Raw genomic sequence first — 57,671 nt, forward strand, 5'->3', positions numbered from 1 at the left:
GATTGATATGAGTACGCGCCAAAGCTTCTGAAAGTTGCATAAAAAAATCCGATGACAAGGGGTCATCGGATTTTGATCCTTTCAGTGAGATCGTCAAGCGATCTGTCTTAACTGATCGGCATTAGCCGTAAGGCTGGTTTTTTTTATGGTCATAGTGTTTTAACTGACACTATTGAATAAACCGTCTGCTAGAACGGGATATCATCATCCCAGCCCTCATCTAAATCTGGGGTATAGTTCTGTTGTGGTGCAGCAGTCGGCTTTTGTGGCTGAGGTGCTGGACGCTGTTGTGTCGGTGCAGACTGCTGCGGCGCTTGATAAGCAGGCTTAGCCGGCGCAGACTGATAATTCTGCTGGGGCTGCTGGTAAGCTTGTTGCGGAGCGGTGGGCTGGCTTGGCGCAGGCTGATAGTTCTGCTGGGGCTGCTGGTAATTCTGACCAGCTTGCTGGTTGCCATACTGGTTATTCTGACCACCGAAGTTGCCAGCACCTTGACCTTGAGGACGACCGCCAAGCATTTGCATGCTGCCGCCTTGATCAACCACAATTTCAGTTGAATATCTGTCTTGGCCGCTTTGGTCTTTCCATTTACGCGTTTGCAGCTTGCCTTCAACGTAGACTTGCGAACCTTTACGCAGGTATTCACCGGCAATTTCAGCCAACTTGCCAAAAAACACCACACGGTGCCATTCGGTTCTTTCTTGTTGCTGTCCTTGCTGATCTTTCCACGATTCACTGGTGGCCACTGTGATGTTTGCCACTGCATTGCCATTTGGCATGTAGCGCACTTCAGGATCTTGTCCTAAATTACCCACCAGAATCACTTTATTTACACCGCGACTGGCCATTTAACTCTCCGCTCAATTCAAAAAAATCAGTCTAATTGACAAAGCCTAACACAGCTCGAGCTTGTCTCAAATCGAAATGCTCTTCTACTTTTAGGTAAGCAACTTTTTCTTCTAACACAACAATGGCTTCGGCCACGCCGTCGAGCTCAGATAACTGCTGTGCCAGTCGTTGGGCATCAGAGGTGTTGTTTACCTCGGCCGCTAAGGTATAACTTTTTAGCATAACGGGATTGGTCATCCCCAAGGTCAGCAGTAACCACAGCACCACTAAGGCCGCAGCCAGTAAAAATACTCCACTGGCTCCGAGTAATTGGTATGCACCGCCCCCAAGTAAGCCACCACAAAAGGCGCCTAAAAACTGACTGGTCGAGTACACCCCCATGGCCGTGCCCTTTTCTCCCACAGGGCAAAACTTGGCGATCAAGCTCGGCAACGAGGCCTCCAAATAATTAAATCCGGTGAAAAACAGCAGCACCGCCAAGGCCAACACCCATAAAGTCAGCGGAAAGGCGGCCAATAGCAACAAAGCAGCTAACAACAGGCCAAGCGCCACTTGAAACATGCCGCGAGCACTTTTCTTTTTGGCACTAATAATAATCAAGGGCACCATCAAGATAAACGCCCCTATAAAGGCGGGGAAATACAATAACCAGTGTTGCTCTTTGGCCAAACCGGCATCGACTAAGTCCAAGGGTAAGGCCACGAAAACCGCGGTTAGGATCAGGTGTAATAAGAAGATGCCAGCATCGAGGCGCACCAGCTGAGGATTCTTGAGTAGCTGTTTAATTTTGGCGGGCGCTGCCAAGATATCGCCCTTAGGTGCTTGGGTGATTGGCGTCGGCACCAACAAATACACAATCGCGATCCCCACTAAGGCGAGCACGGCGGTCAAGCCAAACAGACCTGTCAGCCCCATGTGCTCGGCGACAATAGGTCCCATCAATAACGACAACGCAAACGATAAACCAATACACATACCGATAATGGCCATCACCTTGGTTCGTTGTTCATCGCGACTTAAGTCGGCGGCCAATGCCAGTACCGCGGCAGCTATGGCGCCCATCCCTTGCACGGCACGACCAAATACCACCCCATATATCGAATCGCTCATGGCAGCAATCACGGAGCCGATGGCAAACACCACTAAGCCGGCGATGATCACGGGCTTACGACCCATTTTATCGGAAAGGATCCCCATGGGAATTTGTAATACCGCTTGAGTGAGACCGTATGCGCCAATGGCAATACCTACCCACAGCGGACTAAAGCCCGTCAGGTGTTGGCCATATAAGGCGAACACCGGCATGATCATAAACAAACCCATCATGCGTAAGCCAAAGACGCTGGCAAGAGAAAACGCCACTTTCTTTTCCGTTGCCGAAAGACCGTTTGCGGCCATGAGACTGCCCTGTATAGAATTATTTTTAGGGGGCGGATAGTAGCATAGCCACAAATGATCCCCAAGCAGTGCTATGCTCAGTTTTCATTGAGCTACGCCGTCATAACCGCTGGCAATTGGGGACGACTTATCTAAGTTGACGATGACGCCGATAGAGATTAACTCTTGTTTTAGCTATCAACTCCCTGGCCAAACTGTGCAATACTAGTGCACTTTTCTGACTCTACAGGAACTGCAGCGACCGATGGACACGATTGAAATACGTGGTGCCCGCACCCACAACCTGAAGAACATCAACCTAACGATCCCCCGAGATAAGCTGATCGTGATCACCGGCTTGTCGGGTTCAGGCAAATCGTCATTGGCTTTTGATACTTTGTATGCCGAAGGTCAGCGCCGTTATGTGGAGTCATTATCTGCCTATGCGCGCCAATTTTTAAGCCTGATGGAAAAGCCGGATGTCGATCATATTGAAGGCTTAAGTCCGGCGATTTCGATAGAGCAAAAATCGACGTCGCATAACCCGCGTTCTACCGTGGGCACCATTACCGAAATTTATGACTACTTGCGCTTATTGTTTGCCCGCGTTGGCGAACCTCGCTGCCCAACCCATGGCCAGCCGCTCGCCGCGCAAACCGTAAGCCAAATGGTCGATAAGGTGTTAGAAATGCCCGAGGGCAGCAAGTTAATGTTGCTGGCCCCTGTGATTAAAGCCCGTAAAGGCGAGCACGTTAAATTGCTTGAAAGCCTCGCCGCCCAAGGCTATATCCGCGCTCGCATCGATGGCGAGGTTTGCGATCTTTCCGATCCACCTAGCTTAGATTTACACATTAAGCACACCATTGAAGTGGTGGTCGATCGCTTTAAGGTTCGTGCTGATATGCAGCAGCGCTTGGCTGAGTCCTTTGAAACCACCCTCGCCTTATCTGGCGGCATCGCCACCATAGCGCCCATGGATGGCGAAGGTGAAGAGTTGGTTTTTTCAGCCAACTTTGCCTGCAGTATCTGTGGTTATTCGATTGCTGAGCTGGAACCTAGGATCTTCTCGTTTAACAATCCAGCCGGCGCCTGCCCTACCTGTGACGGCTTAGGCGTACAAACCTTTTTTGATCCCCAACGCGTGATCACTAACAGTGAATTATCCCTAGCCGGTGGTGCGGTGCGCGGCTGGGATCGACGCAATTTTTATTATTTCCAAATGCTGAAATCTTTGGCCGAACATTATGATTTTGATGTCGAAGTGCCATATCAGCAATTGACCGATAACATTCAAAAGATCGTGCTTTACGGCTCGGGCAGCGACAGCATCTCGTTTAAGTACATTAATGATAAAGGCGATGTGGTGGTGCGTAATCACCCATTTGAAGGCATCATTAATAATATGCAGCGCCGCTATAAAGAAACCGAGTCAAATTCGGTGCGCGATGAACTGTCTAAATACATCGCGACTCAGCCTTGTCCAAGCTGCGGCGGCTCGCGTCTGCGCGAAGAAGCCCGTCATGTGTTTATTAATGACATCAATCTCCCCATGCTAACCGTGTGGTCGATTGGCGAAGCCATGAATTACTTTGAGCAATTGCAGTTTGAAGGACAAAAGGCGCAAATTGCTGAAAAAATCCTCAAGGAAGTCCGCGATCGCTTAGGGTTTTTAGTCAATGTGGGTCTCAATTATTTAAGCTTATCGCGCTCGGCCGAAACCTTATCAGGGGGCGAGGCCCAGCGCATCCGATTAGCCAGCCAAATTGGCGCAGGCTTAGTGGGGGTCATGTACGTCCTCGATGAGCCGTCCATTGGCTTGCATCAACGCGATAATGAGCGCTTGCTTGGCACCCTGAAGCATTTGCGCGATCTCGGCAATACCGTGATTGTGGTGGAACACGATGAAGACGCTATCCGCATGGCCGATCATATTATCGACATTGGTCCTGGCGCGGGAGTGCATGGCGGTGAAGTGATCTGTGATGGCAACTTAGACGATATTATTAGCTGCGAGCAATCGGTGACGGGTCAATACATCAGCGGTCGCAAACAGATTGCCGTCAGTGTCGCCCGCACCCCAATGGATCCTAAGCAAGTGATTAACCTCTTTGGGGCGAGTGGCAATAACCTCAAGCGTGTCGATCTAAGCGTGCCTATTGGGCTACTGACCTGTGTGACCGGAGTGTCAGGCTCAGGCAAGTCGACCCTGATTAACGATACTTTCTTTAAAATTGCCCATCGACTTCTCAATGGCGCCACCGTCGATGAGCCCGCACCTTATGAGCGCATCGAGGGCATGGAGTTGTGCGACAAGGTCGTGGATATCGATCAGAGCCCCATTGGCCGTACCCCACGCTCCAACCCAGCCACTTACACCGGAATATTTACCCCCATTCGCGAACTGTTTTCTGGTACCCAAGAGTCGCGCAGCCGTGGCTATCAGCCTGGGCGCTTCTCATTTAACGTCAAGGGCGGCCGCTGTGAAGCCTGCCAAGGCGACGGCTTAATTAAGGTTGAAATGCACTTCTTACCCGATGTGTATGTGCCGTGTGATGCCTGTAAAGGTCAACGCTATAACCGCGAAACCTTAGAGGTACGCTACAAGGGCAAAAATATCCACGAAGTGCTGCAAATGACGGTCGAAGAGGCCCGCACCTTCTTTGATGCCGTGCCGGCCATTGCCCGAAAATTGCAAACCTTGATGGATGTAGGCTTGTCTTACATTCGTTTAGGCCAAAGTGCTACCACCTTATCAGGCGGCGAAGCACAACGGGTCAAGCTGGCTAAAGAGCTGTCTAAGCGTGATACCGGTAAAACCTTGTATATTCTCGATGAGCCGACGACTGGCTTGCATTTCGCTGATATTCAACTGTTATTGGATGTCTTGCATCGCCTCAAGTCCCAAGGCAACACCATTGTGGTGATTGAGCACAATCTTGATGTGATAAAAACTGCTGATTGGATCATCGATATGGGACCCGAAGGTGGCGCCGGTGGTGGCACGATTCTGGTCGCAGGCACCCCTGAACAGGTGGCCGAGCATCCTGACTCCCATACCGCACGATTCTTGCGACCCATGCTGCAAAAATAGTCACAACACGCCAAAAGCGCTGAATAATTATCCACTTAATCGATAATGTTGGCGCTTTTGGCCGTTATATTGCATAAGGCATGGCCAAAACTAAAAACCGCTGCTATACTGTTTCGTTTTCGGCGCGGGAAATCGACACGGGGTTGATTTTCTGTCTGTGAAGTTATCTAAGCGCAATCGCGCATCCACAAGGCTACAACCCATGTCATCCAGTGAAAAAACATTCCGTGAGCTCGGTCTTTCCGAGTCAGTTCTGCGCGCGCTTGACGAGTTAGGTTATGAAAAACCTACGCCAATTCAAGCAGCAAGTATTGTCCCATTAATGCAAGGCCAAGATATTCTTGGTCAAGCTCAAACCGGTACCGGTAAGACAGGCGCATTCGCTCTGCCTTTACTGAGCGCTATTGACGCGACGCTGAGCGCACCACAAATTTTAGTGTTAGCGCCAACCCGTGAATTAGCGGTGCAGGTTGCCGAAGCATTCAGCAGCTATGCCAAATTTATGAAAGGTTTCCATGTACTGCCTATCTACGGCGGTCAAAGCATGCAACAGCAGTTGAATGCATTGAAGCGTGGCCCACAAGTGATTGTTGGTACGCCTGGTCGTGTGATGGATCACATGCGTCGCGGCACCCTGAAACTAGACACCCTGCGTGCCTTAGTATTAGATGAAGCCGATGAAATGCTGAAAATGGGCTTCATTGACGATATCGAATGGATCCTTGAGCACACGCCATCTGAAAGACAATTAGCCCTGTTCTCGGCCACTATGCCAGAGCAAATCAAGCGTGTGGCTAATAAGCATTTGACCAAACCTGCCCAAATCAGCATTGCGGCTAGCCACACCACGGTTGAGTCTATTGAACAGCGTTTTGTTCAAGTATCACAACACAATAAACTGGAAGCGCTGGTGCGTGTTCTGGAAGTGGAAAGCACTGAAGGTATCATCATCTTCGTTCGCACCCGTAACTCATGTATGGAACTGGCTGAAAAGTTAGAAGCCCGTGGTTACGCGGCCTCTCCACTGCATGGTGATATGAACCAGCAAGCGCGTGAGCGTGCCGTTGAACAGCTGAAGAATGGCAAATTAGACATTCTGATCGCCACCGACGTCGCTGCCCGTGGTCTGGACGTTGAGCGTATTGGTCACGTAGTTAACTACGATATCCCTTACGATACAGAAGCCTATGTACACCGTATTGGTCGTACTGGTCGTGCTGGCCGTACCGGTATGGCAATCTTGTTTGTGACCAACCGTGAAATGCGCATGCTGCGCACTATCGAGCGCGCCACTAACAGCCGCATTTCACCAATGAAAGTACCAAGCCCTGAAACCGTTGCTGAACGTCGCTTGTCGCGTTTAGGTGAGCAGCTGTCTAACGTCATCACCAATGAGTCATTAGATTTCATGCGTGAAGCCGTTGCTCAGTTGTGTCAACAGCTGGAAGTCGATTCCGATGCCTTAGCCGCGGCACTGTTGTTCCAAGTACAGCAAGAGCGCCCACTGCAATTACCTGCGATGCAAGAGCGTCAACGTGATAGCCGTGATGACCGTCGTGATAGCCGCGAAGGTGGTCGTGATGGTGGTCGTGAGCGTCGTCCACGTCCAAGCCCAGAGCGTTTAGGTTCTGCCGATCCATTAAAAGACAATCCTGATCTGAAGATGTGTCGCTACATCATCGATGTGGGTCGTGATCACGGTGTTGGTGTGGGTAACATTGTCGGTGCTATCGCTAACGAAGCAAACATCGAAAGCCGCTTTATCGGTCACATCCAATTATTGGATCAAATGACAACGGTTGATTTACCACAAGGCATGCCTAAAGACGTAATGCAGCACCTGAAAAAAGTGCGCGTATGTGGCAAGCCATTGAACATCCGTGAAGTCGGTGATGAAGTTATCCCAACTGATAGCCGTCCACCACGTCGCCGTCGCCCAGAAGGTGCTCGTCCTGAAGGCGGTCGCAGCGAAGGTCAACGTGAGCGTCGCCCACGTCGTCCACGCGACTAATTAAGCTAGCCATTGGCTAACACAAAAAAGCCCCTTAACGGGGCTTTTTTGTGGGCGCTGATTACTCACTCATTAACGTGCGCGGAGCCACGCCAGTAACTGCTGATAACTTGTAAATACCCAATCTGCCTGAGCGGCATACTCAGGGAGCTCATCGGGACAATACAAGGCCACCGCACAACCGGCATTTCTCGCGGTTTGAATATCAAATAAGTAATCCCCAATAAACAACACTTGCTCAGGGGCAACTTGCCATTGCTGACAAAAGTACCATACCCCCTCAGGATCCGGCTTAGCCGCCACATCATCGCGGGTTAATAGTGGTAAGGTCAGACCGAGACGGGCAACGGTAAGGTCGGCCGCTGCGCGAATATTACGGGTCAAGATGGCCATCGGTACCCCTTGCGATTGCCACCAGGCAATCACCTCCGCAGCGCCGCTAATCCACGTGGCTTTATCTGAACTTTGTAGCTCATACTTGTGCACTATCTCGGTTGCCCATTGCCGCTGTGCGGCTGATAAACTCGCTAAATGCGCCAAAATATCCACTCTGGGGTCAATGCCAAGCTCCGCTCTTAAGCCACTGAAATCAGGGTTAGAATGGGCAATAGTGCCATCCAAATCAAAAATGACTGCAGCAACCGCAGGTAATGCCAACATAGTGTTCCTAAGGAATGAATGAGCTTGCTATCACTATAACTTAAATAACACCCAGACAGCCATGCAAGTAATCACACCTAAGAACAATACGATAAGACGGTTGCCACCGACGAACCACGACTGCCCTAATTGCCGCTTGGCCACGGCATAACAAATCAAGCCAGGGAAATACAACAAACTGGCCGATAACAGGTGATGGAGTCCCGAGGCGTACAGCAACCAAATGCCATAAACGGTGGCGATACCGCCAAACATCGCCATGACGGGAATGCTATCCAGTCGCCCCTGTTTTAAGGCAAAAGCCCCCACTAACAGATAAGGCACTAAGATCATCTCAGACGAAATATTAAGCAAGTTGTCATAACCACCATCCATCACGTTAACCGCCAGCAAGATGGCTTGAATAATGAGACTCGACAACAACAAGGTAAATGTTGGCGTTCCCACTTTATTGGTTTTACTAAAAATGGCCGGAAACATCTTATCTTTGGCGGCAGTATAAGGCGTTTCAATCGCCAGCATGGTCCAACTCAAATACGCCCCACACACCGAAATAATCAAGCCAATGCCAACAATATACAGTCCCGCGGGGCCGATAATCGACTCAAGCACCTTAGCCGCCGAAGGGTTTTGCATATGGGCAAGTTCTTTGGTGGAAATCACCCCCATCGACATCAAGCTAATCAACACATACAAAACCAAGGTCAGCAAGAGACCGATCACCGTGGCGCGCCCGACATCTTTTCGTACCCGCGCTCGGGTCGACAAGATCACCGCTCCTTCAATCCCAATAAACACCCACACGGTGATCAACATGGTCTCTTTGACTTGCGTCATCAACGACACGCTCGGATCGCCGGCGACATGTGAAAAATTGAGGGTAAAGATCTCCCATTTAAAGGCAATAATGGTGGCAACCACCAGCACAAATATGGGGATCAACTTAGCCACAGTGGTTAATAAATTGATTAAGGCCGCAGTCTGCACCCCTCTTAACAGTAAAAAATACATACCCCAGACAAATAGCGACGACAAGGCAATGGAAATCCAGGTGGTACCATCACCAAAAATCACCTGTTGCGGTGTATCAAAAAACAGCCCTAAGGTACTAAAGATGATCACCAAAAAAGAAACATTAGCCACCACAGCACTGAGCCAATAGCCCCAAGCAGAAAAGAAACCAATCAAATCACCAAAGCCGGCTTTAGCATAGCCAAACACCCCGGTAGAAATCTCCGGTTTATTCACACATAACTGTTGAAAGGTCAGCGCCAAAAAAATCATGCCGCCCCCCGAAATGGCCCAACCTATCATCACTGCCAGCGGGCTAGCTACCGCCGCCATATTTTGAGGAAGTGCAAACACCCCAGCTCCGATGATGGACCCCACCACTAAGGCAGTTAACGACATTAGGCCGAGTTTATTATCAGATTGAGACAAAACAGTGCTCCTTCGCAGGAATGCGCCATCGCCATGGCAAAGGTTAAAAAGGGCGAATCACAACAAGTGTAGACGACTCGGTTAAATGTTCTAATCTAGGCGGGAAATGGCCAGCAAGGCTGACCTAACGACTTCGGCGATATTGAGCACACTCAGGGGTGAATTGGCCAAGGACTTCGCGCGCCAGCAGCCGGCGCTGCTGGCCATGTGAGTGATTAACGCTCTGCATCAGGATTGATGGTTTTTTCATTGGCTTGTGCTTGACGCTGCGCGAGCCGCTCGGCACTGCGGCTTACCGAAATAAGCACTAATCCAAGAATAATCAGTTTAACGCCAATTAAAATACCAATCACAAACTCTGAAGACACTGGCCATTGCCACACAATAATGGCCGCCATCAATAATGACGACACACCGCCCATGGCAATATAACCCCAACCGTGACGCGGGCGCATTTGCAGGGCACTGGTTAAGTTAGCCATGCCATCGAGGACAAAATAAATGCCTAAAAATAGGGTTAAGGTCGCCAGACCTATGCTCGGCATAAAGAGCACCACCAAACCGGCAATCCCGGTAATCATGGCAAACACTAATCGGGTGCTAACACCACGCCCTTCACCAGGCCATGCCGCTAGACTTTGAATAAAGCCCACCGCCAATAACACGACCCCGAACAACAAGGTCACCGCTAAGCCCATGACCATAGGTAACGCTAGAGCGATAACACCAAAAATCAGGGTGATGATCCCCCATTTTTTACTGGCTTTGGATGCCCCAGCAACTAGCTGATTAATCTCATTCATGGCGCGGCCTGATGTAAATTGGATGTGAATATAGAGTTTAGCGAAGGGGGCCGAGCAACACCAGAACTAACATCAGGCTTGGACGGTCATTTTGCAACCAATCGCAACGCACAAACCTAAAACTTTGAATAAAAAGGAATTTTAACAATTAACTGACAATGAATTTTGATTTATCAGGGCGAATTATCGCCCCGATTGAGTCGCCAATCCAATTAAGCAGGGCTGCTCACTTGCGGTCTAACGCCTAAGGTATGGCAAATGGCATAACTGAGCTCAGCGCGATTAAGAGTATAAAAATGAAAGTCTTTTACTCCCTCTTGGCAGAGGACTTTTACCATATCAATGGCGACGTTAGCCCCGACTAACTGACGGGTATGGGGATCATTATCTAGGCCATCAAACTGTTTATGTAACCAACTCGGAATACTGACATTGGTCATGCCGGCAAAGCGCTTGAGCTGAGTGAAATTGGTCACAGGTAAGATCCCGGGAATAATTTCAACATCAATGCCGGCAGCGGTACAACGGTCACGAAACCGCAGGTACGATTCGACATTAAAGAAAAATTGGGTGATGGCTCGATTTGCGCCCGCATCAATTTTGCGCTTAAGGTGGATTAAATCCGCCTGAGCACTACTGGCATCAGGGTGGACTTCTGGGTAGGCCGCCACCGAAATATCAAAATCAGCCACCGACTTTAATAAACTCACTAAATCGTTGGCAAAACGGGTCGGCTTAGGACTGCCTGCCGGTAAATCACCACGCAACGCCACTATATGCTTAATGCCCTGCTGCCAATAGTGTTGCGCTAACTGTTTCAGTTCGTCATCGCTGGCATCCACTAAGGTTAAGTGGGGGGCGGCCACTAAGTCTGTTTCGCGCTGAATACGCTCAATAACCGAGTGGGTGCGATCGCGAACGCCCGAGTTGGCACCATAGGTCACAGACACAAACTTAGGGTTAAGCGGGGCTAAGCGACCGATGGATTGCCACAATAGCTGCTCCATGTCCTGATTTGCCGGAGGGAAAAACTCAAACGAAACATTGATATCGTCTTTGAGCTCAGCCAAATTCTGATTTAGCGACTGTGCATAGTGTGCATGATGAAAAGCCATAATTTATTCCCTTAAGCAAAACGGACGTTTGGACGTCTATACATCCATATAGTAGAGCCTCACCTCGGTAAGTCAAGCGTAAATATTTTCATCATCCACCCTACCCTGAAATTCGTGCCAGAAAAAGCCTGCCAATGGCGCAACTCAGCCATCACCAAAAACCCGCGCATCGGCGGGTTCTAATGAGTTTTTTTTGCAGGGGCTGGCCATCACCCAGTCACATAAGAGCACCGATGGACGTTCAATGATGCCGCTGGTATTGACGCCACCAGAGCGCGGCACCAATCAAGGCGGTATCACTCTTTAGCGCTAATTGAATGGGTACTGCCTGCAGATAATCCGCCATTTCGGCCTTGGCGCTAAAGCCGGCGACAAAGTCGCTGCTTTCAATAAAAGACACCATTCTCGGTAAGATACCGCCGCCGAGCACCACCCCGCCGAGCGCCCCATGAGCCAACACCAGATCCCCGACCACTTGGCCTAACCAATGACAAAAACATGCCAAGGTTTGTCGCGCTAACGCGGAACTATTGTCCATGGCAGCCTGACTGATCTCGGCTGCAGAGTGGAACTCAACCTCTTGCTCCAAATGCGCCGCCATGGCTTGGTACAACTTGACGAGCCCAGGGCCACAAAGAAAACTTTCCACGCTGACATGGGCTTGCTGTAATCGCCCTTGGCGGATTAAGCCATCTTGCAAGGCACTGGTTGCCGCCAAGCTCATATGACCTCCTTCACACGCCACGGGGTGATAATGCCCAGCGGCTTGAGGCTGCAACACGGCCACGCCAAAGCCGGTGCCAGGTCCCAGCACTAACACAGGTGCATCCCCAATCGCTTGGCCGGCTTTTAAACTCAGTAATTGCTCAGCCCCTAAGGCTGGAATACTGTTGGCATAGGCGACAAAATCATTCATGAGGATCACCGGAAAATTCAGTGCACTCGATAATTGCGCCGCCGAACTACGCCAGCCCAAATTCGTCACATGCACTTGCTGCTCAATCACTGGGCCTGCAATGGCGAAACAGGCACCGTCGATAACAATATCGGCTGGTAATAAGGCCAAGTATTGCTGCACCAAACAGAGCAAGTCATCGGCCTGACCACTGGCCAAGGTATGTGGGTGAGTCAAGACAACCTCGGCAGCGTTAGCCGTCGTCAGTGCAAACCTGCCATTGGTGCCGCCGATGTCAGCCACTATGGTCATGCCTAGCGTGTTCATTGAAATCCGTCCCATAATGTTAATAGCCCGTTGATTTAGTGTATATTCATTGCCTTGGTGATATAGTAACAACCCACTATAACTTGCCCAGAATTGACCCTATCACAGGCGCAAGGGAGCTAACGTGAGTATAAAAGGTAAAGCCAATTCTATCGATATTGCCCACCTTGCGGGGGTATCGCAATCCACCGTATCACGAGCGTTACGCAATAGCCCGCTGGTAAAACCTGAAACCATTGCCAAGGTGCAGCAAATCGCCCGCGAATTGAATTATAAAGTCGATAAGCATGCCAGTAGTTTGCGCACCCAGCAAAGCACCACCTTAGCGTTATTATTATTTGAAGACCCCACCTCAGATGACTCGTTGATCAATCCATTTTTTCTGTCGATGCTTGGCTCAATTACCCGCACTTGCGCTGCCAAAGGCTACGATTTGTTGGTGTCGTTTCAGCAAATGTCCAATAACTGGCATGCCGATTATGAAGACAGCCACAAGGCCGATGGCATTATCTTGCTGGGCTATGGCGATGATGTCGATTATCAACCCAAATTAAAACAATTGGCGAGCCAAGGCACCCGATATGTTCGCTGGGGCGCTCAATCAGGGAGCTTGTGTGTCAGCAGTGACAATCGTCAAGGCGGACGCCAAGCTACAGATCACCTCATCGCCCTTGGCCATCAGCACATTGCATTTATTGGCAGCGCATCACATCACTATCCGGAACTATTTGCCCGATATCAAGGCTATGCCGAAGCCCTATTAAACGCCGGTTTATCCCTCAACCCTAAGTTACAACACGATGCGATCACCACAGAGCAAGCCGGCTTTATCGCCGCCAATCGCTTATTGAGTATGCGCCATCATCAACCCTTTAATGCCATCTTCGCCGGCAGCGACCTTATTGCTATTGGCGTGATGCAAGCCTTACAGCGACATGGCTTAACGCCTGGCAAAGACGTCGCCGTGGTCGGATTTGATGATTTACCCTTCGCCCGATTTACCTCGCCGCCGCTAACAACTGTCAGGCAAAATACCCAATTGGCGGGTGAAGCCTTGGTCGATAGCCTTATCAATCGCATCAAAGGCGACCCCTCTACTGCCATTACCATTGCCACTGAATTGATGGTGCGCCAAAGCTGTGGCAGTCGGCCGACTTAAGAGTGCGGGGCTAATCGCGCCAGTATCGATGCGTCAATCTCGGCATCGGTTAATACCAAGACTCTGACGCCATGGGCAGGAACACTGATAGTGACATCCCCGCTCAGTGGATGGCGCTGGGCGCTAAGCGGTTCATACCAGTCGCCCGCGGGGATGTCCGTTAAAGTAACGGTCTGAGACTTATCGCCTTTATTCAATAGCACTAAACTTACTTCCGAGTGTTCCGCTTGGCGATAAACTCGATAAAATGCGGCGGTATCATCCCCAAAATCTAAATTAATTTGCAAACCACGTTGCAAGCTCACTAATTGTTTTCTTAAATTGGCAATCTTAATTAATGCCGCGCGGATAACATGATCGCGCGCCACGTCGATGCCCGCGGCACCAAAATAGTTACGATTACCTTGATGCTCAGCTTTGCCACGCTCAAAGCCCATTTCGGAGCCATAGTAGATCACCGGAATCCCTCTGGCGGTAAACAACCAATGATGAGCATCAATAAAACCTGCATCAGTCGCCTGCATTCGTGGCATATCATGATTGTCGTAAAAGGTGAGTAATTCGTATGGGTTGTGATAAGGATTATCGGACGGTGCCAAATACAGGGCAGGTAATAACGTGCGATACGCAGCACCTTCTGCAAAAACTTGATTCAGTGCGGCCTTTAAAGGGAAATCGAGCACACTCATGCCACCATTTTCCACCCGGGTATACTGACCTATCTCGTTGGCATCAAATGAATAGACCTCACCGAACATAAATAGATCTGGATAATGATCGCGAATACGACGACTGAATTCCCCCCAGTCTTTGCTGGGCACATGTTTGACGGTATCGATGCGCATGGCACTGGCGCCCTGCTCTAACCAGTGTAAGTAGGCACCAACAAAATAATCCATTACCCGCGGATCACCAGTATTCATATCGGCTAATTGAGCCAAATCCCGATCGGAATTAAACCATGATTGTAGCGGCTCCTGGCGTTGTAGCTGCTCTGGCGCCAAATTGCCATGATCGGCCACCAGCAGGCCATCACTGTCATACAGTTTACCAAACTGACTCGATTGCGCTTGGGCTGAAGTCATCGAATACGCCGGCGAACCGTGATTGATCACCACATCGACTATGGTCTCCAAACCTTTAGCGTTTAAGGCTTGATTGAGTTGCTTAAAATCGAGATCTGGCGAGGGTAAATGCTTATCGAGTCGATAAAAGTTAGTGCCCCAATAGCCGTGATAACCGGCTTTATGGCGATCCATGGCGAAACCTTCGGCTTTGATCTCGTCACCGCCACTAAAAGCTTGAGCGGGGTTTTGCACTATGGGAGTCAGCCAGATGGCACCAAAGCCCATCTCGGCAATGTAATCGGCGTATTGGAGCAAGCCTTTAAAATCGCCCCCCATAAAGCCAACATTCGCCTGCTGGCCGTTGATGGTGATCGGCAGGCGATAACCTGAGTCTTGCGGGTAATTATTGCTAGTATCGCCATCAACAAAACGGTCTGTCACCACAAAATACACTGCCTTACTGGCAAAGGGGTGGGTCGTTCCCACCAGATCGGCGCCATCATGGGCTTGCGCCAACGTTTGACCGCACACCAGCAGCGCCGCCAAGCCAAATCCTTTAGCCATGCACGCCTCCGGTTGACTGGGTGCTGACGCGATGTTGACTGTCGCCATTGAGGCGCACTCGCACGACCATCAGGCTAGCAATCACAAATGATATCGCACCAATCACCATCGAATATAAAGGTTGGTTATCAAAGCCGTGGCGAAGCAACAAGCCGAGCACACTGGCCGCAAGCAATTGAGGGATCACGATAAAGAAATTAAAGATGCCCATATAAACGCCCATTTTGGCGGCGGGTAAGCAGCCTGCAAGCATGGCATATGGCAATGACAGCAGTGATGCCCAAGCAAATCCCACCCCGAGCATGGACAGCAATAACCAGTGGGGATCATCGAACCACAAAAATGAAGCGAGCCCCAGCGCGCCCAACAACAAGTTAATGCTATGGGCCAATTTCAGCCCCCACAACTTCACCATCAATGGGATCACGATGGCGGCAATGGCGGCAAAGCCATTGTAAGCAGCAAATAATACCCCGACCCAATTAGCGCCACGATTAAATAATGCCGAGCTAGTATCGTCGGTACCAAAGTGATGTGACGTTACCGCGGACGTGGTATAAATCCACATGGCAAATAAGGCGAACCAAGAAAAAAACTGCACCCAAGCTAACTGGCGCATGACCTTTGGCATCGCAAATAAGTCATTCATCACAGTATCGAAGCCCACGGCGACCTTGTGTTGGCGCTGACGCCATGCCATCCAGTATTGAGCCAAGCCAAAGGCGGCCAAAGCAAAGGTCAAAATATACAACTGCTTATCCCACGAGAACCACCAAATAAGGCCACTGGCGACCACGGCTGGCACGAAGTAACGCCATGCTGACGCTTGCCAATCGGCTTGACTTGGCACCGCTTGAGTGTCGACTGGGGCCTCGGAGTGGCTGGCAAAGCGTGCCAATTGCTCGGGGCTGTATTCACGGCTGCGATACACTGTCCACCCCACTGCAATGAATAACACCAAGGCTCCGCAATAAAAAGCATAACGCACTGTGTCTGGGATCGTCCCCGCCGGCGCGTCATTGCTCACTCCCAGCTGACTCAATATCCAAGGCAACATCGATGCCACCACTGCGCCCGTGCCGATAAAAAAGCTTTGCATCGCATAGCCTTTAGCTTGCTGCTTTTTGGGCAGGTTATCGCCCACAAAAGCCCGAAATGGTTCCATGGAAATATTGATGGAAGCGTCGAGGATCCACAGCATACCCGCCGCCATCCACAAGACACTCGAGTGAGGTAACGCAATTAAGGATAATGAGGTGAAAATGGCACCCACCAAAAAATATGGCCGCCGCCGGCCAAAACGATTCCAGGTGTTGTCGCTCAAATGTCCCACAATAGGCTGTACTAATAGACCGGTGACAGGACCCGCTATCCACAGTAATGGGATCGTATCTATGTCCGCGCCTAGGGTCTGAAATATGCGACTGATATTGGCATTTTGCAGCGCGAAACCGAATTGAATACCTAAGAATCCAAAACACATATTCCATATTTGCCAGAAGCTTAGATTGGGTTTTTCGTTGACCATGCCAGATCCTCTATTGTTATTGTATGGCGGATCATGCCAAGTGATGCCTCAGCACGTTGTAATCATGTCGTTAACGCATGGTAACTAACATATTGTCAGCATCACAATCATCTGCATACGTATTCATCGGTTGCCATTAACGCCCTAATGTCACCACGAGTTGCGCACTGGCGTGTTGACCCACCAACGTCACGGGGACTGTCAGTCGCCCTGGTTGCCATGACAGCGCTTGCGGCTCGCCATTCACAGTGATCTGACTCGGTTTGGCAGTCAGATGCCGCACATTGAGGTTAATCTGCCTGCCACCAGGCCAACGCGCTTGTCCTTGCGAGCTGAGTTTGATTGTTAGCTTGTCCTTAACCAAATGAGATTCAAAGCGCAACAACTCATACTGACCATTGGCTAGGCTATGGGGATCGCTGCCATCGTCATCAAACATTTCTCCCTGACTCGCGCTGATTTCTAGATCAAAGTAATAATCGACATTCAAAGTGTGCGTCTGGTAGTCCTGACTCGACACTAGCTGCCCTGATGGTTTCTTAGGATTATCTAACCAAGGAATAAAACTGCCGGCACGCACTAACACTGGTAACGTCTCTAAACTCACGGCTTGCGCTATGGTTTGACCGCCGATAAAGCGGGCCCCGGTAAAATAGTCAAACCAAACGCCCTTAGGCAGCGCCACGGCAACTTGCTTAACCTCGGGATTCACCACTGGCGTAACCAACATGGCATCACCGAACAAATAAGAGTCCTTGTTATCAAACTGGCTGGGATCGAGGAACATCAGCGGTCGCATTAACGGCCAGCCATAACGGCTATTCTGGTAGGCCAAGGTATAAATGTACGGGAGTAATTGGTACCTAAGTTTAACGAAAGGTCGCAAACGATTTTGTACTTGCTCACTGTGAAACACCGGCTCTGGGGCGATATGATCTTGGGCATGAGGGCGATATACCGGCTGAAATACCCCATATTGTAACCAGCGACTGTAAAGCTCAGGATCAAACTGCTCGCCACCCGCAAAGCCTCCCAAATCGGAATGAGTGTAGCCCAAGCCGAACACCCCCATTTGCAGACTTAACTCCACTTGCGGTCGCAGTCCACTCCAACTGCGTTCGACATCGCCGGTCCACGGGATCATGCCGTAACGCTGGCTGCCAATATATCCCGATCGCATCATGATCAGCGGCCGCTGTTGGGGTTGCCATTGCTGCAACTTGGTCGCTAACATCGATGCCCATTGGTGACCATAAACATTGTGAAGGGTATCGGCGGGCACTAGGCGACTGCGGCCCGGCTCATCGGTTGGCGTATCTAAGCGATGATAAAGGTGAGAGGGGTGAACTTCTGGCTCACCTAAATCGCCCCACCAACCGGCAACGCCTTGCAGCATGAGTTGCTGATAAATATCGGCAAACCATTGCTGCCCTGCCCGAGAAAATACATCGATTAATGAGGTATGGCCAAAGTAAAAATCAAACGTGGCCACCTCAGCGTTGGCGTGTAGAGTTAACGCCAACTTAGCTTTAGCCTCTTGCCAACGCTCAGTGTGAGTCAACACAAAAGGCTCAGTGATCAACACTGTATTGACCCCCGCCGTTGCCAAATCAGCGATCATCCGCTCGGGATGAGGGAACGCTTGTTTATCCCAAGCCAGCTTGCCCATATGCCCTTTGATGTTGGCGCCAAACCAAAAGAGATCCAACACTAACGCATCGAGTGGAAAGTCTTGTTGAGCAAAGGTGGCCACCGTTTGGCTGACTTCGGCTTGAGTGCGATAGCCAAAACGCGAGGCAAAATTACCCAGAGCCCAGCGCGGCGGTAAGGGTTGGCGACCGATGGCATAAGTCATATTTTCTATTAATGTTGGATAGTCATGACCCGCAGCCACCAAATAAGACGTGCGGCCAGCCTCGGCAGTAAATGCTAAAATATCAGGCTCGGTATGACCAAGATCTAAGCTGCCATCGGCACTGTTATCAATCAATAAGGCATAGCGTTTAGAGGACATCACGGCAGGCAAACTGTAGTACATTTGCTCGGCATGCTCGCCATAGCCATAGGCCGCGCGGTTATATAAAGCCAACTTATGACCACGCCGATCCATGCCCAGTACTCGCTGACCGCCTCCCATGAGTTTTTCATCTTTATCTAAGTGAAACCTGAATCCGCGCTTGCCACCGTTGAGCACAAAACCGCGCTCTTCGGCTAACAAGGGCGTGCTCGATATTGGCTCGAATTGCTCGGCCTCAAAAAAGCGCAACTGCAAGGGGTGACGCTGTACCTGTACGCAAATTTGCGGGGCGCAATAACGCAGCCCATCCGCCAACTGAGTGACGACGCCAAGCCTAGCGTGACGGTTTTCATCTAGGGCATATCTTGGTAGCTCAATCTCATCGCCATTGGCATAATCCACCATGATGACGCCTTCGCCGTATGCGCTAATCACCACCGCCCCATGGGAGGTCGTCAGTCGTAATTGGTGCTGGCTAAGCTGCCACTCGAAACGCTCACTGGCCAACAGTGCGGTATCGGCATGAGCTTTGCTCAGTGCTGCAAGCAGCAAGCCGCTCAGCAAGAGACTTATCCATAAGATCCGCATCAATGGCTCCCTTGCTCGGCGGAGGATAGTAGCCAAATATGGCGACCATAAGGCGCTAATGTCAGGGTGAGCTCGGCCTGATGACCATTAAACGCTAGGGTACTTTTAGCGGTGCTGAGTAAGTCCCGTAACTCATATACATCGCGGCGCAAGTGCCATTGTTTCACCAAGGAGGATGGTAACTGTACCGTCACAGTCTTAGGCTCGGCCGAGAAATTCAACAGCACCAATGCGCGTTGATCATCTTGCCAGCGAGCATAGCTAAACACTTGGGGGTCATACCCTGGCAAATCACGATTCAGTCGGTGTAAGTCTTGATATTGTCCCTGCAATGCAGGATGCTGGCTGGCCGTTAATAAGGTTCGGTACGCTTGGCGCAATTGCCGTTGCGACTTGGATAAGCCGCCGCTATCAAAGCGGCCACCATTGATCCACCCTTGCATTGATGCCAGTCCCCAGTAATCGAAAATGGTGGTGCGGCTGGCCTTACCGTATCCAGCATCCGCCAGTGCCGCCTCCCCCAACTCTTGAGCAAAATACACCATGACCGGGCCGCGGCCGATGGTCGCGGCGAGTGTCATGGCCGGTAACGCTTTAAACGGATCGCCACTAAAGTCGGGGTGAGCGATGCGCTGCTCATCATGATTCTCAAGAAAATTCAGCATACTCGCCTCGATATCTTGATTGCTATCGATGGCCGTTAATACGCTGTCCACCGCGGCTTCACCACGGATCACTGCCTTTAACGCGTCATATAAATCGACCTTGTTATATAAGGCGTCCATCTGACCGAAATCGAGATAATCTCGGAACCGTTGCGGTTGATAAACCTCGGCTAATAAAAAGGCCTCGGGCTGCTGGTGTTTAATCGCGCTATTGAGATAGCTCCAAAACTCTACCGGCACTAATTCAGCCACATCGAATCGGAAACCATCGACACCGAACGCCAACCAATACTCGGCAATTTGTCTGAACTTAATCCAGGTATTAGGTACTTGTTTATCTTGCCAAAAATCATAGTGTTGCTGCCAAGTCCCATGGCGTAAGTTGGCTGGCAAGGTTGCAAAATCATGATGACCATCGGGACGAACGCCATAATTAAGCTTGACGGTTTCATACCAGTCATTCATATCCGGCTGCGGCTCTCGGCTGCCATTGCCGGTCCATTTTGCGGGCATTTCAACAAACTGACCATCCGCGTCGGCATGGTTTTCACCGGCCAATACTTGATAGCCATCGCGCCATTGCGGCACGGCAAAGGGAGTGCGCGCAATATAGTAAAAGTTATTATCTCTGGCATACGCTTGACTGGTATCGTCATCGGCCCCTAAATCACGCACGCCCTCAGGCTTAGTGATGGCGCGATAATTACGCGCCACATGATTGGGAACCAAATCAATGATCACTTTGAGTCCGTGGCGCTGGCTGCGCTTAACCAAACGGCTAAACTCGGCTAAACGCTGACGAGGATCGACCGCCAGATCGGGATCAACATTGAAATAATCGCGCACGGCATAAGGGGATCCGGCTCGCCCTTTCACCACATCCGGATCATCAGTCTCAATCCCCACCTCGCGGTAAGCGCTGACCGATGCATGATGCAATACTCCGGTATACCATACATGGGTCACGCCCAGATCGACCATGGATGCCAACGCAGCATCATTTATGTCATTAAATTTGCCGCTGCCATTTTGAGCCAAGGTTCCCCATGGCTGATTATGGGTATTTTGATTGGCGAATACTCGGGTAAAAATCTGGTAGATCACCACTCTTGCCGGCGAGTGCTGCCGGTCATTAGAGTGGTGGGATTCGGTGGCTCGCACCTGGGTGTAACCGGTTAGCGCTAAACCGATACCGATAGCGAACATCCAAGCGTACTTCATGTAAACCTCTTATTATTATAAAAACTGGGCTGGCCGCGTTGACAAGCCACTAGGCCGCAGATCACGACAACCCTTGGCTTGGGCAATAATCCTGTAAAAATTGGTCGTGGGTCGCTAAACCACTGACACTCGAGGCCGTGATCGAGCGCAGATCTTGCAAATACTGCTTCAGATCGGTCGCGTCTATCTCATCGGCCATTGGATGCCAATGTTGCGGACGCAAACCTTGACCTAACATGACTTGTAGCCATGCGGGCTCTGCAAATAACTCATCTTGTTGGCGCCCCACATAGCCTTGGGCGCCAAATAAAGCGATCCGACGTTGCAATTCGGTGGGAATGGCCATGGTTTGGCAATAGCGCCATAGGGGTTCATCGCGCCGGTTGAGGTGATAATGCAAAATTAAAAAGTCGCGGATCTGGGCAAACTCGAGCGCCGACTGGCGATTATATTCAGCCCTTAATTCAGGGGCGCGCCCTTGAGGAAAGAGCTTAATAAACCGCAAGATCCCCGATTGCACCAAATGAATACTGGTCGACTCCAAAGGTTCTAAAAAACCACTGGCAAGCCCCAAGGCAAGACAATTACCGCGCCATTGCTCTTGGCGGCGCCCAGTGGTGAATTTCAGGAGTTTCGGCTCGGCCAAGGGCTTACCGGGCAAATGCGCTAATAAGCATTGCAAGGCTTGTTCATCACGCCAAAACCGGCTCGAATACACCATACCGTTGCCGGTACGGTGTTGCAGAGGAATTTGCCATTGCCATCCTCCTTCATGAGCAATCGATCGTGTGTATGGCGGTATACTTGCCCCGCGTTCACAGGGCACGGCCCAGGCGCTGTCGCACGGTAAATATTCGCTCCAATCGATAAAATCGACTCCCATGGCTTTGCCAAGGAGTAAACTTTGGAAGCCGGAACAATCAATAAAAAAATCCGCAGTAACTGTGTCACCATTATCTAAGTCAAGGCTGACAATATCGCCACTGTCGGGACATAACTGCCAACTCGTCACCATGGCAGAAATGGCATTGACCCCATGACGAAGACTGAATTGCTTAAGCACTTTCGCGTAACGATTGGCATCAAAATGATAGGCATGACTGAGGCCATTAGTGCTGGTTTGATTGGGCACTTGGCTGCCATATCGATTATTTTTTGCAGCCAAAGCATTGACTGAAAAATCCCAAAAACGGCTACAGGGCTCTTGCTGCCTTAACCAAACATGCTGAAAGCCCATCAAACCTAATGGGCGTCCCAGTTCACCAAAAGCGTGCATATACTGCTCACCGCGTTGCCCCCAGCCGTCAAATACAATCCCTAATTTAATACTGGCATGAGTTGCCGCCATAAAAGCTCGCTCATCAAGCCCTAAGGCTTGATTGAACAAGGTCAGCGGTGGGATCGACGCTTCGCCGACCCCAACGGTGCCTATGGCAGCAGATTCAATCAGACTGATTTGTACCCTGGCACCTAACGTTTTACTGAGCATGGCCGCCGCCATCCAGCCGCTACTGCCACCACCCACGATCACCAGTTTACGCATCAGTTGACTCCTTAATCACCGCTATTCGTGATGCTTAAAAGGTATAGTTCACACCCAACATATAGTTGCGACCGTATTGTTGGTAATCTCGGATTTGGCGGCTATCGCCATTTTGATAGGTAACAAACGGCTCGTCCGTCAGGTTATTGACCTGCAGTAACACCGAAAATCCATCAACCCCAAATTCAGTTAAGTCATAGCCTAATTGCGCATCCACTAAGGTTTCAGCTTTCACGTACACCGAAGTACGCTCCAGTGAACGCCCTGTCACTTCACCTAGGAAATCACTACGATATCTGGCACTTATCCGCGCTTGGAAACCATAATCTTCGTAATAAAAGGTGGCATTCCCTACTTTTTTAGATAAGCCTGGAAGGTCTATCGGATCAGAATCCGGCCCCTCTTGCACTTCGCTATCGTTATAAGCACCGCTTAAAATGATACCGAAACCTGACAAGCTATCTGCCAACATGGCTCCGGTTAAATGCGCCGAAAACTCCAAGCCACGGATATAGCCGCCACGGCCATTTTGTGGGGTAGTGTACAAACCTTGTTGCAGTGACGGCTGAGGATCTGGCACTAAAAATCCACCGAAGTCATAGGTCACAGACTCATCGAAGACATAGTTTTCTAGATCTTTGTAGAAAGCACCAAAGGCCAAGTAACCTTCATCGAGGTAAATCTCATAGCCCAAATCGTACTGCCATGCCATCCAAGGCTTAAGCTCTGGATTGCCGCCACCGCCGCTCCAAGGGGAATTGTTAATGTCAGTGCTGCCCGCCAAGGAAGGATCGAAATTAAAGGTCAAGCTGGCATTCATCTTGTCCATGCGTGCCCGCGATAGCGAACGGGCGGCAGCAAATCTCAACTGCTGATTATCGATCACATGCCAGGATAAATTGACACTTGGCAACCACTCGGTATACGTCGTGCCACCCTCATTATCTTGCAGCGACACTAAGCCATTGGCGTCTTGGGTCACGGCTTTCCCGGTGGAATGTTGCTTGGTGTGCACCACTTGCACCCCGAAATTACCCAATAACGGCTTATCGGCCAGTTCGGTGTCCACGGAGGCCATCACGTAGCCGGTGGTGACATCTTCCTCCACACTCCAAGTATTGGTGGCTCGGCTCGCAACCGTTTCACCCTCTGAAGTTAACTGGTAAATGCCACTGTTATACAAACCCTCAGCGTCATAGGTGAGCATATTACCCATACCGATAAAATCTAACGAGGTCGGATTAAGCAAGAACTCGCTAGGTACAGCTAACGTATTAGGGTAATCTTTCAGGGTTAAGAAATAGCCTTCGTCCGCCTTAGACTTCTTACGATTACTGTAATTAACCCCAAACTCCACCGCATTAATTGGTCCTTGCGCCAACAGACGTTCAGCACTCATCCTCACCGCTGACAGCTCATCTTTAATGCTTGGAGTATTAATAAAGCCGTCTTGAGCATTACCAGGTACGGTCACATTGTTGCCCCAACTGAATGGCCCGCCGAGCTTCACTAAGGCTGGATCCGCATAGTTGATCGAAGGGTAAAACATGGCGCCGCGATCACCTTGCATTTCAAAGCGCAGATCCTCACAGCCGCCGGGAATACAACCATTGCCACGACTGGTACCAGAATAAGTCTCTAAACCAAAGTCGGTACGATCCGCTTGCGAGTAGGACAGATCGAGATCCACACTCCAATCATCGTTCACCACATAATTGCCGTTCCAACCTAACGCATAGGTGTCGGCATCACGGCGATTGACGTCGTTGCGAACCAATACCTTCGAGTTGGTAAAAATACCTTCGGTAACTAAGCCATTGCTTTCTTGCTGAGACACCACGCCATCATTGGCCCAGCCAGCGCCCCATTGACCGGGAATTTCGATACCGCGCAACAGCTGCTCATCACTAAACTTGGTGTAGTAAGCATCTAAGGTAGCGCTAAATTTGTCATTGGGTTGATACTCAATCACCACCATCACGCCATCGCGCTCTAAGAGGCTAGAACGGACAAACGGCTTGGCCCCACCCAGCACCAATGGGTTGTCAGGGTTGTAATCTAGCTCTGGGTACCCCCACGCTTGCCAACGCTCTTCTTGGTTTGGAGAAAACAACTTGGCATAACCAATGGCCACACCGACGGTGTCATCCATAAATTGATCGATATAGGAAAAACTGGCGCGATAGCCCTTGTCTTCACCATCCGGATTCAATTTGCCTAAATCATTGTATTCACCGCGGGCATTTACCGCGAAGATACGATCGCTAAAAGATAAGGGTTTCACGGTGCGCATATCAACTGTGCCGCCGATAGCTTGAGCCAGTAACGCGGCATTGGGCGTTTTATACACCACCACAGAGTTAATCAACTCCGAGGGATATTGATCAAATTCAACCCCACGGTTATCACCCACAGTCACCTGTTCACGACCATTAAGGGTGGCGGTGGTAAAATCTGGGGCAAGTCCACGAATCGACACCACATTAGCTCGACCATCAAGACGTTGCGCCGCTAACCCAGGTAAACGGGCCAATGACTCCGCAATACTAAGATCGGGTAATTTGCCAATCTCTTCGGCGTTTATCGACTCAACGATTTCATTGGATGACATTTTCACGGCTTGGGTGGCCCGCATGCTGCCACGAATACCGCTGACTTCAATGATTTCGATATTCTCATCCGCTGCCGGCGATGTTTGTTGCTCTGCTGCCGCTAAGTTGTAGCTCATACCTGCTACTCCCAGCGCCATCATGATTAAACTGGGTTTAAATGGTGACATGTGCTCCCCTCCAGATGTTATTGTCATTATTTTCTGTCATCGCTTGTTTGGAAGTACCTACCACAACAAACACGCCAATCAATGGCCAACCAAGCAAACATTACTTTGTTACCATTGTGCAACATTGAGCACAAATTATTGCATACGTATTCATCGGCCTATCCTTGGCCATTGGCGAGTGCAATCTCAAGGGGGAATAGGGGCGAGAGTCGTCATTAAAAGCAAGCTAACGCATTGCTTTTAATGAGAAATAACTAAAAACAATTCAAGGGGTAATCCAAGGCATCTGGGCATAATTGCCAACATTGACGGCCACACTAAATATACCGAGCTGCACCAATAGCTAACATGAGCTGCCCTGCGCTAGTGCGACAGCCAGTAACCTTAAAAATAAATAAGTTAAATAACAATAAGTTATTTCTAGTTTGTGGCATCTTAATTTATGCATACGTATGTAAATTGACGCCAGTAATGGTGACCATTACCGTGGTGTTATTAACAGAGCATAGATCACCCCAGTGACAGACTAATGGGGTGCATCAACGATTGCTAAGACGGATAAGTCGCCAGAGGATTAGAGATGAATAATAAGGAGTGGTGGCGTGGTGCTGTCATCTACCAAATATATCCAAGAAGCTTTGCCGACAGTAACCATGATGGGGTTGGCGATCTGAGAGGGATCATTAATAAGCTCGACTACGTGGCCTCTATCGGCGTCGATGCCATCTGGATCTCGCCTTTTTTCAAATCGCCCATGGCTGACTTTGGCTATGACATCAGCGACTATCGCGATGTCGATCCTTTATTTGGCAATCTCTCTGACTTTGATGAGCTCCTCAGCAAAGCGCACCAACTTGGCTTAAAGATCATGATAGATCAGGTACTCAGCCATACCTCAGATCAACATGCTTGGTTTTTAGAAAGCCGCAATGATACCACCAATGCTAAGGCCAATTGGTATGTATGGGCCGATGCCAAACCCGATGGAACCCCTCCCAACAATTGGCTATCCATTTTCGGGGGTGGCGCTTGGCAATGGGAACCACGACGTGGCCAATATTACTTGCATAATTTTCTCACGAGTCAGCCCGATCTAAATTTTCACCACCCCGAAGTGCGTCAAGCTGTGCTCGATAATGTCGAGTTCTGGCTGAAGCGGGGTGTCGATGGCTTACGCCTCGATGCCATTAACTTCTGCTTCCATGATAGTGCCCTGAGGGATAATCCCGCCAAGCCGGCTGCCGAGCGCCAAGGTCGCGGCTTTAGCGTCGATAATCCTTATGCTTTTCAGTACCATTGGTATAACAACACTCAACCGGAGAATCTCGAGTTTATCGAGCAGCTACGGGCATTAATGGATCGCTACCCCGGCACCAGCGCTCTCGGTGAAATTTCCTCAGAAGACTCACTGGCAACCATGGCCGAATACACCGAAGCCGGACGCCTGCACATGGGATACAGCTTTGAATTGCTCACCCCAGATTACAGCCCAGAATATATTCGCCAAACCATTGAAAATTTAGAACAAAAAATCGGTAACGGTTGGCCATGCTGGGCCTTTAGCAATCATGATGTCACCCGAGTCGCCAGCCGTTGGCAACAACAGCAACCGAGCGCCTCCCAAGCGAGTATGCTCAATGCGCTCCTAGGCTGTATTCGCGGTAGCGTTTGCCTTTATCAAGGGGAAGAATTAGGACTGACAGAAGCAGAGATCCCCTTCGAACAGTTGCAAGATCCTTATGGCATTAGCTTTTGGCCAAACTTTAAGGGCCGCGATGGCTGCCGCACCCCAATGCCATGGCAACATCATGTTGCTCATGGCGGATTTTCCGAGGCTGCCCCTTGGTTACCGAGCTGTGACATTCATTTGGCCAATGCGGTGGATATTCAGCAACAAGATCCACACTCGGTGCTAAGACGCTGTCAGGCTTTCTTTCAGTGGCGTAAACAGCAAGCCGCGTTGCTCGAAGGTGATATTTCCTTTATCGACTTGCCTGCGCCCTTGCTTGGCTTTTGGCGCCGCTCGGCGAAGCAACAATTGTTGTGCATTTTCAACCTCAGTCCTGAGGTGGCCGCACCACTTGAACTCACCCGCTTGCTGAGTGGCGCGCAAGCCATTGGGCCACACAGCCAAGTCCCACACTATGATGTGCAAACATTAACTGGCTTTGGCTACGGCATCTATCTTGGTCAATCAGTCGAGTGAGTGGCGCGTCAACAGTCCCTTGGCGCGTAGGAGGCGCAGGCCCACGCCAGCTTGGCTTAAATGACAAGTCGCGCCTTGAGCTTACGAACCAGAATCCAGCAACACTCTGGCAAATTTACGAGCGGTTAACCGCGCCAAAGGCATTGGTTTAGTTAACCGCTGACTGATGTTACGAGTTACTCGTGCAACAGATCGTGACAGATTTGGGCGAGATCGGACTGTACTGCAGCCGCGGTGACATCACGACCGGCACCGGGCCCTCGAATGATCAGCGGGTTGGCTTGATAAAAGGCCGATCGGATCACAAACACATTATCGCCAGCGGTTAAGTTCGCATAGGGATGATCCGCTGCCACCGATTCCAGCCCCACTTGCGCGCGATACTGCCCGTCAACAAGCTCCAAGCTCGCCACATATCGGATCACTTCACCATTAGCCTGCGCCCGATCGAGCGCTGCCGCCATCGGCGCATCCAGCTCACTCAAGCGACTAAGAAACTCATCCAACGAAACATCTTGCAAATGTACTGGCACTAACGAGTTAAGCTCAATATCGTCAAGCGCTAATGGCAAGCCGATCTCACGGGCTAAGATCAACAGCTTGCGCTGCATATCTCGACCGGAGAGATCGTCGCGAGGATCGGGCTCGGTGATCCCAAGACCTTTGGCTTCATTCACCAGCTGCGAAAAGCTTTGCTCGCCAGTAAATTTTTCAAACAGCCAGCACAAGGTGCCTGAAAATATTCCGCCCACCGCTTCCACCCGATCCCCTGAATTGTGGAGATCGTTTAAGGCATGTTGTACCGGTAAGCCAGCCCCACAACTGGCGTTGTAACGCCAGAATAAACGTCGAACATTGAGCTGTTGTTTTAACTGACGATAAAAAGGCAGCGGGCTAGAACCAGCTAACTTATTGGCGCTAACCATATGAATGCCTTGAGCAAAAAAGGCCGGATAGTGCAAGGTTAAGCTGGCACTGGCACTAATATCGAGCGCCACCAGCTCATCACATGCTAAGGCATTAAGCTGGCTAAACAGATCCGCATACTGCCAAGGTTTACCATCGGTGTCTAAAGCGTCAATCGAGCTGATGGCATCGATGCCCTCGCCATTGATATAGGCGCTTCTCGAACTGACGACCCCGACCAAATCAACACTAATTTGCAACTCTTTGCATAAGTGAGCTCGGGCCTTAGCAAACAAGGTTAGCCAAGCACTGCCGATATTGCCGGTGCCGAGCAAGATCACGCCAATGCGCTTGCGTGGCCCTGCGCAGCGACGATGCACCTTTTGGGTTAAGCTATTGACTTGCTGACAAGGCACTAAAGTTACCAAGCTCAATTCGTCTTGATAAAGGGCAAACGCACTGCGATTTAATAAGCGTGCAAACGCGCGGCGATACAGCGCGGCATCGGCGCTAACCAAGGCCACTAAACCGTGGTCAAGCCGGCTATTAATATTCGATAAACCACACTGCTCGGCATTGGCCTGTAATAATTTATGGATCTGCTGGCGACTCTCTAATGTACAAGCCAAGCTCAATTGCTTCTCTTGGCACCAATGCGCCAACACTTGCACTCCATGCTGAGGCAACAAGCTTAAGAGTTCATCAGCCTCGGTCTCGAGCTGACAACTGAGGACGCAAATCTGATTAAGGCTAGTCACGACTGGCGCACTGGCTCTATCTGTGACTGGTGAAATCAGGGTAAAGTCGGTGTGGGAGGCATAGCTTGATCGCACCGCTAAACTGACATTGGTATCAAATAGAGGCTGCAAGGTGCGTTCATGCAATACCGGCGATCCTAAACGGGCTAAGCGATCGGCCTCAGCTAAGGTCATGCTCGAGAGTAGCTGCGCATCACTGATCTTATTGGGATCGGCATTAAATACCCCTTCCACATCCGTCCAAATTGTCACTCGATTAATCCCAGCTAAGGCCGCTATCAAGGTGGCACTGAAATCCGAGCCATTACGGCCAAGCAATAACGTTTCCCCTTGGGGATTACTGCAAATAAATCCTGTCACGACCAAGCGGCGATCACTCGACTCAGCCAACAGCTTTTGCACTAATTGGCGCGATTCATTCATGCGAATTTGCGGCACGACGCCTTCATCGGCGATCAAGATCTGAGTCGCATCCACGTGGCTTGCATCAACGCTAGATCCGCGCAGTAATGCCGCCATTAAGCGCGCCGACCAACGCTCACCAAAGCTAACCAAGTAACTGATTTGATAGTGTGAAATCTGATCTAATTGCAATAAGCTAGCGATCTGTGCCTTATCCAGGGCTAAACGCTCACGCAGTTCTCGAGCGTTATCACTGGTCAACAGTTGTTCGATCATATGCTGCTGATATTGGATCAAGTCCGCCAAGGCTTCTTGCCACAAGGCTCCTTGCTGACTGAGATCCAATAGTTGATATAGTTTATTGGTGGTTTTTCCGGCCGCCGACACGACGACCAGATCGTTGCTCTGGCCATGGGTCAGTAAAATATGGGCCACGCGGCGATAGCAATCTGCATCCGCCAAACTCGATCCACCAAATTTATGTAAGTGTCGACGTACCATCAATTACTCCTTAGAACCCGCTGCGGCAAGTAAGGCCTGTGCAAGATCCGCCACCAGATCACGCGGATCTTCAATGCCCACAGATAAACGGATCAAATTATCGCTGATACCAGCCAACGCTCGCGCCTTAGGATCCATGGCTCTATGGGTCATGCTCGCCGGGATCGCCACCAAGCTTTCAACGCCACCTAAACTCTCGGCCAATGAGAAAAACTTAAGTTGATTTAAAAAGCGCGTCAACGCTTGTTCACCGCCGGCCAATTCAAAACTCAGCATAGCCCCAAACCCCCGCTGCTGTCGCGCGGCAATGATATGCCCTGGATGACTGCTTAACCCTGGATAATGGATCTGAGTAACCACTGGGCTTTGTTGCAGTAACGCTAACACGGCTTGGCAATTTTCTTGGTGTTGGCGCATGCGCACACTCAAGGTACGTAATCCGCGTAAAGTGAGGTAGCTATCAAACGCGCCCGCGGTTAATCCCAAGGTGTTAGACCACCAATCGAGTTGCTCTGCTAGCTCAGCGGTGGCTGCAATCACGGCGCCGCCAACGACATCGCTGTGACCATTGATGTACTTAGTGGTGGAATGCACCACAATATCGGCGCCCAATAATAGCGGTTGCTGCAGGGCGGGCGATAAAAAGGTGTTATCGACCACCAGCAAGGTATTTGACCCTTTGAGCGCCGTGGCAATGGCGCTGATGTCGACCACCCGTAATAATGGATTCGATGGCGTTTCAATCCAGAACATCGCCGGTTCAAGTGCAATGGCCTCAGCAATGGCTTGAGGATCGGTTTGATCTATGACCTTAAGCTGAAAATGCCCTTTAGCAGCCAAATGGGTAAATAACCGATAGCTGCCGCCATAACAATCATGAGGGATCACCAACAATTGCTCGCGAGTTAATAGACTGGTCGCCAACGTAATTGCCGCCATGCCTGTGGCCGTCACCACCGCCCCAGCCCCTTGCTCTAATTCATTCAGCGCTTGGGATAACAAACAACGGGTGGGGTTGCCAGAGCGGCTATAATCAAACGCGCGCGGGCTCTTGTGGTCAGTAAAGGAATAATTCGTCGACAGATAAATAGGAGGCACCACGGCACCATGCTGAGTGTCGCTTTCAATACCTTGGCGCACGGCCGCGGTTGCGGTATGTCTGTTGGCCATATTCAACTCCTTTAATGCCACTAATAGATGTCTGGACGTCTAAGTTAGCTCAGAAATTGATCAGGGTCAATAGACGTTTAGCAGCATAGACATCCAAACATAAAGAAATCTATTTGCATTGATCCCGAAAACACAGCAATAATTTGACTAGAGATTGTAAGGGGTTAAAATCTGCTCCGAATTCTTGATATCACAGGTGAATCAATGACCGAATGGAATGGCGACTATATCAGCCCTTATGCCGAGCATGGCAAAAAGAATGAACAAGTGAAAAAAATCACAGTATCCATTCCTTTAAAAGTGCTGAAAGTATTGACGGATGAGCGCACTCGCAGACAAGTCAATAATCTGCGTCACGCAACGAACAGTGAGTTATTGTGTGAAGCATTTCTGCATGCCTACACTGGCCAACCATTGCCGAATGATGAAGACCTGTCTAAAGACAAGCCTGACAGCATTCCGGCCGATGCCAAGCGCATCATGGATGATATGGGTATAGAGTGGGAAGACATGGAATAAAGCGCAGCTAACGCTTTATATCGACAAGGGGCGCATGCGCCCCTATGTTTTTGATGCCGACACCCGCCTTGGTGGCTGAAAATTTTTCATCCGCTGTGATTAAAATTGATAACGGGTTTGCACTGCCGCGCCCAAACTATCGCCAGTACCAAACATCCCCGCTACATCGATACTGAAAATTCGACCAAACGTCATGCCCGAACCTAAGGTGTAGATATCATCATGATTAGCCTCGATATCATAGCGATAACCAACGCGTAACGATAACCAATCGGTCGCTTGCACAGCCCCGCCAACTCGCCAATATTGACTAGAACCCATGCCGTCAAAGGGAGTGCGTTTATTAAGATCGATATCCGAGCTCAGCATCCACTGCCGCCAATCCCAAGCAACGCCGAGCGTAAACTTAGCTTCGCTAGTAAAACTAAATTGGCGATCGTCTATCACAAGGCTATCGAGCTTATGCTGAACCAAATCGCGGCCACTCAAGCCTATGGTCAGCTCCCGTGTCGGCATGATAGTAATCCCCGCATCTAGATTAAATTGCGTGTTATTACTGCGATATCTATCCTCACGAATGTCATCGCGATCAAAACTGGTGACATTAGCGACATAATTAAAACTGTCTAAGCGCTGAATTTTAGGACTGATGCCGATAGTCACTGGCATATTCACGATCGAGAGCGGGTAGCTTAGTGCCACACCAAATTCCGAGACCGCCCCCGCCACTGCCGTGCCTGAAGACGTCAAGGTTCGCGACTCTGGCGGGTTATCGGGATCCAATGAGCTCAAGGCATCGATATCGCTTTGGGTCACGTCGGCAACGCCCATGCCTTCAACATAGGTTTGATAAAACAATGCCGTAGGAAAGGGATGTGTCGGGAATGCGATGGCGGCGCCGACAGCCACGTTGGCATAAGCGCTATCGCCAGATAATTCATCGAGGGTAATGATCAAGCGTTGCCTATAGGCATCGATTTGGCCCATATCCCCATTATCTATGGCCTGGTTGAGTCCTTGGTAATTATCTTGAACGCGATCGAAGCTGGCTTGAAGATCGTGGCGATCCGAGTAGCTGGCCGATAATGCTGGGAGGAGTAAATCCACATCGTCATCGCGAAGATCGGGCTTGGCCAGCAAGGCGGGATTGTAAAAGACTGACGCCGCTTTGTGGCTACTGGCAACCCCAACCCCGCCCATGGCGGCAGATCGGGCGTCAATTTCAGCTTGGCCAGCGATCGCCACTGCGCACATGCTAAAGGCCATCAGTAATGCTAATCCCTTGCGTAATATCATCGTCTTCTCCCTGACCGACCTAACGATGGCAAATAGAGACTGCTGATATCACGATCAAAACTTGCCTTACTTTTACTCTAGTTCAGTCAGCCTCAGAGTAAAAAAAATCCGCCGATTTTTTTATGAAAGTATGGGCTTTTTTAAGAGTTTTCGCTGCAGGGTACGACGATGCATTCCCAGCTGACGCGCGGTGGCAGAGACATTGCCTTGATTGCTGGTTAAGACTTGTTGAATATGCTCCCACTCGACGCGTTTAGGAGATAATGCATTTTCGGCAGGAAGCGCGATCGCACTTACCCCCCCAGGAAGCAAGGCATTGACTAAGGTGGCGGTATCCACAGGCTTGGCCAAATAGTTATCCGCCCCTTGGCGAATAGCCTCCACCGCAGTAGCAATGCTGGCATAGCCGGTTAACAACACTAGGTGAACCTTAGGCAAGCTGGTACGCAATAGTGGGATCAGATCTAAGCCGCAGCCACGACCAATTTTCATGTCTAATAAAATATGACTCGGCTGCCATAACCGTGCTTCAGACAAGGCGAGTTCACAGCAATCGACATGATGGCACTCAAACCCTTGGCCAGATAATCGACGCTGTAGCACATTTGCTAAGGGAATATCGTCTTCGATAATCAACAGCTTATGCATCTTCTCCCCCGAGGTTATCCGCCGCAGAGTGAGTTAAGGCGATGGGCAACCATACCTCGGCAATCGTCCCTTCTGCGCCGAGCGATCGTAACAGTAAGCGACCACCTAAGCGCTCTAAACTGCTATGGCTTAGCACTAATGCCATGCCTAACCCTTTGGCGGAATCGATCAATTGATAACCAAGAACGCCTACGCGACTGCTGTCTAGACCGGCACCATAGTCACGAATCGTCAGTCGTACAAAGTGAGCGTCTTGCTGCCAACTCAGGGTCACACACGCGCCGTGCCCAGCCTCTCGACTGGCGCTAGCACCATTATCAATCAAGGCCATCAGCGCCGGCAATAAACTGCTGTCAGACAGAATATGTCGATCAGGGAGGTCATCTGCAAACTGATAGTGCAGTTGAATCGTGGGCATCAATAACGACAGCTTGTGTTCAAGATCCGGCAGTAACTCACTCATCTTGATGGTTTGCTGGCGTTTATCGCGGATGTCTTCGGTGGCTGAACGTAACTGTTGCAGGCTGAGCTCACAACGCGCGAGGGCGCCATCAAATTCTGTCAATGAATCACGCTCTGGCATTTCTTCAGCCATTTCTTCCCACAATAACCGCAAACTTGCCAACGGCGTGGCCAACTGATGCGCCATTTGCGCCGAGGCCGTGCCGAGCGCCAACAATTGCTCTTGCCGTAATTGGTGCTCGCGCAAGTAAGCTAATTCGGCCTCTTTTTGACGCATGCGTTTAGCCAATAAGGCCACACTGGTGGTCAGCACTAACGCCGAAATCACAAAATTAAACCACATCCCAAGAAAATGAGAGTCCATATTGTGCTCAACCATGTCACAACTGGGCATGGTTAAAATCATGGCGCTATAAGCCAAGGTCGAGACCAAGGCTAAGGACCAAGCCGCCCAATGCGGTAAAATGACCGCGGCCAGCGCAATGGGTAACAATAACAACGACACAAAGGCATTGGTAGCGCCCCCCGTGACATCTAACCACATAGCCAGCAGCAAAGTATCCACCAGTAAGCAGGCAAACAGCCGACTATCGGCGGCTTGGATCCAACGGCGTTTGGCAACGGTCAGGCATAAAAATAACAATTCGAGGCTAAATAATAGCCCCAAGTATTCCCCTTGAACCTGCAAGCCAAAGGTGTCGGCTGCGAGCCAACTTAAGCCCAATTGCAGCAAGAGCGCGCCCAGACGCAACACCAAAATTAGATCATGGGTCGTCAAGCGATGCCAGCGTTTATTCGGTGCAATTGGTGGGCAAGTTTTAGTCGTCAACGGAGTGGATAACATCGCAAATTAATTATTATTATCGTTAATTCACTAGTTTAAGAACTTTTCAAATTCGGTGCACTTGTTTACCCTTAGCAAACTCTCAGATAACAAGCTGGATCACGATTTGCCGACACAGTCCCTGCCTTTAGTCATTGCCGGCCCCATGTTAAGGCATTGTGATAGCCAGCAATTGACCCTGTGGTTAGTCACCTCTCAACCCTTAACTCAATTGTCACTCACTGTGCTCGCGCGCACCTATCCGTTAGCACAAGATGCCTGTCATTGTGTTCGCTTAGGCAAGCATGCTTGGCAATATGTGCTGCATTGGCAAAGCCCGACGCCACTCCCCTTGAGCACTACCATTAGTTACCAGTTAATCGACAGCCAATGGGGCGATGTGTTTGCCGACATCGATGAACTCAATTATTCCCAGCAGCCATCGCCGTCGGTCTATTTACGCCCTCGCATCGAACAGGTATTACACGGCTCTTGCCGCCAAGCCCATCATCACAGTGACGATGCCTTGGTCGCCGCCGATCATACCTTAGCTCATAGCGTTCAAGAGCAACGCCCCGATCTGTTGTTAATGAGTGGCGATCAAGTCTATATCGATGATATTGCAGGGCCGATGCTGATGGCGATCGCTCAGGTCATCCGCTTATTAGGCCTACCGCAGGAACATTTCAGTGGCGCTGCGATCCCCAATAGCCAAGCCATCAACTATGACGCCAGCGCCTTGTATTTGCGTCACAAAAACTTATTGCCCACCACCGACTACCCTGCCGCCACTCCACTGGGTCGTTGGTATCGCAATCACCCCATTTTCACCTCATCGCTGGCCGAAAATCATTTAGTCAGTGTTAGTGAAATCATGGCCTTGTATTTATTGGTGTGGTCGCCAGAGTTGTGGCAATGGCTCGATATCCCTAAGCAACTACCAGGCTTGTCGGCCGTGAATCAGCTGCGCTGGCAGCAACAATGGCAAGAGCTGTTAATGTTTAAAGCTGGCCTCAGTAAGGTCAGAAGGCTGCTAGCCCACGTTCCTGTGTATATGATCTTTGATGATCATGATATTACCGACGACTGGAATCTCACGGCAAAGTGGGAGCAAGCGGCTTATGGTCATGAATTTTCACGACAAATCATTGGAAATGCCTTAATTGGCTATAGCTTGTTTCAATGTTTAGGCAATCGCCCCGAGCGTTTTTGCCATGAGCTGAGCTTTGTGAGCGACTGGCTTAACCGAGTCGATTATCAGGCAGAAACCGCCTATGTGGATAGCCAACAACAAGCTCAAGTCATTAGTCGACTGTTAAGTTATTCATCATGGGGCTATGAGTTAGAAACCCAGCCTAAAGTGGTGGTGCTAGATACCCGGACGCAACGCTGGCATCGGGAGTCGAATCTCGCCAAGCCCTCAGGCTTAATGGATTGGGAAGCCTTAAGTCAATTTCAACACAACATCTTAGGTCATGACCAAGTGATCATCGTCTCTCCAGCCCCTATGTTTGGGGTGAAATTAATCGAGACGATCCAAAAAGCCGTCACCATGATCGGTGGCTCGTTATTGGTGGATGCTGAAAACTGGATGGCCCATCCCGGCGCCGCGAATACCTTGCTGAGTATCTTCCGTCATCGACGAACTCCGGAACAATTTGTGATTTTATCTGGCGATGTCCACTACTCTTTCGCTTACGATATCCATATTCGCTTTCGCCATGGTGGCCCGCAAATTCACCAAATTACGGCCAGCGGTTTTAAAAACCAGTTTCCAGAAAAATTGCTACCTTGGTTTGATCGCATTAATCGCTGGCTCTACGGCTACGCATCGCCATTAAACTGGTTCACTCGGCGCAAACGCATGGTGATCCGCAGTTGCCGCCCCAATCATGCCAAGCAGCAACGGCTGGTTAATAAGAGCGGCTTTGGCCGAGTGTACTTTGATGAACAGGGGCGCCCGACTCAGGTGCAAGTCGTTCATGGCGATCAGGAGATCACAGAGTTCTTTTCACCCAATAACCATCACCAGCAAGAGCCATGATCCGCAACATGAGCTTAATCAATCCTGCGCTGCAAGCTTAATCCTGGCACTTGCCAGTCATGAGACTTTGCCGTCACCGGATCGACAAAACTTAAGCGGCGCGCCAGCAGTTGCAATGGCTGATTAAAATTATCGGGGCCTTTAGCTTGTAACTGGGGATAAAAACGATCGTTGAGTAAGGGCATGCCCAAGCTCAGCATATGCACGCGCAACTGGTGCGTTTTACCTGTGATAGGGCTAAGTTCAAACAAGCCCAAATCTCCGGCCACAGCCACTAAGCTAATCTCGGAATGACTATTAGCATCGCCTGGGACTATCTGCATTAAAAAGCTTGGGTTGGCAGGTTTAATTCGATTTTCGATGCGCCAATGGCACGGCAATCGCAGTTGCTGCGACTGATGCAAGGCTAATAATTCTGGCGTCAGGCGCGCAATGCCGTGGTACTGCTTATTAATGGTTTTGGCAGAAAACAATGCATGATACAGATGCCTAGTATCGGGATTAACACTCAACAGCACTATGCCTGCGGTTTCACGATCGAGGCGATGGGCCGGCACTAAGGTGTCTATTCCTGTGGCCAACCGCAAGCGATGAACTAGGCACTCATTGACATAATTTCCACTGGGGGTCACTGGCAGAAAATGCGGCTTGTGGGCAATCACTATGTGCGGATCTTGATAGAGAATATCGACCTCAAAGGGGATCTTGGTTTCCGCGACCACCTCGCGGTAATAATACACCCGAGCGCACGAGCGATAGCGGCTATCGCTATCAATCAAGCTACCATCTTGCCAACTCACTAACCCCTGCTGCATTCGGTCGCGCCACGTCTCAGGCGCAATGTGAGGAAAGCGCTCACAAAGATAGGACAGCACAGTCATATCATGAGATTGAGATTGAGGTAACACAAGGTAAGACGGTTGAGCAGCGCGGGCAGTCGACATGGTGATTCATTTCATGGCATCAAGGGGCGCATCATACCGCCAATCCATAGCTCTCGCCTAGCCTTGCGCCACTCAACCCACAAGCGCTGGGGCAGCAATCGTCCATTATCCATTGAGGTTATTGTCGGCACTTAAATCTGATTTTATTAAGTTAAGCATAAAATTCATGGTCTTATGACAATCTGGCTGGCTCAACAATTGATGTTTATCATGGTTATACATAGGTAGCACTTCCAGCCAACGCTGACTGACCCAGCAAGCATCTTGCCATTGAGTATCGCCATAGAGCTCCAATAAATCCGGATGAACTTGATAAAACTCTCGCAACGCTTGGCTTAGTAATCGATATTCGCCCACTAACGGCTCATGTTGCCAATTTTGGCTTGGAAAAGTCAGTAACATCCAGCGCTTATCTAATTTTTGCATCGATGATATCACCCTGACACGCTGCAAGCCTTCAATCACTATCGACAGGCTGTTATCACTTAACTGATTGAAATCAATCACGCGGCAATGAGTGACAATCGGATAACAGGGGGGTGCATGCTGACAACCCATGCCAAAAGCCAGTGGAATATCCAACTTTAAGCTCTCGGTTAAGGTTAATATATTCAAGTTATCAACCACGCGGATCTCTTGTCGACCCTGAGGTAAGATCAAAGTATCAATCGCAAAAAGCGACATTACTTCGACGTTCATCTTGCCTCCAACACCAGCGGCATGCCTGTAGAAAAATTACAACCCGTCAAGGTAGTCAAAATTTGACCACCCCTTAATTAAACTTAGACCACTGATATCTTAAAATGATTTCATACAGAAAAAAATAATCACCGATGGCACTTAGTTTGCTGGCTTCGCGGCTTTTGCTCGCCAGAGAACGACGGCGATGGCACCGATCAATACCGACACAATTAACCAGCTAATGATTTGATGTTGATGATAAAAAATTAAGAGTGGTGTCGACTCTCTCTCGAGAAATGCTGGGCCCAAACCGAACACTAACGCCCAGACACTGGTGGCGAATAAATTACCCAATAAAAATTGCTTAACTGGCATTTTCGCGATACCACAGCCGAGGCATAAATACTGTTTTAAGCCCTCAACAAAGCGGCTAATCACTAGACCCAATCCGCCATACTGGCCAATAAATTGATGCAATTTTTGCTCAGTTTGCGGCTTAATCCAGCCCTTGTTAAGTAAGACATTGCCAAAGCGCAACCCTAAGTAATAACCGATGCAGTTACCACTAAAGGCACTAATTGCCGCCACGATAATCACTAGCGGCAATGACATTTGGCCACTCGCGGCCAAGATTGCCGCCACGATTAATAAGGATTGGCCCGGGGCTGGAATGCCAAAGCCTTCGACCGCAATTGCGAGCGCCAAAATAACATAGCCGTATTGGTGTAACCATGGGCTCAGGTCAGTCACGATATGATGTAACGATTCCAGCATTAGGCAGTATCCATAACAGATAATGCCTTCATTCTAGTCGCTAAGACGCTGACACACCCATGATAATTACTTCATGTTGGCACGGTTACGCTGCCGATGCTTAGATAGCGACCTTCACCACCACCTTACGTACCCACTCACTGCCAGGCCCAACCCCAGGCATATGGATATCCGTCGGTAAAAAAATGGCAAACTCACCAGCCTTGAGGCTGAAAAAGTTGGCTTGGGCTAACAGCGGCGCACTGCTAAACTCGGCAAAATCTCGTCCCTGATGGTAATCGGTATCACTGCGTCTATCGGCCAAGGGTAAACAGCCACACATTTCCTGACCCGACACCACAAATTGCACATCCATATAACGCTGATGGACTTCAAAAGGAGACTGATGACGATCACCGGGTTGATAGTCATTGACGATAGCGAACACCTTATCGCCATCAATATCGTGTCGACCTTTGGCTAAATTGGCGACATCAGCCTGCTGTAAAAATGCAAAGGCCTGGGCTAAATTCGGGTGGATCCCGTGATAAAGGTGGCTCATGGCCAAGGTATCAGTAATCATAACATCCCCTTAAAAAAATTAGCGCTAGTGTAAACCTGCGCGGGGGCAATAGCCATACTCGAGCAGGCTGCTTTCCATCAGCATTCTATTATATGATAACCATCGCATCAGCTCGTGTGTCCCAGCCCAATTAGCCTCAGTCTTAAGGCCGGCACCCACTGAATTGTTTAGAATGAGCGACGATGACGCGCCTTGATCCCGCCAACCTTGATTAGGCGAGCCTAAGCTTGGCGGGATCAATACCGACTCAATAGGACGGGGATCACTCCCGCAAGCCAAGGAGCCCAAGTGGCCGGATTACAATTACTCGCAGGCCCGAGTGCCTTAAGCCAAATACGCCGCCATGGCTTGCGTCCCGAATTATTCAGTCAATTGCTGGCAGCCTCGGGGGGACCTAAGTTTCTAGGCTTGGCCAATTTAGATAAATACCTGTTCAGCGAATTCTTTAACGCCCGCCAGCAGCCATTACATACCTTAGGCGCATCATCTGGGGCTTGGCGGTTGGCATGCTTGCCACAAACCGACAGTAACGGCGCTTACGATAGGCTCGTCGAAGCCTACATTGGTCAAGCCTATCAAGGCCGCCCACGGCCTACGGAAGTCGCGACCAAGGTGAAATCGATTGTGAGCCATCTATTGGGTGCCAATGGCGCCGCGGCGTTGATGCGCCACCCCAAGATCCATCATCACGTCGTTGTTTGCCGCGCTCGCCATCTCAATCGTCACCCTCAGCCATCCCTGTTACTCGCCGGACTCCTCATAGCCGCGGTCACCAATGCCATCCACCGTCCGTGGTTGGCACACTCTTTTGATCGAGTGCTCGTAAGCCCCGCCGGCGTTAACTATCCCCCCTTTAATCGAGTGGCCGATTTGCCCACCACTCAAACACATTATGATCAGGCCAATCTCGAACAGGTGTTGCTCGCCACGGGCAGTATTCCGCTGGTGCTCGCTGGCGTCGACGCCATTAAAGCACTGCCGCCTGGGCGCTACTTTGATGGCGGCATTACAGATTATCACTTTAAGTTAGATTTAGGCGCGGCCACTGGCTTAACCTTATACCCTCACTTTTATCCGCACATGAGTCCTGGCTGGTTTGATAAATCCCTACCCTGGCGCCGCCATGCCAAAGCCTTCGATCGCGCCTTAGTGTTAGCACCGACCCCTGAATTTACGGCCAAATTACCCTTAGGCAAGTTGCCTGATCGCACCGATTTTAAACACTTAGATACCGCCACCCGCCAGCGCTATTGGCAGCAGGCTGTCGCGCAAAGTCAACAATTGGCCGATGAATTCGACCAAGCCATCAGACGCCCAGATATTGCCGTAACGCCCTTGTTTTAAAAAAAATAAATGCAGCCTAGTGGCTGCATTTATTTGCTCAATCTATCGCAGATGATTCATCGCGATGTAGACGATGAAAATGTGGCATTCAGCTCTCACTCTACTGGTGTAGATAGACAAGCTTCGCTTGCCAAAACGTCGTGGGTTCCACCCTCACGGGGCAAGAGGGGATCAACAGCAATTCCCTCTTGCATCTCCCTTGCCGCCCCAACCGAAGTTGTCACCCATCGATACATGCCTTCAATGGACGCAATCACCGCCGATTCACCATCCCTGGCTCAACGGCGCCTGCTTTGTCATCCATGACAGAGCTGGCTATTGACGTCATTTCCCTCCGGCAACTTCAAACGGGGGGAATTAGTGTATCTCGTCAGCTCATCACTGCCCCAAAGCTGCCTATGCCTATAAAGGCCATCTGCCCAGATAGATACAATGAAGGAAGATTTGGTCAAGATACTCGCAATATGGAGTCGCATTTTTTGAGCAAGCTCACAACTGGAATATGACATCCAGTCCCCGTTTGACGCTGGCGAAAGGGTTGTTGAAAATGGCGAAGCGAGGCATGGATGCCGAAGCCATGACAGTCGAATCATGGACGAGCAACGCCCCTGACTCGGGTGTGGGTTTGGGCGAATGCTTGCCCAAGGCAAGCGCACTGATGAGCGAGAGGCAGGGATGCCGAACTGGCCGCGGTATAAGGATGTATTTACCCACGACTTTCACTGCTGACAAGTGGTATGTCCCGCAGGGGCAAAACCAATCAAAGCGCAACTTGGCACGCCTTAACCTACAGCAGAATCCCACAGAGATTTCGGTACTGAGAACCGGCAGACAACTCTACAGCAGAAAGAAAAAGAGGAAACTACAGACGACGCACCCAATAAAAAACGGCACAAACTTGTGCCGTTACCCAAGACCACAGAAGGTAAGGCAGTTTCTGTGGTTTGCAAAAAAAAGTGATGCCCTGTAAAGCTAGGCATCACCAGAAAAATACACCTCATCCCTGAGTAAAACGTCTTTAAGAATATGACTTAAGCTCAGACATCAGCTTGCTGAGTTTGAGGCTTCTGCTTACCCTCAAGCAGGTTGTACAGGGCTGGCAGTACCAGCAACGTCAGCGCGGTTGAGCTCAGCAGGCCACCGATAACCACAACCGCCAGCGGCTTTTGGATTTCTGAGCCGATGCCGGATGACATTAGAATCGGGATCAGACCCAATGCCGAGGTCAGTGCCGTCATTAATACTGGCCGCAACCGCCCCACTGTGCCTTCAAGTACGGCGTGATTGAGGGGCTCTCCACTGGCCAGTCGCTGGTTAATGGCATCCACCAGCACCACGCCGTTCAATACCGCCACCCCAAACAGGGTGATAAAGCCGATAGAGCTTGGCACCGACAGATAAGTGCCACTCAAATACAGCGCCAGTACGCCACCAATCAATGCCAAGGGCACGTTGGCCATGATCAAAGCCGCTTGCTTGCCACTGCCAAATGAGAAGAACAGCAATAAGGCGATCAATGCCACCGAAATCGGCACCACGAGCATTAATTTCTGCTGTGCTCGTTGTTGATTTTCGTACTGGCCGCCCACCATCACGGTATAACCTGCGGGTAAGTCGGCTTGGGGCACGATGGCATAAATATCATTGACCACTGAGCCCATATCACGACCAGAGACGTTAGCTTGTACCACCACCCGGCGCTGTACATCGTCGCGACGAATATTCGGTGGTGCCATCTCTACGGCCACGCTAGCCACTTCACCAAGACGCACTTGGGCGCCCGTGGCTCCGGTTAACAGCAAGTCTTCCAATGCATCCGGTGAGTTACGATATTGCTCAGCCAGACGCACTTGAATATCGTATCTTGCATTGCCTTCAATTACTTGACCGGCACTGACGCCACCAATGCCCTCACTAACTAAGCTCATCACTTGATCGACGCTAATGCCATAGCGCGCTAACCTATCGCGATAGGGACGGATCACCAACTGCGCTTCTCCGCTCACCTGCTCAAGTGATACATCAACGGCGCCATCAATCCCGGCCACCAGCTCAGCGAGCTGCTGTCCCTTAGCTGATAACACCTCAAGATCGGGTCCAAATAACTTGATCGCTAATTGCGCCTTCACCCCAGACAATAATTCATCCACACGGGTCGCGATCGGTTGTGAGAAGGTAAACAATAATCCCGGGTACTGGGCCAAACGATCTTGCATTAAATGTTGTAATTCAGAGCGATCGCTCGCAGAAGTCCAATCAGAGACCGGCTTAAGACCCAAATAGATCTCGATATTACTCACAGGTTCAGGATCGCCACCCAATTCAGGCGCGCCAATGCGGCTCAGCGCATATTCAACCTCAGGAAACTCCAGCAAGATAGCTTCCAGCTTAGGCGCGGCTTCCATGGCGGTACCCAAACTTGCCGTGGGCGCTAAGGTCACCCGCAAATTAATGGTGCCCTCTTCCAGTTCAGGCACAAATTCTGTGCCCAAGCGTGGCAATAGCATCATGGTCAGCACAAACAAACTTAATGCCGCCGCCATAACTCGTTTGGGTGCAGCTAACGTGGCCACCAACACCCGGCGGTAGCTCAGTTCAAGTCCAGATAACAAAGGATTGTGTCTAAGTTTGACTCCCGAATTAAACAGGTAGACCGCCAGCGCTGGCACCATCAACAAGGACACCAGCAAGGCCGCTCCCATGGCCAAAATAATACTGACGGCCATCGGCTGGAACATCTTGCCCTCGACCCCTTCTAGGGCAAAAAGCGGCGCGAACACTAGCATAATGATCAAGGTGGCAAAGAAAATCGGTCGACACACTTCAGCGGCCGCCGTCATTACCTTAGCCGCAATGGAGGAGTGATCATCACGTCCCAACTGCTTAACGATGTTTTCGACCATCACAACCGAGCCATCCACCAGTATACCGATTGCAATCGCGAGCCCGCCCAATGACATCAAGTTGGCCGACATGCCAAAGTAAGCCATCAGCATTAACGCCAGACCGATGGACACCGGAATAGAAATCAACACCAATGCCGTGGCACGAATATTAGTGAGGAAAAATAACAGCACCACCAAAATAAACATAAACGCCATTAATAAGGCATCAACCACTGTGGTTACCGCTTGAGTCACCAGATCCGATTGATCGTAAAACACCTCAAAGTGCACCCCGTCAGGCAGTGACTGTTTAATCAAGGGTAAGCGAGCATCAATTTCATCAATCGTGACCTTGGTATTGTCGCCCATGCGTTTCAGGACGACCCCAGCCACCACTTCACCTAAGGCTTCAATCCCCTCGTCGGTGCGGCGACTCATAGTGACCGCGCCCACCCGAATTTCACTGCCATAGGCGATAGTCGCAATATCACCTATGCTGACAGGCGTGCCTTGGTACTCGGTTAAAGGAATAGAGCCTATGGCATCTAAGCCCTCATCGCCCGCGGGTAACATGCCATAGCCACGCACCACCAGCTGTTCTTGCCCTTGATCCATAAACCAGCCACCCGCATTGCGGTTGTTGCTGGCTAAGGCTGCGGTCACTTGTGGTAAATCGACGCCAAAGGCTTGCAATTTATTCGGATCAACTTGCACCTGATATTGACGAACATGACCGCCAAATGACAACACATCGGTGACGCCGCCAACGGGCATCAACAGTAACTTAACCAAATAGTCATTCAGACTTCTGAGTTCATCACTGCTGACACCGGCGTCCTTATCGGCGCGTAACACATATTGATAAATTTGACCCAATCCGGAGGTATTAGGCCCAATTTCCGGCACCCCCACCCCCGACGGGATCATTTCTTTGGCTTGTTGCAGCATCTCAAAGACTTGCTGACGAGCAAAATAGATATCTGTGCCTTCGGCAAAGACCACAGTCACAATCGATAAGCCGGTACGCGACAGCGATCGCACTTCAGTGACCGATGGCAAGGCGTACATGGCCGCTTCGACCGGATAAGTGATCAGCTTTTCAACTTCTTCGGCCGCCAATCCTTCGGCCGCGGTGTTCACAGTGACCTGCACATTGGTCACATCAGGAAAAGCATCGAGATTCAGTTTTGGTAACACCAAACCACTGGCGACAATGGCCGCCAACAAGGCCATGATCACCAGTAAACGATGACGAATAGCCGCTTCAATTAATTTCACTAGCATAGGTACAGGCCTTAGTGGTTATGGATGTCAAAGCCAGATTTGGCTTGCTCAGAGGCCAGCAAGAATGCTCCTGCGATCACGACTTCGCCCTCATCAGGCAAACCCGACACCAGATTCATGCCCCGTTGACGTTGACTCACGGTCACTTCCACCGCTTCAAAAGCATCACCTTTGACCATAAACACTTGCCAATGACCATCGCTACTGCGGGTCAAGGCGGCATCGGGCAACACTAACCCCACTTGCTCAGAGGTCGTTAAATACAACTCGGCAAATTGGCCGGCGTGCAACACGTGTCCTGGATTGTCCATCCGCGCCAACACTTGCTCGGTGCGAGTGACGCTATCGAGCTCATGAGAACGGCCAATAATCGTGGCCGCGAGCAACTTGTCATCCACTCTGACTAACGCCTTGCTGCCCACAGTTAATCCGCTCGATTGCGCTGGGGTAAGTTGGGCTTCGACCCATAAGCTTGACTCATTGGTTAACTGCATTAAGGCTTGACCACCAGCACTCACCTGACCACGCTGAGCAATATCTTGCTGAACCCGACCCGCAATTGGTGCCAATAATTGATATTCGCCAATGCGTTCAGGTTGGGTCGCTAATGCCTCAATTTGGGCTTCAGTCATCTTGAGCGAGGCCAAAATAGCCCGCTTGAGTTCGGCATCCACCTGCGCCTGCAAACGGCGGCTGGCACTAACGGCTGAGTTATCCATGGCCTTGACTCGGCGCCACTCGGCACTGGCATTAATAAACTCGGCTTGTGCTTGCGCAACGGCCGCGCCGCCCAAGGTTAGCAAAGGCTGACCTTGGCTAACATTTTGTCCTGGGGCGACGTGGCGAGCCATCACTCGCACTTCAAGTTGCGGGGCTAAGATCACAGTTTGATCGCGATCGACAATCAAGTTCGCCGTGGCAACCGCATCCAAGTTGAAATGACTGTCTTGTAACGCCATGACCTCAATGCCAGCCAAGGCCAGTTGCGCGCTCGATAAATGCAGCCCTTCTTCATGGGCATCTTCTATCGCACCGACGGCGGGAAGGACTTCATCATGGTCGTGTCCAGGACCGGCCTGCAATGGTGTTGCCCACAGAATACTCAACGCCAAGGCGATGACTGACAAAGAAGGGCGAGATACGTGAGTTAATAAATTCATTAGTGAGCCACCTGATTAACAGAAGAGGAAGAAGAGGTGATTGCGGCTTGACCATAGATCTGCTCGAACCACAGAGTTAACTGGCCACTGCTGGCCATCCAGTTAATCCACTGGTTATAGATGGCTTGCTCTAACTGCAAACCCACTTGATAGCTACTGGCTAATTGGCGTTGGCTCTGGAGGTAATCACCGGTAGCCAGATCACCACTGCGCCACTGCTGCGCCAAGGTACTCGCGATTTCCGAACCCGCGCGATACACCAGTTCCCGCCAATCTTGATAGCGAGCTAACAAATTGGGAATACTGGCCTGAAACAACTGATAATCTTGCTGTAATTGTCGCTCTGTCACCAAGTATTGCTGCTCGGCCATGATGACGGCCTCACCTGCTTGAGCATACTCGGCCTGATAGCGGTTGCGAACTTGCAACGGGATGGACAGGCCGATGCCAAACTTGTTTTCACTGCCTTCACGTTCAGCGCTAACACTGATGTTAGGATCGACGCTCGTGTCACTGGCCACCACGGCTTGCAGCAAGCGGCTTTGACGCACCGCGAGATAGGCTGCTTGTAGGGCTGGCAATCTGGCATCGACTCCCTGACTGCTTTCCATGCTTATGACTTGCATAAAATCCGTCAGGGTGAATGCTTGACCGAGCAATCCCATCACGGCGCTATTTGCCGCTAATTGCGCTTGTTCAGCTAAGGCAAATTCGGCGCTGTTATTGGCCAGTTCTAACGCTAATTGTTGCAAGGCCACCTGAGGCAAGTCGCCAGCAGCCACGCGTTGACGACCAATATTCAGCTGTTTACCCGCATGCTCGACCTGTTGCTTGGCAAAGCGATATTCTTTATTGGCAATATCTTGCGCCACTAACGCCTGTAAGGCCGAGGCTAATAATTGATCTTGCGTCATTTGCCATTCAAGCTCGGCTTGCTGCAAAGCTAGTTGCGCCAGCGCAGCGCTACTGCCTTGCTTATCGCCCCAATCAAGGGTTTGGCTCAAACCAATGCCATAGGTATCTTCGCTGGCATTTTGATAGCTCACATCGAGTTCGGGATTGTAAATCGCCTGACTGGCGGCCGACGATGCGAGCTGCTGCTGTTTAAACGCTGAGGCCTGTACCTGCATTTGTGGCAATTGCCCGATCAGGCTCTGCAATTGTGGCCACCAATGCTGCTGGGCTTGGCTAACCGAGACATTAGCCACCTCGGCGGTTGCCCCTTGGACGCAAGACGCCATGAGGCCAACCCCTAATAACAATGGGGCAAAAAAAGAAGGTTTCATAAATTTATCCAACACTTAGTGTTAACTTAATTCGCCCTAATGCCGGCCACACCACATCATTGGATGAGTTCATGACGTTTAGCGCAGACCACCCGCCATCGCAGGCGAGTACGCGACATTAGAGATAGAGTGTAAAACGCGTTGGATTAACTAATGGGGGGGCGATACAGCATGGTCGCCGAGGTCAACAGACTACCTAAATTGGCGGGTTGGAGATCTCGACTGGCAGGGGTGCTGGCAAGCTCAGGCATAAAAGAAAGCAGCATGACACCACCGCCATGGCACTGGCAATCGAGGCATAAATCAAAGGATTGCCACTCAACACTTTGATGTTGATGACTGAAAAACGCCGGTTCTGCGGCGTGGGCGGACTCAAGTTCGAGATTACACTGACATTGTATGCAGGCTGCTTCGACTAATACCGGCGCATTAAATGTTAAATGAGGATGGGATGATTCTTCACCGGGCACGCTGGCATCGAGGTGTAATTGATGAGCACCACTATTGGTTGCAACAAATTGAAGCAACACGATAGTGATCAATGCACACGTCAGTTGATGCAACATTCTGATTGAAATCAATTCATCAGCCCTAACAGACAGTTAATCAAGATATTATTGATGGAACATTCTAGGGCATGCCATAAAGAGCGCAAGTGCTTTTACATACTTTGACATTAGCCGTCATCAAATTGTGATCAATCACGGCTAATGGGTAAGGCAAGGATTAGTCGGTGGTGTTACCAAAGACGCAGTGCTTAGCATAATTGCCGGCTTCATCGGCAGTCCAATCGCCTTTAGGTTTTTTATCTAATTGTTCACACCAAGCTTTGCTCCCTACTGCGGGGGAGCAGGCCACCAACCACAGAGCCGCGACAGCAATCGCCAATATTTTTTTTGTCATACAACCTCCATTATTCTCTCACTGCACCTGCAATGAGTCTTGTCGTTGCGCTAAGAAGTGTAGCGCATCTTCCTTCAAATTGAGGGGATACCATGCCACTTGCCCTTGGATCAAGGGTCCAAATAACTGCAACGCATTGCTGACCCAATCGGGGCCGCCTAACATCACTAAGGTATCAAAGGGGGCAAACTGCACTTCACCGGCGCCAGACAAGGTCGACTTATCCCAACCTTCTAATAACACATCGGCTTCTATGTATAAGTCGATGCGGCCATATTGTTGTTGGTATTGGCGCATTAACGGTTGCAACCGTTGTCGATAATCTTCAGCGGAGATATGGCCGCTCACAAATAAACTCAACACGCCCGGGGTAACATCGGGGATCTGACACAACATGCACGCACTCCACAGCTAAGTTAATCAGCACAGTAAGGTAAATGAGTACCTCTTGCCGGCGAATTTGCTCATAATAGCCAATTATCCTTACAGGCGGCTAACTAATTCTGTGAGCAACCTCAGCATCAACCCGAGTGTAATGCGCTGATGATCAAAATTTCAAACCGCGTCATCCTTCAGGATAGCGAAATCGAATGGCAATTTATTCGCGCCAGTGGCGCCGGTGGACAACATATCAATAAAGTGTCGACCGCGGCCCAGCTGATCTTTAATATCCACACCTCCTCCTTGCCCGAAGAATATCAACAAAAGCTCTTAGTCCTGCGCGATCATCGCATCACCCAAAGTGGTAAAATCATTATCAAATGCCAACAAAGCCGCAGCCAAGACAGCAATCGCCAAACCGCGCTGGAGCAATTTATCGCATTAGTGCAAAGTGTGATGCATACTCAAAAAAAACGCATCGCCACTAAAGCAAGCCGCAACAGCCAGCGTAAACGCATGGACAGCAAGACCCAGCGCGGCCAAGTAAAACAGCTCAGACAAAAAAAATTTGATTGACCCCATTCTCAGACCATGCCAATTTTTGTCTGACAGTTAACCTCAAGGACCTAATATGTATAAAATTTTGCTGCTCAATGGCCCCAACCTCAATTTATTAGGTCGACGTGAACCAGAGAAATATGGCCATCAATGTTTGACCGACATTGTCAGCACCCTACAACAACAAGCCTGTCAACTCGGGGTCGACTTAAGCCACTTTCAATCCAACGCCGAACATGAGTTGCTGCAAGCGATTCATACGACCGATGCCGACTTTATCTTAATCAATCCGGCCGCCTTTACTCACACCAGTGTCGCCTTGCGCGATGCCCTGCTGGGCGTTGCGATCCCCTTTATCGAGATCCATATAAGCAATGTGCATGCACGCGAGCCGTTTCGTCAGCATTCGTATTTATCCGACGTGGCCGTGGGGGTTATCTGTGGTCTTGGTAGCCAAGGCTATGAGCTTGGGCTGCTGGCGGCCATCAAGCAATTACAAGCCGATTAATCCCGTCGCTGCGCCTCGCGCCCCGCAGCGAGGCGCTCCCCATGCCTTACCAGCCCTCATTACGCTGTGAGCGCTAAGGTCGGCTAACGACAGACTCCCCTCATGCAGTAATACGATAGGGGCCGCGCTTAAGTCTGGGTTAATCCCACCCACGCCGCCGAATTGAGCTACCTTTTATGATTAATATCTCTTTGGATTAATCAGCAGAGCCGGCTATGAAACATAAAATCTCCATGACCGCCATTAGCTTCCTATGCAATATCACCATGGCGGGGTTTGCCACCCAATTTGGGATGCTGATTGAACCCATTGCCACCGCGTTTAATGCGAGCACCACCGAGGTGGCCGTGATTTTCTCTTTACTCAATGCCGGTGCATTAGCCGGCACAGTGGCAGGCTTCTTTGTGATCGATGCTTTTGGGGTCAAGCGCGTCACCGTCAGTTGTTATTCCTTGGTGTTTCTGTTTGCCGTGGCCATGTACCTGACGCACTCGTTTATGATGGTCAAAATTTACATTAGCTTAATTGGCTTTTTCGCGGGCATTGGCCTGTGTATCGCAGGCACTCTAGTGGTGAAAATTTGGCATGCGCGCCTGCACAGCACCTTACTGGTAGTGCAAGATGCCAGCTTTAATATTGGTGGGGTGATTTTTCCGCTGCTCACCACCTATGCGTTAAGTCAGCACTTGGCTTGGAGCAGCAGTTATTTAATCGCTGGCATCATCGCTCTGCTCACCGTGACCCTCAGCCTGATGACCAACTTCAGCGCTTCAGAAGACCATCTCAGCTCTAATGTCATCAGCAAAGCTAGCCCATCTGAATGGAATATCGGCATCTTAATGGGCGGTTTTGGCCTATTTATGGTGATGCTGTCGTTGTATACCTTCTTAACCTGGGGGCCCTTGTTTTTAGAGCATAAATTTGGCGAGCCATTCATTAAGGCCGGCCATATTATTACCGAATATTGGTCCGCGGCCCTCGTTGGCGCTGTCGTCTCTGCCATCGTAGTCACTCGCGTCTCAGTGCGGCTATTTTTAGTCACTGTGCTTGCCATTGCATCGGTGATCACTGCGGTTATTGTCACCACAGAACACCAACACTGGTTGCCTTATTTGGCCTATGGCTATGGCTTTGTATGCTCGGCCTTGTATAACACCTTTATTGCTTATGGCGTCTCTTTTGTGAAAAAACCCAGCAGTAAAAATATTTCCTATATCTTAATTGCCGGCAGTACTGGCGCCATGGTCAGCCCCGGATTGACTTCGCTCCTGCGCCCCTACTTGAGCCTACAAACCATCATGTACGCCATTCCGTTATTTTACTTACTGACTTGTCTATTGTTAATTGCCTCCAATGCGATGGCTCCCACTAAGCGTGCTGAGTATGATGGCCGCCCCCGTGCGGCTTAAATTGTGCTTATTGAACTTGCTTGAGGGTATACTGCCACTTTCAACGAGGAAGCCCCATGAACCGCAAAAAGAAAATCAATCAAACCCTGATAGCGAAAGACAAACGTAAAAAAGCCAAGCTCAATGGCCGACCCGCATCAGGCTATGTCAGTAAAGCCGAACGAGAGCGCTTAGCCCAAATAGCCGCCAACAGCACCGACAATGATGCCAATAGTGACCTCAACGCAACAAGCGCCCCAATCACGACTGCTTAAGGAGTAAACTAAACGCTACAGCTTACTGTTTGAATAATCTTGAATTATTTGCCGTTATTATTGTATTTTTCTTGGTATTGGTCTTATTTATCATAGTAACGGGATCTTACGCGTGAAATGGCTGACCTCGTCTCTGGCAGGCGCCATTAAACCTGTTATAACTGCCTTCAGTTGATCCGTACTCTATAAAAAGCCTTACAGGAGCTTATGATGCACCCAACCTCATTAACCGAATTCTTAGCCGATGTTGCCGAAAAAAACGCCTACCAAGATGAGTATATGCAAGCGGTCAAAGAGGTGCTGACGTCCATTTGGCCTTTCGTTGAAGCCCATCCGCATTACCTCACCAGTGGCGTACTCGAACGACTGGTGGAGCCTGAACGTCTGATCCAATTTCGAGTGTCTTGGGTCGATGACCAAGGTCAGATCCGCGTTAATCGCGCCTTTCGAATTCAGCATAACTCCGCCATCGGCCCCTATAAAGGTGGCATGCGCTTCCACCCTTCAGTCAATCAATCGGTATTAAAGTTTTTAGCCTTCGAGCAAACCTTTAAAAATGCCCTCACCACGCTGCCAATGGGCGGTGGTAAAGGCGGAAGTGACTTTGATCCTAAAGGTAAAAGCACTGGCGAAGTGATGCGTTTCTGCCAAGCATTAATGCTAGAACTCTATCGTCATGTTGGCGCCAATACCGATGTGCCCGCCGGCGATATTGGGGTGGGTGCCCGTGAAATCGGCTTTATGGCTGGCATGATGAAAAAGCTCAGTAACAGTGGTGAATGTGTGTTTACCGGCAAGGGCTTAAGTTATGGCGGCAGCCTTATTCGACCCGAAGCCACGGGCTATGGGGTACTGTATTTTGTGCAAGCCATGCTGCAAAGCCGAGGTCAACAATTACAAGGCATGAAAGTGGCGGTGTCAGGCTCAGGCAATGTGGCGCAATATGCCATCGAAAAAGCCATTGCCATGGGCGCTGTTGTGGTAACAGCCTCTGATTCATCAGGGGTGGTTTATGATCCCGATGGCTTTGATAACCAAAAACTCGCGCAACTGATGGCCATTAAGAATGAACAACGCGGCCGAGTCGCCGATTATGCCAAGCAACTTGGCCTCAGCTATGTTGAAGGCGGCAGTCCATGGGATTATGCGGTCGATGTGGCCCTGCCTTGCGCCACCCAAAATGAACTGAACCAAGATGCGGCAGTCACACTGGTCGGCCATGGCGTCAAATATGTTGCCGAAGGCGCCAATATGCCTTGCACCGCCGAAGCCATTAGCGTCTTCCATCAAGCCAAGGTGTTATTTGCTCCAGGTAAAGCCGCCAATGCCGGTGGGGTAGCCACTTCTGGCTTAGAAATGAGCCAAAATGCCATTCGACTCAGCTGGAGCCGTGAAGAAGTGGATACGCGCTTACAAGCCATCATGCAACAAATTCACGCCACCTGTGAGCAATACGGTCGTCATGGCGATTATGTCAATTACGAGCAAGGTGCCAATATCGCCGGCTTCGTTAAGGTCGCCGACGCCATGATAGCCCAAGGGGTCTATTAAGCCTTAGCGTCCATCAACAACAAGGCGCGCTCAGCCGTTGGCTGAGCGCGCCTTGAGTTTATCTGGCGACGAGATTATTTAATAAATGCGAAGGCATCGCCGTATAAATGCGCCTCTTCCACACCCATTTCTCTGAACTGCTCGCGTGCCGCCCCAACCATCGCAAAGCGACCGGCAATATAGATGTCATAACCGACGAGACTGATAAAGTCGGCCTTGATTTGCGCTAACAAGTTGCCTTGCTTACCATCCCAATCGCTATTGGCTTCTTCAATCACGGGAACAAAATGCAGCCAAGGGTGATCTTGATGCCACTGACGGGCAATCGACTCAAAATACATGGCATCTTGGGTGCGACAGCCCCAATACAGCTGAGTGTCAACATGATGATTTAGAGCGATCATCTGCTCAACTAAGCTTTTAATGTAAGAGAATCCGGTGCCACCTGCGATCAATAACCGCGGGCGGTGGCTATCTTCACGCAAAAACGCATCACCCCCTGGCATTTCGATCTCAATATGGCTACTGGTTTTTAAGCGCTCAACCACTTGCATAGGGTAAGCTTCTGATTCGGCAGCGCCTATGTGTAATTCAATATGATCTTGCCCTGGAGCGCTGCCAATCGAAAAGGCCCGCTTGTCGTTATCATCCATTTTTACCAGCAAATACTGGCCGGCTTGGAAATCACACAAGGTGTCAGGCTTTAGCTTGACTTGATAAACGGAATCATTAAATGGCGTAACAGCCAATACCTGGCAGCGAATAGTTTGCATGTTCTTTCCTTGTTCCCTTTCTACGAAGGTTTGTGTCAGTCACTTGGTGGCTAGTCATCAAGAGCCAATACAAGTCATTATAGAGTAGGCGCCGAATCGATGCCTAACTCATCCCAGATCTCGTCGACCTTGCGCTTTACCGCTTCATCCATGACGATAGGTGTGCCCCATTCACGATCGGTTTCTCCCGGCCATTTGTTGGTGGCATCGAGTCCCATCTTGGAACCTAAACCCGCCACTGGCGAGGCAAAATCAAGGTAATCAATTGGCGTATTGTCGATCATTACAGTATCGCGGGTCGGATCCATACGCGTCGTAATCGCCCAGATCACATCTTGCCAATCGCGGCAATTGACATCCTCATCGACGATCACAATAAACTTGGTGTACATGAACTGTCGTAAAAACGACCACGCCCCCATCATGATGCGTTTGGCATGCCCTGGATATTGTTTACGGATAGAGATCACTGCCATTCGATAAGAACAGCCTTCAGGCGGTAAATAGAAATCAATAATTTCGGGATACTGCTTACGCAAAATCGGCACAAACACTTCGTTCAATGCCACCCCTAACATCGCCGGCTCATCCGGTGGACGGCCGGTATAAGTGCTGTGATAAATAGGATCGCGTCGATGGCTGATGTGAGTCACAGTAAAGACAGGGAACTTGTCGGTCTCATTGTAGTAACCAGTATGATCGCCATAAGGCCCTTCAACCGCCATTTCATCAGGATCGATATAACCTTCAAGAATGATCTCACTGGTGGCCGGCACTTCCAAATCACAGCTGAGCGCCTTGACCACTTCAGTGCGCTCACCACGCAGTAAGCCGGCAAAAGCGTATTCGCTCATGGAGTCAGGCACTGGCGTGACCGCCCCAAGGATGGTGACCGGATCGCTACCCAGAGCGACCACCACAGGATATTTTTCCCCAGGGAATTGCTGTTTAAAATCGGCAAAATCCAACGCCCCACCGCGATGAGACAACCAGCGCATGATCAGCTTATTTTTAGCCAATAACTGCTGGCGATAAATGCCGAGGTTTTGGCGCTTCTGCCTCGGGCCTTTGGTGATCGTCAGGCCCCAGGTCACTAAGGGCGCGGCATCTCCCGGCCAGCAATGTTGGATTGACAGCTGGGTTAAATCGACTTCATCACCAGTTAACACCACTTGTTGGCACGGGGCATTTTTGATGGTTTTCGGTGGCATATTTAAGGCTTGCTTAAACATGGGGATCTTAGCGATCGCATCTTTAAAGCCGCGTGGCGGCTCTGGCTCTTTTAAAAAAGCCAGCAATTCGCCCACTTCGCGCAGCGCCAGCGGATCATCTTTACCTAATGCCATTGCCACCCGCTTAGGGGTGCCAAATAAGTTGGCCAGCACTGGCATTGAGCTGTTTTTGGGCTGTTCAAATAAGATGGCAGGGCCGCCTGCGCGTAAGACCCGATCGCAAATCTCGGTCATTTCCAGATGAGGATCAACTGGATAACTGATACGTTTAAGTTCACCATTGGCTTCTAAATGGTCAATAAAGCCACGTAAATCCTTAAAACTCATATGGAAATAGCCTTTTATTCATACGTCCTAATGGCGGGCACTATAGCATTAATATGTTAGTAAATTAATAGTTAAGCGCTAAACATCACGACTGCTATGCTTGCTAGAGCTAGGTCCTCTTCACCACAACCAAGGAGCTTGGCCATGGCTTATCGACTCCCTCTATCATTAGGTATTTTCTGTGTGAGCCGCGGGGCTTTACTGGCCACCGCCATCACAGGCCTGATAATGCTCAGCCCCCACACCGAGGCTCGGGATCATCGCCATTACCCTCACTATGATCCCTGGTCAAGGCATGTTAATCAGTGGCGCGATCCGTTTTGGTATCGCCCTTACTGGCGCAATCACTATTACCCCTTTTGGCGCAATCCATACCGCTACGCGTGGTCGCCTCTGAGCATCAACCTCTCGTTTGATAACCCGCCAAGGCGCACCAGGCAAAATCGTCAAGTGCTAACTATCGCCGCCCCCACAGTGACGACCTTACCGCTAAAGCAAGTCAGTCATAATGATGGGGTCAATCAATTGGGGCAAGATGCGCAAGTGGTGTTAATCGATGGCCGCTATCGTTACCGCTGGCAAGGTACGCTGTGGTGCCTTGACTGGCACAGTGAACGCTACTTCCCGGATAGCAGCCCGCAGTGCCGTTGCCATCGCTGCGAGGCTGATATGGTAAAGTAAAGCGCAGTAAGCCTCTTAATGGGCAAACTCAAGCGTTAGGCTTGAGGCGATAGCGCAAGCCTAACCATGCCAACATGCCGAAAATAAGTACCATTAACCACAGCTGACAATAAGGCCAAATAATGGCAGCAAAGCCACTGCCCATTTGATTCATCGTCAGCATCGCCATAATGGCGGGTACGGCAGGCACAGCTTGCGATAGCCACACTAATGGCTCAGGGATTAAAGCTAATGGCCACACGAAGCCCGACACAAATAAAATAGGCATCGACGAAATCAAATAGGCTTGAGTCGGTAATTCGCGCCGCACAAACAAACAACTTAACCCAATGCCGCCTAAGCAACTGGCTAATAAGAATGGTAGCATCAGCAGCCCAACCTCAGCCAAACTGGCATTGAGCTCGGCGCCATAGCCCCAATAACACCAACCGACATAGTAACTGGCAAAAAAGCTATAGATCAGCATAAACGCCAAGGTGCGCCCTAAGAGCAATTGTCCCGGACTAAGCCCGCTCCAGTATCCTTGTTGCCGCCATTGACCCGCCCCTAAAATACCCGTTCCCACCAGCAAGGTTTGCTGCAAGATCAATAAAAATAATCCCGGCACAACGTAAGGGGTATACCCCAGAGACAAGTTAAAAGCTGGGACGGCATCGATACTCACCGGATGAATGTGAACCTTTGCCGCTTGCGCAGTCATACCTCGCGCAAGCAGCCCTTGGTATTTAAGGCCACTCGCA

General features: G+C 50.2%; 44 protein-coding genes (1 of these 44 running past the window's edge). 13 read left to right on the forward strand and 31 right to left on the reverse strand.

Features of this window, described 5'->3' with window-relative positions:
- Positions 1-188: 188 nt before the first annotated feature.
- Positions 189-848 carry a single-stranded DNA-binding protein gene (gene ssb, locus KU855_RS06215; protein WP_218529441.1) on the reverse strand — a complete coding sequence of 220 codons (660 nt, stop codon included), beginning with the start codon at positions 846-848 and terminating at the stop codon, positions 189-191.
- Positions 849-879: 31 nt separating this feature from the next.
- Entirely contained in the window at positions 880-2,247 is a 1,368-nt protein-coding gene (locus KU855_RS06220; protein WP_218529442.1) for an MFS transporter, read from the reverse strand.
- Between the two features lie 244 nt (positions 2,248-2,491).
- Here KU855_RS06220 and uvrA point away from each other — a divergent pair, with 244 nt between their 5' ends.
- Together uvrA and KU855_RS06230 are read left to right on the forward strand one after the other, a co-directional pair.
- The gene (uvrA, locus tag KU855_RS06225) at positions 2,492-5,317 is read left to right on the forward strand and encodes an excinuclease ABC subunit UvrA (protein WP_218529443.1); all 2,826 of its coding nucleotides are present in this window, start codon (positions 2,492-2,494) and stop codon (positions 5,315-5,317) included.
- A gap of 202 nt (positions 5,318-5,519) precedes the next feature.
- Positions 5,520-7,328 (forward strand): DEAD/DEAH box helicase, encoded by a 1,809-nt coding sequence (locus KU855_RS06230; RefSeq protein ID WP_218529444.1) that lies wholly within the window; start codon positions 5,520-5,522, stop codon positions 7,326-7,328.
- 72 nt (positions 7,329-7,400) lie between these two features.
- Here KU855_RS06230 and KU855_RS06235 read toward each other — a convergent pair whose 3' ends face one another.
- The 5 genes from KU855_RS06235 to glk form a co-directional block, all read right to left on the reverse strand.
- A complete protein-coding gene (locus KU855_RS06235; protein WP_218529445.1) occupies positions 7,401-7,988 on the reverse strand; it encodes an HAD family hydrolase in 588 nt (195 codons plus the stop codon).
- A gap of 33 nt (positions 7,989-8,021) precedes the next feature.
- Positions 8,022-9,428, reverse strand: a complete 1,407-nt coding sequence (locus KU855_RS06240; RefSeq protein ID WP_218529446.1) for a basic amino acid/polyamine antiporter — start codon at positions 9,426-9,428, stop codon at positions 8,022-8,024.
- A 215-nt stretch (positions 9,429-9,643) separates the two neighbouring features.
- Entirely contained in the window at positions 9,644-10,231 is a 588-nt protein-coding gene (locus tag KU855_RS06245; protein WP_218529447.1) for an HdeD family acid-resistance protein, read from the reverse strand.
- A 212-nt stretch (positions 10,232-10,443) separates the two neighbouring features.
- Complete coding sequence (gene metF / locus KU855_RS06250) at positions 10,444-11,346, reverse strand: methylenetetrahydrofolate reductase (protein ID WP_218529448.1); 903 nt, start codon at positions 11,344-11,346, stop codon at positions 10,444-10,446.
- Between the two features lie 241 nt (positions 11,347-11,587).
- Complete coding sequence (glk, locus tag KU855_RS06255) at positions 11,588-12,568, reverse strand: glucokinase (RefSeq protein ID WP_218529449.1); 981 nt, start codon at positions 12,566-12,568, stop codon at positions 11,588-11,590.
- A gap of 130 nt (positions 12,569-12,698) precedes the next feature.
- Here glk and KU855_RS06260 point away from each other — a divergent pair, with 130 nt between their 5' ends.
- The gene (locus KU855_RS06260; protein WP_218529496.1) at positions 12,699-13,727 is read left to right on the forward strand and encodes a LacI family DNA-binding transcriptional regulator; all 1,029 of its coding nucleotides are present in this window, start codon (positions 12,699-12,701) and stop codon (positions 13,725-13,727) included.
- Here the strand turns inward: KU855_RS06260 and KU855_RS06265 are convergent.
- The 6 genes from KU855_RS06265 to KU855_RS06290 form a co-directional block, all read right to left on the reverse strand.
- The gene (locus KU855_RS06265; RefSeq protein WP_218529450.1) at positions 13,724-15,358 is read right to left on the reverse strand and encodes an alpha-amylase family glycosyl hydrolase; all 1,635 of its coding nucleotides are present in this window, start codon (positions 15,356-15,358) and stop codon (positions 13,724-13,726) included. The two genes, KU855_RS06260 and KU855_RS06265, sit on opposite strands and share 4 nt — an antisense overlap.
- On the reverse strand, positions 15,351-16,886 hold the full coding sequence (locus tag KU855_RS06270) for an MFS transporter (RefSeq protein ID WP_218529451.1): 1,536 nt from the start codon (positions 16,884-16,886) through the stop codon (positions 15,351-15,353). The genes KU855_RS06265 and KU855_RS06270 overlap by 8 nt, the downstream gene beginning before the upstream one ends.
- Positions 16,887-17,022: 136 nt before the next feature.
- Positions 17,023-19,491, reverse strand: a complete 2,469-nt coding sequence (locus KU855_RS06275) for a TIM-barrel domain-containing protein (protein WP_218529452.1) — start codon at positions 19,489-19,491, stop codon at positions 17,023-17,025.
- Positions 19,491-21,377, reverse strand: coding sequence for an alpha-amylase family glycosyl hydrolase (locus KU855_RS06280; protein ID WP_218529453.1), 1,887 nt, complete (start codon positions 21,375-21,377; stop codon positions 19,491-19,493). Before KU855_RS06280 ends, KU855_RS06275 begins: the two co-directional genes overlap by 1 nt.
- A 61-nt stretch (positions 21,378-21,438) precedes the next feature.
- Positions 21,439-22,920, reverse strand: coding sequence for a tryptophan halogenase family protein (locus KU855_RS06285; RefSeq protein WP_218529454.1), 1,482 nt, complete (start codon positions 22,918-22,920; stop codon positions 21,439-21,441).
- Between the two features lie 34 nt (positions 22,921-22,954).
- Positions 22,955-25,699, reverse strand: coding sequence for a TonB-dependent receptor (locus KU855_RS06290; protein ID WP_218529455.1), 2,745 nt, complete (start codon positions 25,697-25,699; stop codon positions 22,955-22,957).
- A gap of 580 nt (positions 25,700-26,279) precedes the next feature.
- Here KU855_RS06290 and KU855_RS06295 point away from each other — a divergent pair.
- Positions 26,280-27,905, forward strand: coding sequence for an alpha-amylase family glycosyl hydrolase (locus KU855_RS06295; protein WP_218529456.1), 1,626 nt, complete (start codon positions 26,280-26,282; stop codon positions 27,903-27,905).
- 176 nt (positions 27,906-28,081) lie between these two features.
- Here KU855_RS06295 and KU855_RS06300 read toward each other — a convergent pair whose 3' ends face one another.
- A complete protein-coding gene (locus KU855_RS06300) occupies positions 28,082-30,472 on the reverse strand; it encodes a bifunctional aspartate kinase/homoserine dehydrogenase II (protein ID WP_218529458.1) in 2,391 nt (796 codons plus the stop codon).
- 3 nt (positions 30,473-30,475) lie between these two features.
- Entirely contained in the window at positions 30,476-31,642 is a 1,167-nt protein-coding gene (gene metB, locus KU855_RS06305) for a cystathionine gamma-synthase (protein ID WP_218529459.1), read from the reverse strand.
- A gap of 204 nt (positions 31,643-31,846) precedes the next feature.
- Between metB and metJ the strand changes: the two genes are divergently transcribed.
- Entirely contained in the window at positions 31,847-32,161 is a 315-nt protein-coding gene (gene metJ / locus KU855_RS06310) for a met regulon transcriptional regulator MetJ (protein WP_218529460.1), read from the forward strand.
- A 99-nt stretch (positions 32,162-32,260) separates the two neighbouring features.
- Here the strand turns inward: metJ and traF are convergent, their stop codons facing one another.
- From traF to KU855_RS06325, 3 genes are all read right to left on the reverse strand, one after another.
- On the reverse strand, positions 32,261-33,457 hold the full coding sequence (gene traF, locus KU855_RS06315; RefSeq protein WP_218529461.1) for a conjugal transfer protein TraF: 1,197 nt from the start codon (positions 33,455-33,457) through the stop codon (positions 32,261-32,263).
- Between the two features lie 120 nt (positions 33,458-33,577).
- Positions 33,578-34,105, reverse strand: coding sequence for a response regulator transcription factor (locus KU855_RS06320; protein WP_218529462.1), 528 nt, complete (start codon positions 34,103-34,105; stop codon positions 33,578-33,580).
- Positions 34,098-35,324, reverse strand: a complete 1,227-nt coding sequence (locus KU855_RS06325; protein WP_256260901.1) for an ATP-binding protein — start codon at positions 35,322-35,324, stop codon at positions 34,098-34,100. The genes KU855_RS06320 and KU855_RS06325 overlap by 8 nt, the downstream gene beginning before the upstream one ends.
- A 232-nt stretch (positions 35,325-35,556) precedes the next feature.
- Here KU855_RS06325 and KU855_RS06330 point away from each other — a divergent pair, with 232 nt between their 5' ends.
- Positions 35,557-37,434 carry an alkaline phosphatase D family protein gene (locus tag KU855_RS06330; protein WP_218529497.1) on the forward strand — a complete coding sequence of 626 codons (1,878 nt, stop codon included), beginning with the start codon at positions 35,557-35,559 and terminating at the stop codon, positions 37,432-37,434.
- Between the two features lie 14 nt (positions 37,435-37,448).
- Here KU855_RS06330 and KU855_RS06335 read toward each other — a convergent pair whose 3' ends face one another.
- The 4 genes from KU855_RS06335 to KU855_RS06350 form a co-directional block, all read right to left on the reverse strand.
- A complete protein-coding gene (locus tag KU855_RS06335; protein WP_218529464.1) occupies positions 37,449-38,378 on the reverse strand; it encodes a pseudouridine synthase in 930 nt (309 codons plus the stop codon).
- 105 nt (positions 38,379-38,483) lie between these two features.
- A complete protein-coding gene (locus KU855_RS06340) occupies positions 38,484-39,077 on the reverse strand; it encodes an LON peptidase substrate-binding domain-containing protein (protein WP_218529465.1) in 594 nt (197 codons plus the stop codon).
- A 141-nt stretch (positions 39,078-39,218) separates the two neighbouring features.
- Positions 39,219-39,833, reverse strand: coding sequence for a DedA family protein (locus KU855_RS06345; RefSeq protein ID WP_218529466.1), 615 nt, complete (start codon positions 39,831-39,833; stop codon positions 39,219-39,221).
- Between the two features lie 100 nt (positions 39,834-39,933).
- Positions 39,934-40,395, reverse strand: coding sequence for a YhcH/YjgK/YiaL family protein (locus KU855_RS06350; RefSeq protein ID WP_218529467.1), 462 nt, complete (start codon positions 40,393-40,395; stop codon positions 39,934-39,936).
- A gap of 288 nt (positions 40,396-40,683) precedes the next feature.
- On the opposite strand from KU855_RS06350, the gene KU855_RS06355 reads away from it, so the two are divergent.
- On the forward strand, positions 40,684-41,739 hold the full coding sequence (locus tag KU855_RS06355; protein WP_218529468.1) for an alpha/beta hydrolase: 1,056 nt from the start codon (positions 40,684-40,686) through the stop codon (positions 41,737-41,739).
- A gap of 1,037 nt (positions 41,740-42,776) precedes the next feature.
- Here KU855_RS06355 and KU855_RS06360 read toward each other — a convergent pair.
- The 6 genes from KU855_RS06360 to KU855_RS06385 all read right to left on the reverse strand — a co-directional run bounded on the left by KU855_RS06360 (position 42,777) and on the right by KU855_RS06385 (position 49,653).
- Positions 42,777-45,908 carry an efflux RND transporter permease subunit gene (locus KU855_RS06360; RefSeq protein WP_218529469.1) on the reverse strand — a complete coding sequence of 1,044 codons (3,132 nt, stop codon included), beginning with the start codon at positions 45,906-45,908 and terminating at the stop codon, positions 42,777-42,779.
- 11 nt (positions 45,909-45,919) lie between these two features.
- Positions 45,920-47,068: an efflux RND transporter periplasmic adaptor subunit gene (locus KU855_RS06365; RefSeq protein WP_218529470.1), complete on the reverse strand. Its 1,149-nt coding sequence runs from the start codon at positions 47,066-47,068 to the stop codon at positions 45,920-45,922.
- On the reverse strand, positions 47,068-48,354 hold the full coding sequence (locus KU855_RS06370; protein WP_218529471.1) for a TolC family protein: 1,287 nt from the start codon (positions 48,352-48,354) through the stop codon (positions 47,068-47,070). The genes KU855_RS06365 and KU855_RS06370 overlap by 1 nt, the downstream gene beginning before the upstream one ends.
- Positions 48,355-48,500: 146 nt before the next feature.
- A complete protein-coding gene (locus tag KU855_RS06375; protein WP_218529472.1) occupies positions 48,501-48,935 on the reverse strand; it encodes a hypothetical protein in 435 nt (144 codons plus the stop codon).
- A gap of 145 nt (positions 48,936-49,080) precedes the next feature.
- Entirely contained in the window at positions 49,081-49,257 is a 177-nt protein-coding gene (locus KU855_RS06380; protein WP_218529473.1) for a DUF3012 domain-containing protein, read from the reverse strand.
- An 18-nt stretch (positions 49,258-49,275) separates the two neighbouring features.
- Positions 49,276-49,653, reverse strand: a complete 378-nt coding sequence (locus KU855_RS06385; RefSeq protein ID WP_218529474.1) for an STAS/SEC14 domain-containing protein — start codon at positions 49,651-49,653, stop codon at positions 49,276-49,278.
- Positions 49,654-49,800: 147 nt separating this feature from the next.
- Here KU855_RS06385 and arfB point away from each other — a divergent pair, with 147 nt between their 5' ends.
- The 5 genes from arfB to gdhA all read left to right on the forward strand — a co-directional run bounded on the left by arfB (position 49,801) and on the right by gdhA (position 53,918).
- Positions 49,801-50,214 carry an alternative ribosome rescue aminoacyl-tRNA hydrolase ArfB gene (gene arfB, locus KU855_RS06390; RefSeq protein ID WP_218529475.1) on the forward strand — a complete coding sequence of 138 codons (414 nt, stop codon included), beginning with the start codon at positions 49,801-49,803 and terminating at the stop codon, positions 50,212-50,214.
- 55 nt (positions 50,215-50,269) lie between these two features.
- Complete coding sequence (gene aroQ, locus KU855_RS06395; protein ID WP_218529476.1) at positions 50,270-50,704, forward strand: type II 3-dehydroquinate dehydratase; 435 nt, start codon at positions 50,270-50,272, stop codon at positions 50,702-50,704.
- Between the two features lie 215 nt (positions 50,705-50,919).
- Entirely contained in the window at positions 50,920-52,113 is a 1,194-nt protein-coding gene (gene tsgA, locus KU855_RS06400; RefSeq protein ID WP_218529477.1) for an MFS transporter TsgA, read from the forward strand.
- Between the two features lie 56 nt (positions 52,114-52,169).
- Positions 52,170-52,367: a DUF2986 domain-containing protein gene (locus KU855_RS06405; RefSeq protein ID WP_218529478.1), complete on the forward strand. Its 198-nt coding sequence runs from the start codon at positions 52,170-52,172 to the stop codon at positions 52,365-52,367.
- Between the two features lie 207 nt (positions 52,368-52,574).
- Positions 52,575-53,918: an NADP-specific glutamate dehydrogenase gene (gene gdhA / locus KU855_RS06410; protein ID WP_218529479.1), complete on the forward strand. Its 1,344-nt coding sequence runs from the start codon at positions 52,575-52,577 to the stop codon at positions 53,916-53,918.
- Between the two features lie 74 nt (positions 53,919-53,992).
- On the opposite strand, the gene fre is transcribed toward gdhA, so the two are convergent.
- Together fre and ubiD are read right to left on the reverse strand one after the other, a co-directional pair.
- Positions 53,993-54,691, reverse strand: coding sequence for an NAD(P)H-flavin reductase (gene fre, locus KU855_RS06415; RefSeq protein ID WP_218529480.1), 699 nt, complete (start codon positions 54,689-54,691; stop codon positions 53,993-53,995).
- A 77-nt stretch (positions 54,692-54,768) separates the two neighbouring features.
- Complete coding sequence (gene ubiD, locus KU855_RS06420) at positions 54,769-56,250, reverse strand: 4-hydroxy-3-polyprenylbenzoate decarboxylase (RefSeq protein ID WP_218529481.1); 1,482 nt, start codon at positions 56,248-56,250, stop codon at positions 54,769-54,771.
- Between the two features lie 144 nt (positions 56,251-56,394).
- On the opposite strand from ubiD, the gene KU855_RS06425 reads away from it, so the two are divergent.
- Positions 56,395-56,931, forward strand: a complete 537-nt coding sequence (locus KU855_RS06425) for a hypothetical protein (RefSeq protein WP_218529482.1) — start codon at positions 56,395-56,397, stop codon at positions 56,929-56,931.
- A 28-nt stretch (positions 56,932-56,959) separates the two neighbouring features.
- On the opposite strand, the gene KU855_RS06430 is transcribed toward KU855_RS06425, so the two are convergent.
- Positions 56,960-57,671: the 3' portion of an ABC transporter permease gene (locus tag KU855_RS06430; protein WP_218529483.1), read on the reverse strand. The gene runs 425 nt beyond the window's last position; only the last 712 of its 1,137 coding nucleotides appear in the window; the start codon falls outside the window, past its right edge; it ends in the stop codon at positions 56,960-56,962.

Origin of the sequence: Shewanella sp. NIFS-20-20 (assembly GCF_019209865.1) — a bacterium.
Classification (GTDB): Bacteria; Pseudomonadota; Gammaproteobacteria; order Enterobacterales; family Shewanellaceae; genus Shewanella.

What these genes read in the sequence shown, in the direction of transcription:
- ssb (WP_218529441.1), bottom strand. Translation starts at nt 848, where the DNA reads ATGGCCAGTCGCGGTGTAAATAAAGTGATTCTGGTGGGTAATTTAGGA.
- KU855_RS06220 (WP_218529442.1), bottom strand. Translation starts at nt 2,247, where the DNA reads ATGGCCGCAAACGGTCTTTCGGCAACGGAAAAGAAAGTGGCGTTTTCT.
- uvrA (WP_218529443.1), top strand. Translation starts at nt 2,492, where the DNA reads ATGGACACGATTGAAATACGTGGTGCCCGCACCCACAACCTGAAGAAC.
- KU855_RS06230 (WP_218529444.1), top strand. Translation starts at nt 5,520, where the DNA reads ATGTCATCCAGTGAAAAAACATTCCGTGAGCTCGGTCTTTCCGAGTCA.
- KU855_RS06235 (WP_218529445.1), bottom strand. Translation starts at nt 7,988, where the DNA reads ATGTTGGCATTACCTGCGGTTGCTGCAGTCATTTTTGATTTGGATGGC.
- KU855_RS06245 (WP_218529447.1), bottom strand. Translation starts at nt 10,231, where the DNA reads ATGAATGAGATTAATCAGCTAGTTGCTGGGGCATCCAAAGCCAGTAAA.
- metF (WP_218529448.1), bottom strand. Translation starts at nt 11,346, where the DNA reads ATGGCTTTTCATCATGCACACTATGCACAGTCGCTAAATCAGAATTTG.
- glk (WP_218529449.1), bottom strand. Translation starts at nt 12,568, where the DNA reads ATGAACACGCTAGGCATGACCATAGTGGCTGACATCGGCGGCACCAAT.
- KU855_RS06265 (WP_218529450.1), bottom strand. Translation starts at nt 15,358, where the DNA reads ATGGCTAAAGGATTTGGCTTGGCGGCGCTGCTGGTGTGCGGTCAAACG.
- KU855_RS06270 (WP_218529451.1), bottom strand. Translation starts at nt 16,886, where the DNA reads ATGGTCAACGAAAAACCCAATCTAAGCTTCTGGCAAATATGGAATATG.
- KU855_RS06275 (WP_218529452.1), bottom strand. Translation starts at nt 19,491, where the DNA reads ATGCGGATCTTATGGATAAGTCTCTTGCTGAGCGGCTTGCTGCTTGCA.
- KU855_RS06280 (WP_218529453.1), bottom strand. Translation starts at nt 21,377, where the DNA reads ATGAAGTACGCTTGGATGTTCGCTATCGGTATCGGTTTAGCGCTAACC.
- KU855_RS06285 (WP_218529454.1), bottom strand. Translation starts at nt 22,920, where the DNA reads ATGCGTAAACTGGTGATCGTGGGTGGTGGCAGTAGCGGCTGGATGGCG.
- KU855_RS06290 (WP_218529455.1), bottom strand. Translation starts at nt 25,699, where the DNA reads ATGTCACCATTTAAACCCAGTTTAATCATGATGGCGCTGGGAGTAGCA.
- KU855_RS06295 (WP_218529456.1), top strand. Translation starts at nt 26,280, where the DNA reads ATGAATAATAAGGAGTGGTGGCGTGGTGCTGTCATCTACCAAATATAT.
- KU855_RS06300 (WP_218529458.1), bottom strand. Translation starts at nt 30,472, where the DNA reads ATGGTACGTCGACACTTACATAAATTTGGTGGATCGAGTTTGGCGGAT.
- metB (WP_218529459.1), bottom strand. Translation starts at nt 31,642, where the DNA reads ATGGCCAACAGACATACCGCAACCGCGGCCGTGCGCCAAGGTATTGAA.
- metJ (WP_218529460.1), top strand. Translation starts at nt 31,847, where the DNA reads ATGACCGAATGGAATGGCGACTATATCAGCCCTTATGCCGAGCATGGC.
- traF (WP_218529461.1), bottom strand. Translation starts at nt 33,457, where the DNA reads ATGATATTACGCAAGGGATTAGCATTACTGATGGCCTTTAGCATGTGC.
- KU855_RS06320 (WP_218529462.1), bottom strand. Translation starts at nt 34,105, where the DNA reads ATGCATAAGCTGTTGATTATCGAAGACGATATTCCCTTAGCAAATGTG.
- KU855_RS06330 (WP_218529497.1), top strand. Translation starts at nt 35,557, where the DNA reads ATGTTAAGGCATTGTGATAGCCAGCAATTGACCCTGTGGTTAGTCACC.
- KU855_RS06335 (WP_218529464.1), bottom strand. Translation starts at nt 38,378, where the DNA reads ATGTCGACTGCCCGCGCTGCTCAACCGTCTTACCTTGTGTTACCTCAA.
- KU855_RS06340 (WP_218529465.1), bottom strand. Translation starts at nt 39,077, where the DNA reads ATGAACGTCGAAGTAATGTCGCTTTTTGCGATTGATACTTTGATCTTA.
- KU855_RS06345 (WP_218529466.1), bottom strand. Translation starts at nt 39,833, where the DNA reads ATGCTGGAATCGTTACATCATATCGTGACTGACCTGAGCCCATGGTTA.
- KU855_RS06350 (WP_218529467.1), bottom strand. Translation starts at nt 40,395, where the DNA reads ATGATTACTGATACCTTGGCCATGAGCCACCTTTATCACGGGATCCAC.
- KU855_RS06360 (WP_218529469.1), bottom strand. Translation starts at nt 45,908, where the DNA reads ATGCTAGTGAAATTAATTGAAGCGGCTATTCGTCATCGTTTACTGGTG.
- KU855_RS06365 (WP_218529470.1), bottom strand. Translation starts at nt 47,068, where the DNA reads ATGAATTTATTAACTCACGTATCTCGCCCTTCTTTGTCAGTCATCGCC.
- KU855_RS06370 (WP_218529471.1), bottom strand. Translation starts at nt 48,354, where the DNA reads ATGAAACCTTCTTTTTTTGCCCCATTGTTATTAGGGGTTGGCCTCATG.
- KU855_RS06380 (WP_218529473.1), bottom strand. Translation starts at nt 49,257, where the DNA reads ATGACAAAAAAAATATTGGCGATTGCTGTCGCGGCTCTGTGGTTGGTG.
- KU855_RS06385 (WP_218529474.1), bottom strand. Translation starts at nt 49,653, where the DNA reads ATGTTGTGTCAGATCCCCGATGTTACCCCGGGCGTGTTGAGTTTATTT.
- arfB (WP_218529475.1), top strand. Translation starts at nt 49,801, where the DNA reads ATGATCAAAATTTCAAACCGCGTCATCCTTCAGGATAGCGAAATCGAA.
- aroQ (WP_218529476.1), top strand. Translation starts at nt 50,270, where the DNA reads ATGTATAAAATTTTGCTGCTCAATGGCCCCAACCTCAATTTATTAGGT.
- tsgA (WP_218529477.1), top strand. Translation starts at nt 50,920, where the DNA reads ATGAAACATAAAATCTCCATGACCGCCATTAGCTTCCTATGCAATATC.
- KU855_RS06405 (WP_218529478.1), top strand. Translation starts at nt 52,170, where the DNA reads ATGAACCGCAAAAAGAAAATCAATCAAACCCTGATAGCGAAAGACAAA.
- gdhA (WP_218529479.1), top strand. Translation starts at nt 52,575, where the DNA reads ATGATGCACCCAACCTCATTAACCGAATTCTTAGCCGATGTTGCCGAA.
- fre (WP_218529480.1), bottom strand. Translation starts at nt 54,691, where the DNA reads ATGCAAACTATTCGCTGCCAGGTATTGGCTGTTACGCCATTTAATGAT.
- ubiD (WP_218529481.1), bottom strand. Translation starts at nt 56,250, where the DNA reads ATGAGTTTTAAGGATTTACGTGGCTTTATTGACCATTTAGAAGCCAAT.
- KU855_RS06425 (WP_218529482.1), top strand. Translation starts at nt 56,395, where the DNA reads ATGGCTTATCGACTCCCTCTATCATTAGGTATTTTCTGTGTGAGCCGC.